Consider the following 57,671-nt stretch of genomic DNA (forward strand, 5'->3'; position numbering starts at 1 on the left):
GCACTTATCTTCTGGTATCCTAAGATGATGGGTTACAAATTGAATGAACGCTTGAACAAACCATTCTTCTGGTTATTCGTAATCGGATTCAACGTTTGTTTCATGCCGCAATTCATTCTTGGTTTAGATGGTATGCCACGTCGTTTATACACTTACATGCCATCAGACGGTTGGTTCATGTTAAACGTAATTTCTACAATCGGTGCTTTACTGATGTCAATCGGCTTCTTATTCTTAGTAGTCAACATCGTATACAGTCACCTTAAAGAACCACGTATCGCTACTGGCGACTCATGGGGTATCGGACGTTCACTTGAGTGGAGTACAGCTTCATCAATTCCACCAGTGTACAACTTCGCTATCACTCCAGACTGGGATGATTTAGATACATTCGTAGACATGAAGAAACAAGGCCGTCACTATTTAGATAACCATAATTATAAAGACATCCACATGCCTAACAACACACCTGTCGGATTCTTTATGGCTATCTTCTTAACTGTAGGTTCATTCTTCTTAACATTTGAAACTATCGTACCTGCAATTATTTGCTTAATCGGTACTTTAGGCACTATGGTTTACAGAAGTTTCCAAGTCGACCATGGTTACTATATCCCAGCTTCTGAAGTAGCTGCTACTGAAGCAAAACTTCGTGAAGCTCGTGAAAAAGAACGGGAGGCTGAGAGTCATGCATGATACAAAAACAATTGATGCACAATCGCATGAAGGTGAAGTAAATAAGTTTGGCTTTTGGATCTTCCTAACAGCTGAATTCTCTTTATTCGGTACTCTATTTGCTACATTGCTTATCATGCAGCATGGTGGCGATTACGCAAATATGCTTACAACTGATTTATTCGAATTACCGCTTATCTTATTAATGACATTCGCGTTATTAATCAGTTCATATACTTGTGGTATTTCAATTTATTATATGAGACAAGAAAAGCAAAAATTAATGATGATCTGGATGATTATCACAGTATTGCTTGGTGTGTTATTCGTAGCTTTAGAAATTTACGAGTTCGCACATTATGCTCATGAAGGTGTTACACCTCAAATCGGTTCTTACTGGTCTAGTTTCTTCATCCTGTTAGGAACACACGGTGTCCACGTTTCGTTGGGTATCGGTTGGGTAATCTGTTTATTAATCCAAGTTGCAAGACGCGGACTTAATACAGACAATGCTCCTAAATTATTTATAGTAAGTTTATACTGGCACTTCTTAGATGTTGTTTGGGTCTTCATCTTCACTGCAGTATACATGATAGGGATGGTGTATAGCGGATGAGTACAATAGCAAAACACACAGTCGGCTTTATTGCCTCAATTGTCTTGACACTATTAGCAGTTTTCGTGACTCTTTACACATCATTGACACTTAATGCTAAGATTACAATTATCTTTGGATTCGCGTTTATCCAAGCAGCACTTCAATTGTTAATGTTCATGCACTTAACTGAAGGTCGCGACGGACGCACACAAGTATTCAAAGTTATCTTCGCCATTATCATTACCCTAGTAACTATTATCGGTTCATATTGGGTTATGGTCGGCGGACACAGTGCTCATATGTAATAGCATTGCATATATGATGCACAAAACTGGCAGGGTTCTCCCCTGCCAGTTTTTTTATACATAAACTTAGACTAATAAGCTGAAGGATTATAGAATATGAGAGTAGCCTATTAAATGAATATAAGGAGGATATAGAAATGACTATTCCAATTATTTTAGATACAGATCCAGGTATTGATGATGCGGCCGCTATCAGTATCGCACTCAATCACCCTGAAATAGATGTTAAAATGATTTCTACAGTACATGGCAATGTCAATATAGATAAAACAACACGCAATGCATTGCAGCTTAAAGGATTCTTCAATAGTAAAGTCCCTGTACACAGAGGCGCAGCAGCACCTTTGATTAACAACCCTATTGATGCCTCTCATGTCCATGGCGAAACAGGAATGGGCGGTTATGAACTACCTGAACCAGACCCGTCTCTGCTGTCATCTAATTCAGCCATTCAAGCAATGAAAGAGACACTTTTGAATGCTGATACACCGATTACTATCGTACCGATTGGTCCGCTGACAAATATTGCTTTGTTATTTAAAACGTATCCAGAAGTTAAAACAAACGTGAAAGAGATTGTATTGATGGGCGGCAGTGCTGGTCGAGGCAACGTCACACCTGCTGCTGAATTCAACATATACTGTGATCCTGAAGCAGCAGACATCGTCTTTAAAGCTGGTCTCCCTATCACGATGGTAGGTTTAGATGTTGCAAGAGGTGCCAGCCTTTCAAGCTCAGCAATCGAGGAATTGAAGTCCATCAACGAAACGACTGATATGCTGTATCATATGTTCAATCATTATCATGGAGATGAATTCGACAACGGCTTAGCTGTTTACGATGCCTACACGATGTTATACCTCTTGCATTCAGATGACTTTAAGACAGCAGACGCGCATGTAAATATCGAGCTGAATGGTACACATACCAGAGGTGCTACGGTGGTAGATTACAATGCGGATGAAAAGCCTGTGACTGTCGTATTAGCAGTAGACAAAAGCAAATTTAAACACTTATTCTTTGATGCATTGGCACACGCAAAATAGTCTCTGCATATTCAAACATTGCTTGTATGCTATAATAATTACAAAATTGAAATTAATAGCCAGGTTGTGATTTATATTGAATTTAAAAGAAGCACGACATCAAAAAATATTAAAAAGCCTGAAAGAAAACGGCAGTGTCAGTGTGAGCGAATTATCTGACGCTATGAATGTCGCACCTATGACGATCAGACGTGATTTAAAAGAATTAGAAAACAAAGCACTCCTTGTGCGTGTACATGGCGGTGCAGTCCTTATGCACACCTTCTATAATGAATTGGCCAATGATGAGAAGAAAGCACTTCATAGTGATAAAAAGCGTATTATTGCTGAAAAAGCCAGTCGCTTAATTCAAAACGAAGATACCATTTTCATCGGATCTGGAACGACTAACGAAGCAATCTTCCCTTTTATTAAGCATATGCACCTTCGTATTATTACAAATTCACTATACATCTTTGAGCAATACGAAGCACTTGAACATATGGATATCGTATTAATCGGCGGCCGTTACCGTAAGAAGACAGGTTCCTTTATCGGTCAGCTTGCTAACACGATGTTAGAACAGCTGCATATAGATAAAGCATTTATCGGTGTGAACGGCATCAGCGATAATGATGCGACCACAGCAAATGAAGAAGAAGGCAAAGCAAATGAAATTGTATTGAATCGTTCCACTAAGAAATATCTGGTTTCGGATAGTTCGAAATTCAACACACGCGCTTTCAGTGTCTTCTATAAACTAGATGCAATTGATGCGATTATTACAGATGACGCAATGACACAACCGCTGACACAAAAATACAGCACAATTACAGAAATTCTATAACTCTAAACGAACACAAACGCACATGAAAATGTGCGTTTTTTATTTTGTCTAATTCATGAAAATTTGCATATCAATGACTTGAATACCCCCTATTATCAACATCTTTACTCATTTTTAACAATCTATCAAATTGACAGATTATCCTCTAAAGTGTATATTTTAAATAAGCACAAAATCAAACATTTTCGAACAGGAGGATTTATTATGTCTATTGTTATTCATAGTGATTCACAGTCAAAAGAATTAAAAGATTTCATTCTAAAATCTTTAGCAGATGCTGAGTACGAAATCGAGGACTTATCTGTAAACAGCAAAGCAACTAACATTGCTGAAATTACATTTGAGGTTACTAAATATGTTCAAGAACACGAAGGTACTAAAGCAATTATCATTGATAATTACGGTATTGCACCTTTCAACTTTGCGAACAAACAAAAAAATATCATCGCAGCAACTGTATCTGATGAGCAATCAGCTAAAATGACTCACAGACACAACAATACAAACGTTATCGTATTAGGAAGCGAAGTAGTTGGTAAATTGAATGCATTAAACTGTGTTAAAGCATTCTTAAAAGCAGGATATGACGCTGGACGTCATCAAATCAGAGTAGATATGTTAAATTCTTTATGTTAATAGGAGGATATTAAATTATGAAAATCGCTATTGGTTGTGACCATATTGTTACAAATATTAAAGCAGAAGTTGCTACTTATTTAAAAAATAACGGACATGAAGTTATCGATGTAGGAACATATGACTATGTACGTACACACTACCCTATCTTTGGTACACGTATCGGTCATTTAGTAGCTACAGGCGAAGTAGACTTTGGTGTTGCATTATGTGGTACTGGTGTAGGTATCAGTGCAAGTGCTACTAAAGTCCCTGGTACACGTGTTGCTTTAGTTCGTGATGCAACAAGCGCGCGTTTAGCAAGATCTGAATACAACTGTAATGTTATCGCTGCCGGCGGTATGGTTACTGGTGTAGACTTAATTAAAAATATCGTTGATACATTCGCTGAAACAGAATATGAACCAACTCCAGAAAAAGATGCCATCATCAAAGCTATGGATGAAACATTAAAACCTGAAGATGTTCATTATTCACCAGATATGTTTGATGATTTCCTTACAAAATGGAATAACGGAGAATACCACGACTAATGGCTTTCAAATTATTAACCGTTACATTAAATCCTGCAATTGATATCAACTATCCTTTAGACAACTTTGAAATCAATTCAGTTCAACGTGCTTCAGAAGATTTTAAATCAGCTGGCGGTAAAGGTATCAACGTCGCACGTGTGGCAAGTGAACTAGGTATTGATGTTACATGTACAGGAATTATCGGCGGTAAATTCGGCGAGTGGTTAACAAACAATTTGGATGAAACACATATCAAACATGATTTCACTGTTTCTCCTGCTTCAACTCGTCTATGTATTGCCGTAACAAGCGAAAATACTCAAACTGAAATCTTAGAAAGCGGCGCATTGCAGCCTGAAGAAATTCAAGTACGCTTTTTAGAACATTTCAATACGATTATCTCTGACTTTGATTTAGTAACGATTTCAGGCAGTCTGCCAAAAGGATTCCCTGAAGACTACTACGTTAAATTATTAGAAGTCGCTAAAGAACAAAACATTCCAGTTTGCTTAGATACTTCTGGCAAAGTATTAAACTATACTGTTAATCATTCAAAACATTGCCCTCCTCTTTTGATCAAACCGAACGACGAAGAGATTAAAGCAATTACAAATTCAGACAGTATCGACTTAGCGAATCAATTATTAGACGACAGCTTAACACACATTCCATATATCTTATTATCTTTAGGTAAAAATGGTGCGTTGTTACGCTACGAACAACAAGTCTTTAATATTGATATTCCTAAAGTTCTTGCAGTGAACCCGGTAGGTTCAGGCGACAGCAGTTTAGCAGGCTTCTGCTACGGTATCTCTAAAGATGCTTCAATCAAAGAATCTTCTGCTTATTCTATGGCAGCAGGTATCTCTAATGCATTAGAAGCAAGAACTGGACACATTGATTTAAATAATTTCGAAAAATTCAGTAATCAAATAACAATTGAAAAGGTGGATCTTACATCATGACAAAATCAATTAAACCTTTATTAAATGACAAAAACTATATTGCTGCATTAGCAATCGACCAACGCGGTGCTTTAAAACGTTTATTAGGCGAAGGTGCTAAAACTGAAGACTTAGAACAATTTAAAGTTCATGTTTCTGAAGAATTAACTCCATATGCTTCAAGTATTTTATTAGACCCTGAATACGGTCTTCCAGCAACTAAAGTTCGTGCTAAAAACGCTGGTTTATTATTAGCTTATGAAAAAACTGGTTATGATGCTTCAGAACCAGGTCGTATTCCTGATTTATTAAACGTATGGTCTGTTAAACGCTTAAAAGAAGCTGGTGCAGATGCAGTTAAATTATTAGTATACGTTGACATCGACGAAGACAAAGCAATCAATGATCAAAAAGAAGCATTCGTTGAACGTGTAGGCAGCGAATGTGTTGCTGAAGGTTTACCATTATTCTTAGAAATCGTTTCTTACGATGCTAACAACGCTGACAGCGGTTCAGAAGAATTTGCTAAAGTTAAAGCACACAAAGTAAACGAAGCAATGAAAAAATACTCTGAACCTCGTTTCAATGTAGACGTATTAAAATAGAAGTACCTGTAAACATGAACTATGTTGAAGGATTCGGTGAAAAAGCATTATTCACTAAAGAAGAAGCTGCTCAAGCATTCAAAGAACAAGCTGCTTCAACTAACTTACCTTACATCTACTTAAGCGCTGGTGTATCAGCTGAGTTATTCCAAAAAACTTTATACTTCGCTAAAGAATCTGGTTCTACATTTAACGGTGTATTATGCGGCCGTGCTACTTGGAGAGGTGCTACAGATCACTTTGCTGAAGGTGATGCAGCTGTTCAAGAATGGTTCCGTACTGAAGGTAAAAACAACATCGAAAGCTTAAACAAAGTTTTAGATGAAACTGCTAACCCTATTAAATAATTAAGTAAAATATCATTTTACTAGCCTAGCAATCATTTGGTTGTTAGGCTTTTTTATTACATTCTATATAGACAGTTACCTATATAGATGATAATCTATTTTATGGAATGAGGTGATTAGGATGAATTACGAAAATATCTCTACACTATTAAAAGCAATAGCCAGCCCTATTCGCTTAGAAATACTCAATTTGCTTTCTTGCGGTGAGCTTTGTGCGTGTGATTTATTGGCACACTTTCATATCACACAGCCTACCCTCAGTCATCATATGAAGGCGCTCAGCGCAAATAATCTAATACATAGCCGTAAAGAAGGTAACCGGCGTTATTACCGCTTAAATACAGCTGCGTATCAAGATTTATTAGCACAATTAAATCTCATAGGTACATCGCAAGCATCATGTGCTTGTCATACGTTAAATAAAGGAGATTGTTAACTTTGGTTATTACAGCAATTGTTATATTTATTTTGACTTTAATTTTTATTATTTGGCAGCCGAAAGGCTTGGATATAGGCATTACTGCTGTTATCGGTGCCCTGCTCGCATTGATTACAGGCGTTGTTTCTTTGAGTGATGTTGGTGAAGTGACATCCATTGTATGGAATGCGACATTGACCTTTGTTGCGCTGATTATCATTTCATTAATTCTAGATGAAATCGGCTTTTTCGAATGGGCCTCATTACATATGGTACGTGCATCTAACGGCAATGGTGTGAAGATGTTTGTTTACATCATGTTATTGGGTGCTGTGGTTGCGGCGCTGTTCGCAAATGATGGTGCTGCGTTGATTTTAACACCGATTGTCCTTGCGATGGTCAGACACTTGAAATTTAATGAACGCGTGATCTTTCCATTCATCATTGCGAGTGGTTTTATCGCAGATACAACTTCTCTGCCTTTAATCGTCAGCAACTTAGTCAACATCGTCTCGGCTGATTATTTCAATATTAGTTTCTTAGAATACTTTGCGCATATGATAATCCCTAACCTTTTCTCATTATTCGCAAGTATCATCGTGTTATACATTTATTTTAAAAAAGCGATACCCAAGCATTTTGATGCTGCACAGCTGAAAATACCTGATTCTGCGATTAAAGATCATCGCTTATTCCGTATCAGCTGGATTGTCTTAGGTGTCTTGCTGGCAGGCTATGTCATTGGAGAATTACTTCATATTCCTGTTTCATTTATCGCAGGCTTAATCGCAATTATCTTCTTATTGCTGGCTAAACAATCTAGTGCTGTACACACACGCAGCGTTATTAAAGGCGCACCATGGAACATTGTAATCTTTTCTATCGGTATGTACCTTGTAGTATTCGGATTAAAAAATGCAGGGATTACGTCTTTATTAGCGGATATGATCAACCAATTTTCACAACACGGCCTGTTCTCAAGTATTTTAGGTATGGGCTTTTTATCTGCTATCCTTTCAGCAATTATGAACAATATGCCTACTGTGATGATTGATGCGATTGCGATTAATCAAGCACATGCGGCAGGCATCATTAAAGAAGGCTTGATTTATGCGAATGTGATAGGTTCTGACTTAGGTCCTAAGATCACCCCTATCGGTTCGCTGGCAACATTATTGTGGTTACATGTGTTATCTCAAAAAGGAATAAAAATATCATGGGGTACCTACTTTAAAACGGGTATTGTAATAACCATTCCAGTGTTATTTATCACGTTAGTCGGATTATATTTATCTTTATTACTTATTTAGAAAAGAGGACAAAATGATGGAAAAACCAATTATTTATTTTGTATGTACAGGCAATGCTTGTCGAAGCCAAATGGCAGAAGGTTTTGGAAAGAAATTTTTAGGTGACGCTTGGGAAGTTGTTTCAGGCGGTATTGAAGCACATGGTGTCAATCCGCTTGCGGTTAAAGCTATGGATGAAATCGGTATTGATATCAGCAAGCAAACCTCTGATAAAATCGATACTGATTTATATGCTAAAGCAAAATTAGTCGTAACTTTATGCAATCATGCGGATGCGAATTGCCCTGTTGTCCCCCAAAACGTTACTAAAGTCCATTGGGGCTTTGAAGACCCAGCAGGTAAAGACTGGTCTGTCTTTCAGGATGTGAGAGACCAAATCGGCGAAAGAATTTTACAATTTAAAGATACTGGCCAATAATGTACGATAATAAATAAAACACCTCGGAGAAAATTCCGAGGTGTTTCTTACTTTCCATTACTTACCATAAATATCTTCAGATAATTGTTTATACCATTTCGCACTGTCTTTAACATAACGTTTTTGCGTTTCGAAATCGATATAGAATAAACCATAACGTTTATTGTATCCGTTTGACCAGCTGAACATATCTTGTAATGACCAGATGAAGTAACCTTTTACGTTAATGCCGTCCGCATAAGCACGTTCGATTGCTTCGATATGTTGTCTTACATAATCAATACTTTCGTCATCATGTACTTCGCCATTGTCTTCAAGTACATCTTTATAGCCTAAGCCGTTTTCTGTAACGTAGATTTTTTTGTAGTTCGGATAGTCGTTTTTAACACGTTCCATCATGTCGTACAAGCCTTCAGGATAAATGTACCAATCCCAGTCATTTGTAGGAATCGCTTCGTTTTTAACTACTTCGCCGATACCTTTAACACGGAAGACTGAAGTACCTTTATCACCTGTACCATTATGATGAATATAGCTTTCTTCGTTATGGTATTTGATCCAGTTGCTTTGATAGTAGTTAATACCTAAGAAATCAAGTTGCGGTGCTGCTTTTTTGATATCTTCTAATTCTTCTTTGCGAATGTCTAATTTATCAAATTCTTCTCCTAAGATTTCTTTCACTACAGTTAATTTAGCTGGTGTGTAGTATCCTAAGAAAGTACCATCTAACATGAAACCATTCATAAAGATATCATGTTTGTAAGCAGCGATTTGATTTAATGGTTGATCATCGATGCTGTAAAATTGAGTTAATGCATGTACTAAACCGATTTCACCTTCATAGCCTTTTGATTTGAATAAGTTCACGATACGGCTATGTGCAGCGATTTGGTTGTGTTGTGCTTGTAAACATTTTAAAGTGTTGTATTGTTCACCAGGAGGGAAAGCACCTGTAATATATTGGCCTTGAACATACGCGATTGGTTCATTGATAGTAATCCAATATTTTACGACATCGTTGTATTCATCGAATACAAGCTCTGCATAGCGTTCAAATGCATTAATTTGATCTTTGTTTAACCAGTCACCTTTTTCAAATAGTGTTTCTGGAGTATCAAAGTGATGAAGTGTAACAAACGGTTCGATGTCGTATTTACGGCAAGTTTCAAACACTTTGCGATAATAGTCTAAACCTTTTTGATTTACTTCACCTGTGCCATCAGGGATGATACGTGACCATGCAATTGAAATACGAATGGCTTTAATACCGTATTCTGATGCTAATTTGATATCTTCTTCATAACGATTGTAAAAGTCGCTAGCTGGGTCTGGTGAAAAACGACCTTGTTTTTCTAAAAATCCATCCCATAATACACGGCCTTTACCGTCCACAGTACTTGAACCTTCAACTTGATATGCTGCAGTTGCGGCACCTAATACAAAGTCTTTAGGTAATTTACTCATTAAACTGTCTCCTTTTTAGTTAATTAATATCTTCAATATTACTAATTACATCACACACAAATGGAGCCCCTTGCCGCTTATGAAAATTCAAAGATGTCGTGTGTGATGCAACAAGGGGCTGAGATGTGTGGATTAACTAAGTTGCTTAGTTTTTGCTTTCTTCATTGTTTTCATTGATTTTTTCGAAAATCAATTTCATTGCGCCTTCTCCGTCTCGAGTCAAGCCAATGTATTGTTTACCTGTTGTCGGTACTAATACTGCACCGTATTGATCAGTATATTTTCTCATTTCATCTTTCATCGCATCCATTTGAGGAGCTAAGATGACGATATCCATATCTTTAATTAAGTCCATATCTTGACCATAAGCACGTGCTGTAGCTTCTAAAGGAATGTCGTTATCTTTCGCATATTTGTTCAAGCTGTTTGCTAAGATACCGCTTGTTCCGCCGCCGGCACATACAACTAAAACGTTTGTATGATCACGTGTTTTGAAATCTTCTGCGCTCACTACAGGTTCAACTGAAGCTGCTGTTGCAGTACCGCCGCCTGCAGTTGCTGCTGCAGCTTTTTGCAATTCAATTTCATGTTCTTCGTCAAGTTTTAATTTATCGTATGCTTTGATGAATGGGAACCAGATTGTAAAGTCTAATACTAATACAATCGCGATTAATAATAATGACAATACAGAGAAGTTAGATGCCATATAGATACCGATTGGACCTGGTGTAGGCCATGGTAAGAAGTGCATAAATCCGTTCATTCCAAGATTATCTACAAAGAATTATAAAATCCAAGAGTTTAAAATAGGTGTAATAATGAATGGAACCATGAACACTGGGTTCAAGATGATTGGTGCACCGAATAATAATGGTTCGTTAACGGCGAATGTAGTCGGGATAACCGAAGCTTTACCCACCGCTTTCAACTCTGGCGATTTACATAGGAATATAAAGATGTATGGCACTAATAGTGTTGCACCAGTACCACCGATCAATGCTACGAAATCTTGAGTAGATTGTGTCAATGCATAATGCGCATGTTCGCCTGCTCTGAATAAACGTAAGTTTTCTACTTGGTTGTTGTACATAATCGCGATAACTGCAGGACCTACTACAGAAGGACCATGTACCCCGATAAACCAGAAGAACGCCATAAATCCAAAGATAATCGCAAATCCGATAAAACCATTGGCTGCTCTGAATAATGGAGATAACAAGTTAGTTACCAATTCTGCAGTGTTACCTTTAGTTAAGGCACGTACTACAATGTCCACGATCCAGAAGAATGTTACTGATAATGCAAAAGGAATCATGTCTTTAAATGCTTGCGCAATGTTACCTGGAACTTGCGGAGGCATTTTGATTGTAATATTTCTACCAATACTGAATTTATAGATATTAGGTGCGATAAATGCGACTAAGAATGCTGCGATTAATCCTTTAGTCCCTAATAAATCGATGCTGATACCATCTTTGATTGGTTTAACAGCTAAAATTAATAATGAAGCTTCAGCTGCTACGAATGTTGAAATTACGTTGATTTGGTTCGTTTTAGGTAATTTCAAGTTTCTATTGTCGGTAAGTGATTTAGTTACAGTACCCGCCATAAAGACGGCTAACATACCCATCGTGAAGTTATAAACTTTCATGATGATGTCTTCAATGTGTTTTGGCCAGTGGAATCCCCATACGTTTGGTACATAAGCTACCAAGATAAATAGAGATGAGAATAAAACGACTGGCATTAAAGCTACGAAACCATCACGGATTGCAGATAAGTACGGGTTAGATGCAATCTTTTCGAAGAAAGGTTTCATTTTTTCAATCATTTTGATAATTCTATTCATGCTGTCACCTGCTTATTAGTGTTGTAAGTCACGGAGTTGTTCATATAAGTCAATCATGTAGTTTGCTGCGTCTCTAAGCGCCATTGTAGTCATTAAATGGTCTTGACCGTGTACCATGATAAAACTAATATCAGATGCTTCTCCTGCTGCTTCTTTCGCTAACATTTTGTGTTTGTTCTTTGTGTGCTTCAGTAATAAAGTTGTTGGCTTCAACAATATGTTGACGTGCTTGATCGAAGTTATTTTCTTTTGCAGCAGCTAAAGCCGCCATAACTTCTCTACGTGCATCACCTGCAATCGCAACGATTGTGAAGCCAATCATCATGTTTTCTTCTTTATTGCTCATGGTGTTTCCCCCTTAAGATGTAATAAAAAGTAAGTTAATAAATATCAACGCCACCGAAACAATCAAACACTCTTTTAATCATCGCAGCACGAACGTTCGTTATTGTTCGTTTTTGTTCACAATAATAATGTAGCTTTTTTACTCGTTCTAGTCAATTCTAATTTTAAAAAATATAGTGGTTTCAAGTGATTTATGACAAATAAGACACATAATCATCATAAAATTGGCAGCGCTTTAATAAATTAAATGTATTCCCTTTCATCAACGCAAAAAAAGACTGCCTAGTTATCTAGGCAGCCACCATACAAAAAAGATTAGTCATCTTTTTCTTGTTTTAAAATTTTAGCTGTTTTTGCATCAAAACTGAATTCTTGTTTTTCATTTCCTTTTTGTAAGTCTACATCATAAACGAATTTGCCTTCATCATCATCTTTAGATAGTGACCATTCGTGAATGTCGCCGTTAAATTGATCTTGGGCTTTTTTGATGATTTCTTCATAAGACTTGTAGTCTTTATATTCGAATGATTTGTTTTTATCATAGTCATCTTCTTTTTCAGTTGATTTATTGATGACTTTGTTGTTTTTGCTGTCGACTATAACTTCAGCTTCTTCACCTTGTTTTTGCAAGTCGATTTTATAAGCCCATTTGCCCTGTTCTTTTTCAAATGAGATTTCTTTTAACTCGCCGTCATATTCTTTCTTAGCAGTTTTGATTGCTTCTTCAGGCTTGATTTTAATATCTTCTAACTTAACTGTATTGCTGTTTTTACCTGTTTCAGATGTACTAGAAGTATCACCTGATTGTTTTTGGTCAGTATTCGCTTTTTGTTCTTGATCATTTTTATTTTCGTCGCTTGAGCCGCCTTGGCCGCAAGCCGCAAGTACTAAACCTGATGCTACTAATAATGAAACCATTTTTTTCTGCATATTGATTCCTCCTTATTTTCTTTTACCCTTTTGTAAAGGAATTATTTTGATACCCATTAATAAGTGTCGATATACAATTGCAAATGATATTTTCACTTATTATTTGAAAAAATGCAAAAAACTGTCTCACATCATTGAACACAATTTTGTGAGACAGTCGAAAATTTATATTTTGTTATTGTATTGTTTTTCTAAAAGCAGTAGGGTCAGGCTGATTCAAATAATGCATGAATACTTCTCTCATATAAACTTCATTTTGACCCACTGGTTTTTGGTAATTGGTACCCATTACTAAAATATACTCTTTATTAAAATAGCAGGTAAACTGCTGGCTGTAGATTATACCATTCGTTCTGCCGCTTCCGCCATAACTATAAAACCCATAACGATAAGCATGCGGAAAATCTTTCGTTAAAACTTCATACAGTAAATGATCAGTCACTGATTTAGGAAAAATTTTATTTTCCTGCAACGCAGCTACAAGTTTACCCATATCTCGCGGTGCCATGTATAAATTACCTGCACCGTAATATTGGTCCAGATAAGAAGGCGGATCAAGTATTTTAAAGTCATCATACCCCTTCGCCATATATGGTTTGAAAGAATTATTATTATAAAAAGCTGTTCGATCTAAATGATACGGTGTCACAAATTTCTCATTAAAATATTCCGCATACGGCTTGTTTACAACAGCTTCGATGACACGCGCCAATACAATATAATTCGCATCATTATATTGATGTACTCTGAACATATTCGGCTGCAATCCTTGTTCTTGCAGCATATGCACAGCCCCATCAATACTATGGACACTTGCCTTAGGATGAAACTTTTGAATACCGCTTTGATGCAGCATAAAGTCACGCAGCACTAAAGGTTTCCCTGTTTCAAACCAAGGCAGATATTTGGTTACCGGATCATCCATATTGATTTTACCGTCTAATTCAAGCTGTTTGAGCATCATACCTGTCATGAATTTTTGTGCAGATCCGATTAAATACATGGAATTCGGATTAGACTTTTTATCGTTAATAAAATCTTGATAGCCGTATCCCCTATCAAACACTAATTCTCCTCTATGAAAGACTGCAATATCTCCATTAAACTTAACTTCCTTCAAATATTTATCAAGCTGTTCGTATTGCAGCGTGGGATCTTTAGTCACCGGCTTATAATCTTCAGGAATTTTTGCTTTTTTAACTGCAGCCGGCGCATCATGCTGCAGTGCACCAAAGTGCCTATGATGTTTCCAATTTAAATAATATGAAATCACAACAGCTATAAGTGCAACTGCGATTACAAATATCATGATTTTTAAAATTTTTCTATTCATTACTTTCCTCTTCTGATGATGTATTTTCTAAAGGTGTGAGTACGTACGCAACCATTTTAGATAGATGGCTTTTTATCTAATAGTTTAGTTGGATTAGGTTGATGCAAATCTTTAGTAAAGATTTCAGTCAATAATTTTTCATTGACGTATCTCGGATATTGATAATTGGTGCCCATCACTACAACATATTCTTTGTTAAAGTAACTTGTCATTTGATGTCCATAAAACATACCATTGATACGATTACCTGCACCATAACTATAAAAGCCGTACCGATACGTACTTGGATAGTCATTAGTTTTAACTTCTTCCAGCATTTTCTGTGTGATGGCAGGTGAGAATATTTTGTTCTCTTGCAGATTCACAACTAACTTTGCCATATCTCTTGACGACATAAATAAATTACCTGCACCATAATACTGGTCAAGAAACTTCATTTGCTGTAATTCTCTCTTCACATTATAGCCCTTCGCCATATCAGACTCATAATTCTTCTCATTATAAAAAGCAGTTCTTCTTAAGTCATAAGGTTTTCTTAATGTTTCGTTGAAATACTTTGCGAAAGGTTCTTTCGTGATACTTTGAATGACAGCGGCCAATACGATGTAGTTGCCATCGCTATATAAATGTTTTTTATACATACCTGGTTGAATATCAGCCTGCTGCAACTCTTTGGCAACATCTTCAATACTATGTGCAGTCGGACTGCCGTTGAATTTCTTCAATCCGCTTCGATGCAGCATAATATCTTTTAAAATCAAAGGTTTGCTTGTTTTAAACCAAGGCAAGTACTTATCAATCGGATCATTGATATTGACTTTCCCTTCAACTTCTAATTTTTTCAGCATCAAACCTGTTGTAAATTTTTGTGCTGAACCAATGAGATACATTGAATTCGGTGACGTCGGCTTCATAGCTTCAAAATCTTGATAACCGTAAGATTGGTCCATCACCAACTTTCCTTTGTGATAGATGGTGATGTTCCCGTTGAAATGCTGCTGCTTTAAATAACGATCTACGTTTTGATACGCAGCGTTAGAGTCCATTACTTTTTGATAGCCATGTGAAGACTTATTTTCCGCCGCAACGGTCGGCTGCTTCATGCTGTACCTGTTTTGGTAACGCCAATTCAAAAAGTATGAAAATCCTGCCGCTAATATCGCCACTGCAATTATAAACACAATGCTATGTTTTGCTTTGTTTTTCATTATTTTCCTCTTTTATCGTGGGTTCTTTCTTGATAGTTTATTTGAATGGTACTTAAGCTAAATATTCTTGTTCGAATTGTGCTACGACTTTGTCTAAATCTTCTACATTCAGAGAGAAGTAGACTTTGATTTTAGGTTCAGTACCTGAAGGTCTTAAGGCAATAAATCCTTCATCAAAGATAAAGCGGATTAAATTGCTTTCAGGTAAAGTCGTTTCTGTTTGCTGTTGTGTTGCTAAATCTACAATTGTTTTAGTTTGATAGTCTTCAATTTGTTTAACCTCTAAACCAACAAGTGTTTTTGGCTGCTGCTTGCGGAAACTTTCTAACAAGTCATTAATTTTTTGTCTGCCTGCAGCCCCTTCAAATTTAGGTGAAATTGTTTCATCTTTAAATGTTCCAGTGATTTCATATACTTCTTGCAATACATCTTTGAAAGTTTTGCCTTGGCTTGAAAGTTCATTTTTATACTTCACTACAAGCGGAATCATTTGAATCGCATCTTTATCTCTAGAGAATGGCACCGCTAAATAACCATGGCTTTCTTCATAGCCTAACACTAATTGTTCATTTGTATCTTGTTTATTCTGCAAGATTTCTGAAATGAACTTAAATCCTGTTAATACCGTATTCACTTGCAACCCGAGTGCTTTGCCTAAACGATCGCTTGCAGCACTGCTGACAATTGATTTAACCATAAATAAAGGCTGCTCGTTACGCTCTGCTTTTAGTTGTTCATAGCGTAATTTCAATAAAATCAAGCCGATTTCATTACCGTTGAAATAGCGGTAATCATCCTTGCCGTAGCGCTCAATCATACCGAAGCGATCAGCGTCAGGGTCAGTCGCAAGAATTAATTGCGCATCTTCTTTTTCAGCTAAACGCAAACTATAAGTAAATGCTTGTTCTTCTTCAGGGTTCGCATATGCGACTGTCGGGAAGCTGCCGTCTGGTTGAGATTGTTCCTTTTCAATTACATAATTGCTGTAATTCAAATCTTCAAGAATCTCAGATAAAATCGGCAAGCTTGTACCGTGCAGACTTGTTAACGCAATTTTATCTGTTTGCTGATCGATTGCACCGACCAATGCTTTGACTTCAGCTTTATAAGCTTGTGTTACTTCATCAGATAAATATGAAATCAAGCCTTGATTCAAGCCATCTTCAAAATCACCGCCTGCTAAATCCAGCGGATCCTCGATTTGATTAATATAACTGCTGAGCATTTCAGATGGTTTCGGCAGTAATTGTCCGCCGTCTGCACCGTAAATTTTAATGCCGTTGTATTCTTTAGGATTATGGCTTGCTGTAATCATAACGCCTGCATCTGCATTTAAATGGCGTACCGCAAATGATAACTCAGGGGTAGAGTTATAACGTTTGCCAACAACTGCTTTAACACCGTATTGTGCAAGCATAGCCGCAATTTCATGAGCAAATTCTTGCGATAAAAAGCGTGTATCAAAATGAATCACTACTAATGATTCAGGTTTATGATCATTTAAGTATTTGGCTAGCCCTACTGCGACTTTGCGTACAGTAAACGCATTTAAACGTCCAGGCCCTAAACCAATCAATCCTCTGATTCCTGCAGTCCCAAAAGCTAAAGTATCTTCAAAACCTTCTGCTTTCGAACTTTCAGATTGTGTATTATAAAACTCAGAAACTAAACTTTCTTCTATCTTGTTCTCCCAATTCAATTTCATACTTAATCTCCTCTCTGTACCTCTCTCTTATGTTTAAACTATGGATTAGAGTATTTATTTTTAACAACCTTATTATAACTGATGTTTTTCAGAAATACATTTCATATTCATGAAAATCATGAAGTTGCTACGCTTTTGTGTCGTTTGATACAAAAGCACTTCAATCACAACATATGTAAAAGTTGATACTCCCTGAAAACAGATGCAAATCTCATCATATTTTAAAACCTATTTTATTTTGAGCATATTTCGTTTTTGTAAAGCTAATGTAAACATTGAAATTCAATGCTGAATTTTCTTTAGTAATGCCTTTAAGTATGAAATAATAGGTGGGATACTAAGTTTGTAATTTAGCCATAAAAGTATTAAAATATATGGTTATAATGAGCAAATTCAGCAGCAATCCAAACGTTCCTCTTTAGAAACTTCTCTTAGATGATTGCTGATTTATAAAATTGAAACCGGGAGCAAGAGTAATGAACAAAATTTTTAAATATTTTTTAATTCTTCTTTCGCTCGTTTTGGTCGTTATTCCTATTATATTTGCAGTGATGTTATATAAAACTTCTCGAAGTGCAATCGATTCATCTTTCAGTGACAACTCAAACAGAGTTTCAAATTTAAGACAAGGCAAGGTCAATCCTTCTAAAGAGCCGATTTCTGTACTTTTCTTAGGGATAGATGATAATAAAGGAAGACGTGAAGGCGGGCAATCAACAGAGAAATCACGTACTGATGCTATGATTCTTTCAACTTTCAACCCAGATAAAAGCCAAGTCAGAATGTTAAGTATTCCGCGTGATACATTAAGTTACATTCCAAAAGTAGGCTATTACGACAAAATCACACATGCCCATGCCTTCGGCGGTCCTACTGCTGCTATGGATACAGTGGAAGCTACATTAAATGTACCTGTCGATTATTATGTACGTATCGATATGGATGCTTTCGTTGAAGCTGTTGATGAATTAGGCGGCATTTATTATGATGTTCCTTATGATTTAAACGAACCGAACACTAATGACGATGGACGTATTAAAGTGAAGAAAGGTTATCATAAATTAAATGGTGACCAAGCACTTGCAGTTGCCAGAACAAGATACCATGATTCAGATCTAAAACGCGGTCAGCGTCAAATGGATCTTATCAAAGCACTTGCCACAAAAGCACAAAGATTAGATTCAGTGAATAAATTAGACAGCTTGATCAAAATCGTCGGCAAGAATTCAAAGCATGATTTATCAAACGATGATATTCAAAAACTGCTTACAACATACCTCCCTGCTGATTTAGAAATTAAAACTGAACAGCTTGAAGGTAAAAATGAATTACTGAATGGTATTTACTATTACAATCCGGATATGAAGAGTATCAAAAAATATTCAAATCTGCTTCGTTCGGACTTAGGATTATCTAAGATTAAAAGCAACAAAGAATTCTTAAATTCACGTGTCATCAAAGCCTATGGAGAACTGATGCCGTTAACACCTATTGATGACAGTCTGTTGCGTAAAAACCAAAAAGATACAACAGATGAGGATCAATCTGAAGACGAAACACAATCAGATAATACAGAACAAAACAATAATTCGGGTAATGAACAATGGAATAATCAGCAAGATCCAAATGCTGGGTTTAACCAAGACCCTAATGCCGGAAACCAGCAAGATCCTAACATGAATATGGATCCGTCTCAGCAGCAAGCTCCTTCAGATCAAGGATATTATTAGAAAGGGAGAGCGATAGAATATGCCACGCAAGACCTATGAAAAATTAAACAATATTAATGGAATGTTTGGGATATTAGAACAGCAAATCATTCACAGTAAAGATATGGCGCATTTCAGAAATGAATTTTTCTATGTCAATCATGCTCATAGAGAAAATTACGAAGCGCTATTGCTTTATTACAAAGACAGCTTAGAAAACCCATTTATAGACGGAGCTTGTTATATCGTCGCATTACCAGAAATTTTTGATCGTGTCGACGTATTCCAATCTGAACTGCCCTTCTCTTGGGTTTACGATGAAAATGGAATTACTGAAACAATGAAATCAATCAGTGTACCGATTCAATACTTGATTGCGGCGGCACTTGAAGTCACAGATGTCAACATCTTCAAACCTTCAGGCTTCACAATGGGTATGAATAACTGGAACATTGCACAAATGCGTATCTTCTGGCAATATACAGCAATCGTACGTAAATTTGCACAATAAAAAATCAATCGCTGCAGAGCAAATACATGCATCTGCAGCGATTTTTTTGTACCCTAAGAACAACTCTTTAAAATAAAAAGATGAGGATGATGATTATGTTTAAATTAGCACAGAACAAAAAAGAAATGAACGATGTCTTTCATGTAAGAACTGAAGTTTTTGTAGACGAGCAAAATGTTCCTTTAGAAAATGAGATCGATGAATATGAAGATAGTTCAACACACATCATCGGCTATGATGAAAATGATCAAGCAATCGCAACAGCACGTTACAGAAATGTCGATGGCGCCGCAAAAATCGAACGTGTTGCTGTAATAAAAGCATTGCGCAATCAAGGTATCGGCAAAAGCCTGATGACATTTATTGAAGACGCTGTGAAAAAAGATGGTTTTACACAAGCTGTTTTAAACGGACAAGTACAAGCACAACCTTTCTATGAAGCGCTTGGTTATCAAGCTGAAGGTGATATCTTCTTAGAAGAAAATATTGAACATGTGGTCATGAAGAAATCATTATAATTTCTTTGTTTTTTACTATATTTACAACACGAAAAGTATATTAATGCTATTTTTAGTGGAAGTTTACTTTTGAAACAAAGTACATTTCAGATTAAGGTTTCATTACAAAATGATTAAAAACCTCTCTATACGTCTTAAGTCGTACTATAATATATGAAAATGATATATTACATAGGTTTGACATAGTGTCATATTCATTCAGTCTGCTAGTGGCTATGTGTGTAGAAATGATATGGCCTGGATACTTGTTACTAACACGTTTTGATTATAACAATTATGTTAATAACATCATCAAGTCATCTATTTTCTAACGTCATCGACAGATACAACTACTTGACGTTAAGAATCAAACATCTCGGAACTTTTCGATATACCGATCCAGACGTTTATCTACAGACTGTAATATATTCAAATATAATATATTGTTAAAAGGAGTATCATTTTATGTCTAAAAAGTTTCATTACAAAACCCCAGCTATCATTGCATTAACGATTGCAGGTACTGCTATTACTACGCACCAAGCATTTGCGCAAAGCAATACAGACTCGGCAGATAGCACGAACACAACAAGCAATGTGAACCAGAATCAACAACCGACTGACAACCAAACTGCAAAAAGTACAACAACAACTCAGAATACAACTAACCAAATTGCAGGCACACAAGAATACAAAGACCCTGCACAAGTTCAACCAAAAACTACAGAAAACAACTTGAACTACGATTCAAAACTTGATCAATTGTCTACTCAAGCAGATACAAGTAATGGAGCAACTGCTCAAACTACAACTGATTCTCAAAACAATACGTCTGACAACACAACAACAGACACTACACAAGCTGAATCAAACCAACAAACACAACAAGAAGACACTGCTCAAACTGAAGCTCAAGCTCAGCAAACACAACAAGCGGAAACTGCTGCTCAAAATGAAGCACAAGCTCAACAAACACAACAAGCTGATACTGCAGCTCAAAATGCAACACAAGCTCAACAAACACAGCAAGCAGATACTACTGCTCAAGTTAATACACAAACACAGCAAAAAGCTGAAACAACAGCACAACCTACAACATATGCGGCGCGTTCAGTACAGCCGACAACATATGCTGCACGTTCAGTTGCACCGTCAACAACGACTTCTACACGTTCTGTGCAACCAACAACATATGCTGCAGCAGCTACATCATTACCTAAATATCAACCAAGAGTCAACTCTTCAATTAATAACTATATCCGTAACAAAAACTATACGGTACCGACATATGAACAAGATTTCTCATATAATATTCCGAAATATAGTTACAGATACGGCAAACCTGAAGGTATTGTAATTCACGATACTGCAAATGAAAACTCAACGTTGAATAACGAAGTTGCTTACATGAAAAACAACTGGCAAAATGCCTTTGTTCATGGTTTCGTAGATGGTAATCGTATCGTTGAAACAGCAAACACAGATTACCTTGCATGGGGTGCAGGACCTGTTGCCAACCAACGTTATATTCATATGGAATTAGTGCATACGCATGATTACGACTCATTTGCACGTCAAATGAACAACATTGCTGATTATGCAGCAACAAACTTGCAATACTATGGTTTAAAACCAGATAGTGCTGAATATGATGGTCAAGGTACAGTTTGGACACATAAAGCTGTTTCTAACTTCTTAGGCGGAACAGACCACGTTGACCCGCACGGTTATTTACAATCACGCGGTTACAACTATGATGCATTATATGACTTGATTAATGAAAAATATCAAATCAAACAAGGTTTAGTTGCACCTTGGGGTTCAACAACTGCGACTGCACCTAATACAAATACATCTACAACAACGAAACCAAGCACAAATACAACAACACGCCCTACTACAAACACATCATCTCAATTACGAGTGATTCCAGTAGATTCATTAGGTCGTTTATCTTCAACAAATCACGGTATTTACAAAACAGTTTATGATAAAGCAGGCGTTCAAAACTCAGCTTTAAATAACCAAACTTACCGTTTAACTAAAAAAGCGTTATTAGGTGAAAAATCATTCTACTTAATTACGGATTACAATAAAGGTACAAACTATGGTTGGGTGCAAACTGGCGACTTAACATATAAAGTCGGCCACCCAGTTACAACTAACACTAAAACTTACGGTATCCAATCAGGTACTAAATTATACAGCACACCTTGGGGTACAGATCGCCAAGTAGCTGCGACAGTATCTGGTACAGGCACACAAGCATTCAAAGCTTCTAAACAAACAGAAGTCAGCCCTTCTCAATACATTTATGGTACAGTGAACGGCAAATCTGGTTGGGTTGCAAGCTCAAAATTAGGCAGCTATACAGCACCAAAAACAACAGTAACTACTAAGAAAACAGATGTAAAAGGTGCATTCACAGCAACACCATCAAAAACTACAACAACTAAAGCACCAACAAAATCAACAACAACTAAAACAACTGCGAAAGCACCGGCTAAAACGACAACGACTGCTAAAACAACTGCGAAAGCACCGACTACAACAGTTAAAACTGCAAAACCAGCTGTAAAAGCAGCTACAACAGTTAAAAAACCGTCAACTGTGTCTAAAGCAGTCAATACAGTTAAAACAGCAGCTAAAACTACAGCAAAAGCTGTTCAACCGACAGCTAAAGCAGCTGTAACAAAAACTGCTGCTAAACCAGCAACAGCAACTAAAGCACCATTAAACAAAACAGTTGTTGTGAATAAATTAGGTCAATATGTAACAGATAACTATGGCTTACGTGCAAGTGTGTATGATAAAAAAGGTGCAAAAGCTGCACAATTCTTAGGCTACACTTACAACATCACACGTGAACGCAACCAAGATGGTACTTTATACTACTTATTGCAAAATATCGGTTTAACAACACCGCTTGGCTGGGTGAATGCAAAAGATGTTAAAGTAGCAGAACAAGGCAAAACAGCCCCTACTTCAAGACAATATACTGTAAACACTAAAAACAATGGTCTTTACACAACACCTTGGGGTACATCAAAACAATTAATCGATCCGTTAAATAAACAAAATGGTACATTCAACGCTTCAAAACGTACAGTAGTCAACAACACTCCTTACGTTTACGGTACAGTTAACGGTAAAACAGGCTGGGTTGCTGAAAAAACTTTAACACCTAAAACAACAACTACAGCAAACCGTGCTAACACAACAACTAAGCAGCAACCTGCTGTTAAATACAACCATGACTACATAGTAACAAGCAAAGGCGGTTACTATTACAATACGCCGAACGGCAAAGTATTAGGTTCATTAAAAGACCAATACGGCAACATCATCACAGTATTTGAAAAACAACTTGTGAACGGTATTACTTGGTACCATGGTACACTAGCAAACGGTCAATCTGTATGGGTAAAATCAGCTGATGTACGCGACACATTAACAAGAACTACAACTTCAAGCAATACATTAGACCAAGCAGTTGCAAAACAAATGAACTTGCCATGGTCTCCTAAAGTACAACATGTAGCAGGCAAATGGGTAGACGCTTCTAAAGACGAAGTGAAAACTGCGATGGATCCTAGAACTATTTCACAAGACGCAACACAAAGATACCAATTCTTACGTCTTGATAAAGCACAACAAATGTCAGTAGACAGTGTAAACAAATTGCTTAAAGGCAAAGGTATTTTAGAAGGACAAGGTGCAGCATTTGCACAAGCAGCACAAACATATGATATTAATGAAATTTATTTAATCTCACATGCCCTTCTTGAAACTGGCAACGGTACTTCTGCTTTAGCAAACGGCGGATATGTTGATAACGCGAACAAAGTCGTTACAAACGGTACTAAAAAGTATTACAACATGTTCGGTATCGGCGCAATTGATACTGACGCAGTACGCGGCGGCTTTAAAACTGCAGCACATTACGGTTGGGACACTGTTGGAAAAGCAATCATCGGCGGTGCTAAATTCATCACAAGTGATTATTTAGACAGAGGTCAAAACACACTTTATCGTATGCGCTGGAACCCAGCAGCACCTGCAACACATCAATATGCAACAGATATTAACTGGGCAAGCCATAACGCGGCAAGAATGAAACAAATGTACGATAAAATCGGAGAAACTGGTAAATATTTCGATGTAGATATTTACAAAGCTTAATCTGTATAAACTTAAAGGACCTGTTGAGCAATATTGCTCCGCAGGTCCTTCTTACATAAAAAATCGCGGAACGCTTTCAATTATTTGAAAAACATTCCGCGATACTTTTAAATATAAAAGCTTTTCTTATTCAGTTTCACAAGCAAATCATAAAGCTGTTTCACATCTTTTGAAGACAACTGGTCGCATCTTGCTTCTAATAATTCTTGACGTGCCGCATTGATTTGATTGATCAATTCTTCAGATTTAGGTGTCACACTGAGTTCTTTGCATCGCAAGTCATGACGCGATTGTATGCTCGTCACATAACCTAAACTGACAAGTTTTTTAATCCATCTGGAAACTATGGATTGTTCTTTTCCGATTTTCATCGTTAAGTCAAATTGGGATAAACTGTGGTGCTCATTCAAAATTCGTAAAAGTTCAATTTGTTCTGTCGTTAAATTCGCACGTTGGCCAAAACGTTTGTTTACAATGATTAAATCATTGTGTGTAAGTGTTATTTGCTGTTCAAGTTGTTTATACATGGATGTCTTACCCCGCTTGTTTTAATAGTTATATTATAAGTTTATCAAGCAAAATATACAACAAAAACTTGTAAAAGTTGTTTATCTTGCATTTAACTATGCATGTATAATACGTTAATATTATCCAAAATCTCAAAAGGAGTTTACATATGAATAAGTCACTATCCCAAAGAGATTATTATTTCGATAATGCCCGTGCATTTCTAATTTATTTAGTTGTATTCGGACATCTCTTAAATCCTTATGTAGAAGATCATAAATATATGGGATCGCTTTACTTGCTGATATATAGTTTCCACATGCCGTCATTCCTGTTTATCAGCGGCTACTTTGCAAAAAATATCGGGAAACCTGATCATTTAGAGAAAGTTGCTAAAAAACTCTTAATTCCATATTTTGTGTTCTTTACATTCTTTTCGATTTATTATTACTTAACAGGCAAAAGCAGCAACTTGAAATTGGATCCGTTTGATCCGGTCTTTGCGCTTTGGTTCTTACTGACACTCTTTATGTTCCATGTCATCTTAGTCATCGTGAAGAACTTTAAGCCCTATTTCGTATTGCTCATCGCAATACTCGTCTCTTTATTAGCCGGCTTTTCATCTGATATCGGTGAATACATGAGTTATTCAAGAACCATTGTCTTCTTCCCTATTTTCTATATAGGCTATTTGATGAATCGACATCAATCTATGTTGCTGCGCAATAAAAAATGGGTACCTATTTCCATCCTGATATTGGTCGCATTTTATGTTGTGTATACGATTCATCCGATTAACTCAGATTGGCTGCTCGGCAGTTCGCCTTATAGTTCATTAGATGGTCCGGATGTATACAGTCCGCTTAAACGTTTGATGCTCTATGCGGTCATTTGTTTAACAATGTTTTCATTTTTAAACTTGATGCCGTCTAAGAAGCGTTTCTTTACGTATATCGGGCAACGTACGATGTATGTCTATTTACTGCATGGCTTAGCTATCGGCATCATCAGAGGTTATAAATTATATCCATTCCAAGATCCGATTACGATTTGGACATATATTTATCTGATTCTGTTATCCGGCCTGATTGTCTATCTGCTGTCTACTAACTTTGTCGCGAAATGGACGAATCCGGCAATCAATTTAGAACGGCCATCCAAATTCAAATTTTAACTGTGAGACAATTTGTTTGTCTCACTTTTTTAGTGTTTAATGTCTTAAAATTAATTATATTCAGACTTATAGGCGCTTTTTGGTGTTACAATATGATAAGATAGCATTTATTACATATTGAAGTAATCAATTGAGGTGTTAACAGAGTGAAATTATCTTTAAATACAAATTCAAAATTTTTGCGTGCCCCGAGCATCAGACAATTCTCCAGCAGAATTAAAAATATACCGGATTGTATCAATTTAACTATCGGCCAACCGGATTTTCCGATGCCTGAGGTTGTAAAAGACGCTTATATCAAAGCAATTGATAAGGATCAAACCAGCTATTCTCACAATAAAGGATTGATGGAAACAAGAACTGCTATTCGCGGCTACTTTAACCAACGTTACAATGTCGACTATACTGAAGAAGAAATTGTAGTCACAAACGGTGCCAGCGAAGCTATCGATACTGCTTTACGCAGTATTTTAGAACCTGGAGATGAAATTATTATTCCTGGTCCTATTTATGCCGGTTATATTCCGTTAATTGAAACATTAGGCGGACAACCTGTGTACATCGATACGACAACAACAGACTTTAAAATCACGCCAGAAGCAATCAGAGCGCACGTGACGCCTAAAACAAAAGCGATATTGCTTAACTATCCGACAAACCCTACAGGTGTTATCTTAAGCCGTCAAGAAGCCGCAAACATAGCAGACGAGTTAAAGCAGCATGCTATTTTCATCTTAAGTGATGAAATTTATGCGGAAAATACATTCAAAGGCCAACATACTTCGTTAGCGGAGTTCCCAGAAATTCGCGATCAATTATTATTAATCAGCGGCCTAAGCAAATCGCATTCTGCGACAGGCATCCGTATAGGCTTCTTACTCGGCCCTGAGTACTTAATAGAGAAACTGACATTCATGCATGCCTATAATACGATTTGTGCCAATGTACCCGCTCAAATTGCGTGTATCGCCGCATTAACCGATGGTATAGATGCGCCTAAGGCGATGAATAAAGCGTATAAAGAACGCTTGGCGTATTTAAAACAACGTTTATTAGATATGGGCTTTGAGATTGATGCTGAACCTGAAGGTGCTTTCTACATCTTCCCTAGCCTTGCGCCATTTAATATCGAAGATGATTTCAATTTTTGTGTGGACGCATTAGAAAAAGGACATATCGCTATGGTACCGGGCTCTTCATTCACAGATGCCGGTAAAGGACATGTCCGTATTTCGTACGCTTACGATTTAGATACCATCAAAGAAGGTATGAATCGATTAGAAAATTATTTAAATGAGTATGTAAAATAAAGCTTTTAAAAAGTGAGATAGTGCTATTTGAATAGTGCTACCTCACTTTTATTTTTTCGTAATAAATCTCTTAATACTATCCCTAATAAATATTTTCGCTGTCATGGCAATGTACATTCCCTCTTCTTTCAATACATTCAGAATGATATCAGTCGTCTTTAGTTGATTCTAAGTTTCTGTCTGCAAATGTGCGCATCATGTTGTAGTATTCTAGTTTTTCATCGCTGTCTAGATTAAGCTGATCGATGACGTGTGTTGAAATGTTCTTGAACTTTGATTTTAACGCTTTCCCCTCTTGCGTTAAATGCAACACGACCTTGCGTTCATCTTCAGGCAATCTTTTTCTTCTGACTAAATCTTTCTTTTCTAAACGCTTAACGATGGGACTAATCGTTCCAGAATCTAAATACAACTTATCACAAAGTGTTTTCACATATATTTCTTCTTCATCTTCAATATAAGATAAGACAATATAATTAGGAAAACTGATGTTGTATTGCTTCAGATACTTATTGAAGCGATTAATCACTTCTTTGGTCGTGATATAAAAAAGAAAGCATAAATCATGATCTAAATCTTTTTTTGTACTTTTCGCCATAATTTTTTCACCTCTACGTTAAAATATATTCAATTTAACAATGATTGTCAACGGAATAGTTTTATTTAATAAGTAATTTCAGACTTACTTTTTATAAATTGTTTAATCCACACGACAAGTTAAATTAAGAATTTTGATTATGTTTTTAAAGTATTATCCTGTTATTAATTTCACAAAGATACATTAGAGGCGCTTCATTATTTCTCTTATAATCTATGGCAATTTTTATACAGAAAAACCCTGTTTAAAGAACAACGTTTGTCCTTTAAACAGGGTTGATTATTTGATTGATATACCCCTAGGATATTAAGGGAATTTAGGGAATTGATCGAAGTCTGGTTTACGTTTTTCTTTAAACGCGTCACGGCCTTCTTTCGCTTCATCAGTTGTGTAGTAAAGCAATGTAGCGTCTCCTGCCATTTGCTGCAAGCCGGCAAGACCGTCTGTGTCTGCGTTCATTGCTGCTTTTAAGAAACGTAAAGCTGTTGGAGAATGCTGCATCATTTCTTTACACCATTGTACTGTTTCATCTTCAACTTGGTCTAATGGTACAACTGTGTTTGCCATACCCATTTCTAATGCTTGCTGTGCATCGTATTGACGGCATAAGTACCAGATTTCACGTGCTTTTTTATGTCCGACAATTCTAGCTAAATAGCCTGAACCATAACCTGCATCGAATGAACCTACTTTAGGTCCAGTTTGACCGAAGATTGCGTTGTCTGCTGCGATTGTCAAGTCGCATACGACTTGAAGTACGTTACCGCCGCCGATTGCATAACCGCGTACCATCGCAATAACAGGTTTAGGAATCACACGGATTAAGCGTTGTAAATCAAGTACGTTCAAACGAGGAATTTGGTCATCTCCGACATAGCCGCCGTGGCCGCGTACTTTTTGGTCGCCGCCTGAACAGAATGCTTTGTCGCCTTCGCCTGTTAAAATGATAGTTGAAATACGTTGATCGTCACGTGCACGTGAAAAAGCGTCAATCATTTCTTGTACAGTCTTAGGTGTAAACGCATTGCGTACTTCCGGACGATTAATCGTCACTTTCGCTATACCTTCAAAAAATTCATATTTAATCTCATCATATTCTTTAAGTGTTTCCCACTGTCTAGCCATTTTGCTCCTCCTTATTTAAAAAACCTAATACTATTATATCAAATTGCTGCGCGTCTTCCACGTGAACCGTATGGCCCGCTTCTTCCACCACATGCAACTCGCTTCCTTCAATCGCTGCTTCCATCTTATGTGCAATCTCTACGAATTTCTCATCGCGTTCACCGACAATGAAACAAACAGGCAGCGTAAGATTAGAAAGTTCGGGCCATAAATTCGGCATCTGCCCCGTACCATAATCACGCAAAGCTTTCGCTAAGCCTTTCGGGTCTTGCGCTAAACGCATCTCGCGATGACGCTTACGTTCTTCTTTTGTCATCTTGTCTGCTTGCGACGCAAACAACGGAAGTTTCTCCCAGTCATTGACGAATACTTCAAGTCCTGCAATTTCCAGCACTTTGGCACGTGCCTCGTCCACTTGTTTGCGAGATGCTCTGTCTTCTTCATCCGCAATTCCCGGTGACGTACTTTCCAGTATCAAACCTTCAAGCGTTTGATGTCCGTGCAATGCATAATACAAAGCAGCACGTCCGCCCATGGAATAACCATGCAGATAAATTTGATACTCATCAAATTGTGCCAGCACTTCATCCAGCGCATCACGTATAAAGTCAAAATTCCATATCTGAGCTGCATCGCTTTGGTCTTGGCCATGTCCCGGCAGTTCAATCGTTAAGACCGATACTTTATCAGTTAATGCTTCGATGTGCGGGTCAAACGTTGAAGCATCGCTGATAAATCCATGAAGCATCACTAATAAACGCTGGGACGTTGTTTTACTTTCATAAAAGTTATAATTCAACATTCGCAATATCACTCAATTTCTGATATAAGATTTGGTGCTGTTTACGATTATCTTCGCGATCTGTACGGATTTCATAAACATATGATTCTAATTGCGATAAAGTCGTATATTTAAAGTCTTCCACTGTATCCAGCAATTCATAACCGAAATCATACAACATCGCTGCGTGTTTAAATTCTAAATGCGTCGGTGTTCCGAATAAGCGTTCAAAATACTTTGCGGCTGATTGTTTTTGCGGCAAGTAAGAGAAGATGCCGCCGCCGTCATTATTCAAAAGTACAATATTGATATGAATATCATTGAGCTTTGCCATCAATAGTCCGTTCATATCATGATAGAATGCTAAATCTCCGATTAATAATGTGACTTTTTTATGCACGGCCATACCGATAGCAGTAGAGACCACACCATCAATTCCATTCGCACCGCGATTGGCATAAATTTCAGCTTGGCAATCGACAAACAGATTATCTACATCTCTGATCGGCATAGAGTTGCTGACAAACAAAGTATCCTCTTTTGTCATCTTATCTAATAAAATACCGACATTCGCTGCTTCATCTGTCGCATGGTCAATATAACTTTTCACCTCTGCAATAGCTTGGCTGTTCATATTCTGCCAGTGTGTCATCCATTGTTTGCGGTAAGCAGTCGGTACATCTCCAAGTGTTCTGAAGAAATCATTCGGTGTCATTTCAAAGGTAATATCTGCCGGTGTCGGAAAGGCATCAGGCTGTGCACTGTTTTGTACAGCAATTTGATAAGCATCCGTTGCTTTAAGCCATTGATTCAGCTTTTTAGAAAGTACCGGCTTACCGACACGAATCACAAAATCAACTTCTTTAGGATCGAGACCTGCTCTGAATAATAAATCATAAGTTGAAATAATATTCGGATGGCCGGATTGGCGCAAGCCGCTTAACGGACCTGCAAGTATAGGTAAATCATGTACAGTCGCGAACGGTAAGAGTTCTCTGACATCTTGATGCTGCATATCTCCTACTACTACAAGGCCGCGTTTTTTCTTCAATAACGGCTTGATTGATTCAATTGTTGTCGTCTTTTGATATCTCGGAATGACTTTTTCATCCATGGTCAGCCATTCTGTCATTTCAAAATCAGGTGTCAACGGTTCTCTGAAAGGCAGATTGAAATGTACAGGGCCGCGTTTAGGTCCTGCAAAATATTGACTGGCAATCTGCATTTGATAGTCGATAACATCTAATGCACCATCTGAATCATCAGCCAGCGGCATATCAAATTGATGTCTGACATAGTTTTGGAACATATTTACTTGATTCAGTGTCTGCGGTGCACCGATACCGCGCAATTCATGCGGTCTATCGCTTGTGAACACCACTAAAGGCAAGTTGCTGATGTCGCTTTCTGCTACTGCTGAAGTATAATTAGTTGCTGCAGTACCAGAAGTACATAATATCCCGACAGGACGATTGCTGCCTTTAATCAAACCCAGCGCAAAGAAGGATGCGCTGCGTTCATCTGGATGAATCCATGTCTTGATACCCGGATGTGCTTCAAAAGCTAATGCTAAAGGTGTTGAACGTGACCCTGGGCTGATTACAACTTCCCTGATGCCGTATGCATAGACTTCTGAGGCAAGTGTAAAGACTTGTTTGGTTAATTTAGTTTGATGATTATCCATGATTTTCGACTCCTAAAGCATTCATCATCGGAGTGAATTTAAGTGTCGTTTCATCTAATTCACTCTGCGGATCTGATTGCTTAATAATCCCGCAACCTGCATATAAAGTTGCTTGGTCTTGCTTAATCAGCATTGAACGGATTGCGACGATAAATTCGCAATTATCTTCCATATCAATATACCCTACTGGTGCACCATACAGACCTCTTGTTCCGAATTCTTTTTGTTCGATAAAGTCCATTGCTTTATCTTTAGGATAGCCGCCTAAAGCAGGTGTCGGATGCAAACGGTCCAGCAATCCGATATAAGTCTTGTCTTCAAGGTCGGCTGAAATCTCAGTATATAGATGGTAGAGATGGTCATTTTTTAAGATTTTCGGATGTGTATTATAATCTACTTTATTCACATAAGGTGCGATGTCGTCTAAGATACTTTGCACTACAAAATGATGCTCTTGTAAATTTTTGCTGTCTTGCAAGAACGCATCAACATGTTTTTTATCTTGTGCTTCATCAGATGTACGGCGGATGGTACCAGCTACTGCTTTTGTTGACAGTACTTGGTTTTCAACTTCCATCAGCTGTTCAGGTGTTTGAGAGAAGAACACTGACCCTTCTGATTGCATGACGAAAATATAGCTGTTGGATTCGTTCTTCATCGCATTTTCTAAAATATAGGCAATATCGATTTTCTTATCAAAACGAATCAAGCGTCTGCGTGCTAATACAATCTTTTCTTCGTCATTCATAGAATCAATCGCTTCTTGTACCAACTCAAGCCACTCTTCTTTATAAATATCTTCGCTGCGTGAAATATTGCCGTTTGGTTGAGTCGGTTGTACTTTAGTATGTGCAACTTTGTCGACAATGTCATGCAGCACTTCAATATCGAATTCTTCTCTTAATACGGTATACGTAATATAAGTGGCTGATTCATTCAATGTAATCAGTATTTTCGGCAGCACAAAATGATTTAACCCGAATTGCCGCCATTCATCATCTGATTTGTGACTGGAGAATTGGAAGCCTCCGCATACTTTCAAGTGATGGTTTTCTGAATCTGGATGGATGAGTGCAATATCATTTTTATAGTTTTCCCATTCACGGAAAATGGTTTGTTTATTTTCATAATCATTTTTCAGTTTTAAAAGTGCGTCGAACCCGAAAAAGGCTGTTTCGCCAGAGTTTTCTCTGAAATAGAAGCGGTCATCGGCCTTATCTTCTGTTATTTGAAACAGCATAATCGGATTGGTCGGTTGGTCAATTTTGACCTCCACTGAAACCCATTTATTTTGGCTTTCATATATTGCGTCGAGAATTTGATCATCCTTGACACTTACAGTCATCTATCTCACTTCTTTCATCATTCTACTTATCCACATTATCTCATTGTATCATTTTTTAACTTCAACTGTACTTTGATTTGCACATTTAATAATTATTATTTCTACAAAATTTGACCTTTCTCTTTTCATTGCTTAAAATAAATTTATTAATCAGAATGCAGATAATTTAATATAGAATCTTTGTGTCTTTAAAATCCGCAGTCTGAAATTTGATATTTATTCAGTTTAAGAAGGAGAAACAATGTCAAAACAATATCAGGAATATTCTACTGTCCGAAAGTATTGGCTTCTGATGCGTCCGCATACTCTAACAGCCGCTGTAGTTCCTGTACTCGTAGGAACTGCAACTGCGAAATTATTTTTATTAGGTAGTGAAGACCATCTTAAATTAAGTTTATTCATCGCAATGCTGCTGGCATGTTTATTAATCCAAGCAGCCACAAATATGTTCAATGAATACTACGATTATAAAAAGGGATTAGACGACCATACCTCTGTCGGTATCGGCGGTGCGATTGTACGCAATGGTATGAGCCCTAAACTCGTCATGAACCTTGCGATTGCCTTTTACATCATCGCAGCAATCATCGGCTTGTTTATCGCCTCTCAATCTTCTTATTGGTTAATCCCAATCGGAATCTTGTGTATGGCTGTCGGCTATTTATATACTGGCGGACCTTTCCCGATTTCATGGACACCGTTCGGCGAATTATTCTCAGGTGTGTTCATGGGTCTGTTTATTATCTTGATCGCATTCTTTATTCAAACAGATAATTTACAAGGTTATGCAGTTTGGATCAGTGTTCCGATTATCATTACAATCGGATTAATCAATATGGCTAACAATATTAGAGACCGTGTTAAAGATAAAGCCAGCGGCCGTAAAACGCTGCCGATTTTACTTGGCAAGTCTAACGCTATCCGCTTCATGGCACTCATGTATATCGTTGCTTATGTTTGGGTCATCTACACAGTATTCTTTGTCCCAGGCGGTTCAATCTTTTACTTATTAGTACTGTTGTCATTCCCATTCCCAGTTAAAGCAATCCGTCGTTTCAAACGTAACGACACACCTGCTGAAATGATGCCGGCAATGGTCGCAACAGGCAAAACAAATACAGTCTTCGGACTTTTATATGCACTCGGTATTTATATCAGCGCACTGTTAGGCGGTATTTAATCGCTGACTTTTCGGAATGGAACATCGTGTTCCATTCCTTTTTGGCTCTATAATAAATTCGGTTGATGAGATAACCTAGCGGTTATTTCTCAATCGAATTTTTTGCATAAAAAGGGCGCAACCCCCTAATATTTAAGTTACCAACACAAATAAAGAGAGGAATTGCGCTTATGACACATTGTATAGCAAAAATACTTGATTATAAAGGGAAAAATATTACTTTTTCTGATGATGTTCAGGAAGTTTACTTTAACTTGGTAAGAACTTTACTATTTAAAGGCACTTTGACATACACACCAGATTGTTGTGAAAACTGCGGAGCAGTAAATGAAAACCATAGAATAGTAAAGAATGGTAAAAGAAAAACGATGATAAAGCTTATGAAGATTCAAGGTAGTCCCAGTTATTTAGAGCTCAAAAAACAAAGGTTCTTTTGTCGTTCATGCCATTCATCATTTGTAGCAAAGACGAATTTTGTGAAAAAACATCATAATTTCTGTAATAAATTAGCGCTGCATATTCTGTATCAAAGCCATGAGAATAGGTCTTGCAAAGGCATTGCTTACGATAACGATGTTAGTTCTGCTTCTGTAATACGTTATATTAATAAAACTGCAAATAGTGTTAAGTTAGGTCCATTTAATGAACTGCCCAAACATATCATGGTGGATGAATTCAAAAGTGTTAAAAATGTAGTAGGTAAAATGAGTTTTATATTTTGTGATGGTGATACGCATCAAATCGTAGATATTTTACCTGATCGTAGAAAGCGTGCATTATTTGCTTATTTTATCCGGTTTGATAGAGAAGTAAGAAAAAGAGTTGAAACAGTTACAACCGATATGTACAGCCCATATATTTCTTTATTTAAGCAGTTATTTCCAAATGCGAAAATCATTTTAGATCGATTTCACCTTGTTCAAGCATTAAATAGAGAACTCAATAGAGTTCGTATCAGGATAATGAATGAAAAAAGACATAAGGATGGCAAATACTATAGAAAACTTAAACATTATTGGAAGCTTATTCTTAAACCTTCCGAATCCTTGAATAGTACGCTTTATAAAGATAACAAGCTTTTCCCTGGATTAGAATCAGAAAAATCAATGATAAATTTTATTTTGGGTGAAAGCCCAGAGTTAAAGGATGTCTATGACAAAGTAAATGCGCTTCGTACATCAATAAAGACCAATGAAAATCATAAATTAACTCATCAAATTCTTAAATACCTTAAGGATAGAAATACTGATGGCGGACTTAAAAGAGTACTTAAAAGCTTTAGAAATTTTTTACCAGAAATTATGAATGCATTAAATCATCCTGGTCGCTCAAACGGCCCTATAGAAGCTATAAATAACAACATTAAAGTACTAAAAAGAATCGCTTATGGATACAGAAATTTCTATAACTTCAGAAATAGAATTCTAATCAAATTCAAGCTATTAGCTAAGAAAAAACATCGCTTCCATACCCCATTGCCTAAAGCAGCTTAAAATAAAAAATGCTCAGTTAGTAATACTAAATTCCATAGGAATTAAAGCAATACTAGCTGAGCGACATAGTTTATGGTAACTATAATATTTGATTTCAAATTTTATGCATCAACCGAATTTGACATAGAGCCTCCTTTTTTATTTGCTTGCTTCTGATGCATGTTGAATGACCATATGATAATAATCATGACCGTATAAATCTATCTTTCCCTCGCGTTTGAATCCTAAGCGTTCATATAAGCGCAGTGCTCCTGTATTTACTAAATCACAACTTAAACTGATTTTCCGATACTTCGGATCTTCAATAACTGCTTTCATTAACTGCGTCGCAATGCCTTCCCCTCTATACCCTTCAAAGACTGCGACTGTTTCAATATAGAGTTCGTCGTCTTCTGCTTCTTGCAGCGGCAATGGTGTCCCGATGGCTTTTGCTTCTTTCGGCAAATCCAGTTTCAACCAATTTTGTTCTAATGTCATTTCATCTTTTCCGTAATAAGTCACGATACATCCCATGACTGTGCCCTCTTCTTCATAGACGCGTACATTTTTGTAATAGGTTCTATACGGAATTTCTGCAATACATTGTTCTAACCAGCTGATCACTTGCGCTTTATCAAAACGTTGAACAATCGGCAATTCCATATCTTGCCAAATAATATAACTCAATTCTGCTATAGCATGTTTATCTTCAGGTTTTGCTGCTCTAATCATAAAATTCTCCTTTAATTGGTTCTCTACATATTCTATTTTAACAATAAATTTGGTTGTCTGTTTATTTTTTATCTTCACAAAGGGTTAAATTGGAAAATACGTGGTAAATCATCCATAATGAAGATATATCAAATTTGGTTTAAAGGAGAATAAGACATGAGAGTCAATAAGATTGTATATATCGTGCTCGCGTTGTTCCTAGGCAACTTTGGCGTGCATAAGTTTTATTCCGGACAAAACGGCCAAGCGATTTTACACTTAGCATTCTTTTGGACTGGTATCCCGCACGTTATTGCGATTATCAGTGCCATTAAAACATTGCTGTTCAGACCTGCAGATAAACACGGCAACATCAAATTTTAACGAAGCATGGAGTTGAAGTGATATGAATAAAGCAACAATTCTTTCGTACTTGCACGAAAATCCAAGCAAGTATTTAATTCTTTATATGGATAATGATAATGAAATCTCAGTAGAAGCTGTCGAAGAAGACTCAAATGCAGGTGTCTTACACGTCACAGAACCTTCTGAGTACGTTGTAGATATCACCAAAATTTCATATTTTGAATTATTGCAGCGTTCTACGTATTAAGGATAAAGAAAGCATAATTAAATAAAAAGAAAGAACCTGGATGCTTGATTGTTATTAAAACAGTCAAACCATCCAGGTTCTTTTTGTATAACCCTTTACGGGTGAAAAATCAGTAATAATACTACCGCTACGATTTGTGCAATCGTTGTGGTAATAATTCGACGCGTATAAAAATAGCTGATGGATAATATCGCCTGTACTATAAATATAAAGATACAGAGCCAGATTTGATCAAAATAGAAAAAGAGCGAACTCGAAGCCAAGGCAGTAATCACAATCGCTGCCCAAGCCGGCAATTTAAGGTTTAGTAATTGCTTTTGCAAAACTGTTCTCATATAGAGTTCATGGCATGGAATGACAAATAACAATGTCACTAGAATCTGCCATTTAAAATAAACACCAGAACGTGATAAATCTTTAATTAAGGACTTATAAGTAATATCTGCAGACATCAGCGACATAATTAATTGCACAATAATCAACGCAAGCGCTGTTAAGATACCTATACCTATAGACGTCAACAACCGTTTGGATTCTAAATCACGTTGATAAAAGACATAACTGATACCCGCAAACAACATAATACCTGTATAAAGATACCAGTATTCTTGGCGCTCTCCCCACATAATGATTAAGATTATATGGAATACTATAAAGCTTATTACAAACCACAATAATGCTTTTGTATTAGTTTTCATTCGTTTTTAACCTTCTTGATCAACTATCTTATAGCGTTTATGATTAATTACCGTTTTTTCAGGTAAATCTAATTCTTCAAAGTTTTTCATAATCGTTAAGTCAACAATAACTGAGTTATCGTTAATCTTTTCGACACGGCCTCTTAAACCGTCATAAAATTCTACAATATCTCCTACTTCTGCAACAGTCATTACAGGTCCTCCTTGAATTATACTATTCTATATTGTACTAAAATTCGCCCCTCAAATAAACAAATATCCTGTAAACACGTTATAATTGAATATGAAGTCCGACTAAGTTGCGAAAGGCAAAGTGTATAGTTGGCATTTTATCCTAAAATGCGTCATAAATAAAGTAACAAGCAAAGTATGAACAAAGGAGAGAATAAGCATGAAGTTTGTTAGTAATAATGGCATTACAGACCCCAGTTTAAATTTAGCAATGGAAGAATATATATTAAAACATCTTCCGCAAGATAACGATTACTTCTTATTTTATATTAACCGCCCTTCTATCATTATCGGTAAAAACCAAAATACGATTGAAGAAGTCGATCAACATTATGTAGATGAACATAATATCGATGTCATTCGCCGTATTTCTGGCGGCGGTGCAGTATATCACGACTTCGGCAACTTAAACTTCAGTTTCATCACAGATGATGACGGCAATAGTTTCCATAACTTCAAGAAATTTACAGAGCCGATTGTGCAAGCATTGCGCAGTATCGGTGTAAACGCTGAAATGACAGGCCGCAACGATATTCAAATCGGACCGGCAAAAATTTCAGGAAATGCGATGGTGAAAGTCAAAGAGCGTATGTTCAGCCACGGTACACTGATACTGGACAGCGACTTAGACGAGGTTACAAACGCATTGCGTGTCAACCCTGCTAAAATCAAATCTAAAGGAATTAAATCTGTACGCAAACGTGTCGCAAACATTTCAGAGTTCCTAGATGAACCTATGGACATTGAGGAATTCAAAGAAATTATTTTAAAACACATCTTCGGAGAACATGAGGTAGAAGAATACCCATTAACAGATGAAGATTGGAAGAATATAGAAGCACTAAGCAATGAAAAATATCGCACATGGGATTGGAACTATGGTAAAAACCCTAAATACAACTTTGAACGTGAAGAAAAATTCGAGAAAGGCTTCGTTCAAGTTAAATTAGATGTCAAACGCGGTCGTATCGAACATGCGAAAATCTTCGGAGACTTCTTTGGGGTCGGCGATGTAGCTGATTTAGAACACGCTTTAATCGGCAGCTTGCATAATTTCGAAAGTATCGAAGCAGCACTATCTGAATACGATATCTACCATTACTTCGGAGATATTCCTAGAGAAGAACTCATTCGACTCATGTCATAAAAATAAAATAATTCATACAAAAAAGGTCTATTCATTACTTGTTAGAAAATGAATAGACCTTTATTTTAAACAGGAACTTGACGACGAGTTAGCCAATTAAAACATCCTCCAATTGATTGTATTCTTCAGTGTAGCGATTGAATGCTTCTTCATCCTTTTCAACTAATGCTTGATCAATCAGCACCGCCAACTTTTCTTTACGTACATTACGCAATGCTTGGTCGATTACCAATTCTACCCCTAAATCATTTACATTGGCTACGAATGCTTGAAGCGTCCCATTTTTTACATTGATATTGTGATTCATGATAATCACTGCCTTTCTCTTTTTAATTTAACTATGAGTATACATGTCATTTTATCTAAAATCAATGAATATTCTGACTTTTTAAAAAATAAAATGTGTAATATTAATACAAAAGTTTCTATTGACTTATCTAGGTGCTAGTATACAATAATTACATGATTAGATTTTTAACATAAACTAATCTCTACCAATTAAATAGGAGGAAATGTTCATGGACGAACACTGTATCTTTAAAAGCGACGATATGGCTATGGTTCCGATTCGCACAGACCAGTATGGTGACCTGCACACACAAATTCTCACCTACAAAAAAGAACCGAGGATTGCAGCGCATACACCGCAAAAAACTTTAGAAGCTTCCTGCCGCTTCTACGGATCAACTTTCCAAAACCTTCGTTCCGACACTGCTCGGCTTTCTAAAATTAATAGTAAACCCCCTATTTTACTATCACCTGTTATTTCAATCTTTTTATTCTCTACACATTCAGAGCGCTCTGAAGACAATATCTGGATTAACATTGAATTTATCCAAGATGTCAAAGCATTAAAAAACAACGCAACCAAAATCACCTTCTCAGATGGTCAATCTCTTATCACTACAGCCACTGTACGTACTATTTGGCATCAGTATAAAAATGCGGCCTATTACGAACACATTATCCGCAAACGTGTTAAGAAGATTAAATGGAACACAGATAATCCCATTGACTACTCCAAACCTGCCTTAGATGTCTATGAAACACTATGTACCTACCTCGTAATAAATAACACACCAAAGGTCTAGGGTATTTTTAAACGATTTAAACACTTTGTTAAAATGCGGGATGTTTATATTGATTGAGTGTAAATGTTCCGCAACTTTTTCGTTATTTTCTCTTGAATTATTTTAACAGGTTGTTATAATAGTATTTGTGCTCGAAGAAATCTAATTATATTATTCCACAGTAGCTCAGTGGTAGAGCTATCGGCTGTTAACCGATCGGTCGTAGGTTCGAGTCCTACCTGTGGAGCCATTTTTGGAAACGTACTCAAGTTGGCCGAAGAGGCGCCCCTGCTAAGGGTGTAGGTCGCGAAAGCGGCGCGAGGGTTCGAATCCCTCCGTTTCCGTTAACATTTAACAGATACTTAAAAGAAACGCTGTATATACAGTGTTTCTTTTTTTATGCCTTAACATTCATTAATAATGGCTCTATAATAAATTCGGTTGATGAGATAACCTAGCGGTTATTTCTCAATCGAATTTTTTGCATAAAAAGGGCGCAACCCCCTAATATTTAAGTTACCAACACAAATAAAGAGAGGAATTGCGCTTATGACACATTGTATAGCAAAAATACTTGATTATAAAGGGAAAAATATTACTTTTTCTGATGATGTTCAGGAAGTTTACTTTAACTTGGTAAGAACTTTACTATTTAAAGGCACTTTGACATACACACCAGATTGTTGTGAAAACTGCGGAGCAGTAAATGAAAACCATAGAATAGTAAAGAATGGTAAAAGAAAAACGATGATAAAGCTTATGAAGATTCAAGGTAGTCCCAGTTATTTAGAGCTCAAAAAACAAAGGTTCTTTTGTCGTTCATGCCATTCATCATTTGTAGCAAAGACGAATTTTGTGAAAAAACATCATAATTTCTGTAATAAATTAGCGCTGCATATTCTGTATCAAAGCCATGAGAATAGGTCTTGCAAAGGCATTGCTTACGATAACGATGTTAGTTCTGCTTCTGTAATACGTTATATTAATAAAACTGCAAATAGTGTTAAGTTAGGTCCATTTAATGAACTGCCCAAACATATCATGGTGGATGAATTCAAAAGTGTTAAAAATGTAGTAGGTAAAATGAGTTTTATATTTTGTGATGGTGATACGCATCAAATCGTAGATATTTTACCTGATCGTAGAAAGCGTGCATTATTTGCTTATTTTATCCGGTTTGATAGAGAAGTAAGAAAAAGAGTTGAAACAGTTACAACCGATATGTACAGCCCATATATTTCTTTATTTAAGCAGTTATTTCCAAATGCGAAAATCATTTTAGATCGATTTCACCTTGTTCAAGCATTAAATAGAGAACTCAATAGAGTTCGTATCAGGATAATGAATGAAAAAAGACATAAGGATGGCAAATACTATAGAAAACTTAAACATTATTGGAAGCTTATTCTTAAACCTTCCGAATCCTTGAATAGTACGCTTTATAAAGATAACAAGCTTTTCCCTGGATTAGAATCAGAAAAATCAATGATAAATTTTATTTTGGGTGAAAGCCCAGAGTTAAAGGATGTCTATGACAAAGTAAATGCGCTTCGTACATCAATAAAGACCAATGAAAATCATAAATTAACTCATCAAATTCTTAAATACCTTAAGGATAGAAATACTGATGGCGGACTTAAAAGAGTACTTAAAAGCTTTAGAAATTTTTTACCAGAAATTATGAATGCATTAAATCATCCTGGTCGCTCAAACGGCCCTATAGAAGCTATAAATAACAACATTAAAGTACTAAAAAGAATCGCTTATGGATACAGAAATTTCTATAACTTCAGAAATAGAATTCTAATCAAATTCAAGCTATTAGCTAAGAAAAAACATCGCTTCCATACCCCATTGCCTAAAGCAGCTTAAAATAAAAAATGCTCAGTTAGTAATACTAAATTCCATAGGAATTAAAGCAATACTAGCTGAGCGACATAGTTTATGGTAACTATAATATTTGATTTCAAATTTTATGCATCAACCGAATTTGACATAGAGCCTTAATAATTTTTAATTTTCGAATCTATTTGACCTTTTCTTTTACAATCTTGATTACTGACACCTTAATGAGTAAGTTAACAGTCTAGCCAAAACAAAACAACCCACAATAACGTTATAACTAAAATTAGCACCTAACCATTGTATATTAGTTAGGTGCTTTAAATATTGTTGTATATGCTACTACTTTTTAACCCCAAGCTACAAAATCAGTTTCGGGAAATAATTTATTCTTAGTGTTTGATCTAATACGACTAATTGCATGAATATAATACCAATCAAATCCTTCTCCCTCTTCGCCAGATTTTTCCGACTGTAAGATTTCAAGCGTATGGATATTTATTGTAATTTCTCCAGGTTGTATTGATTTATCCTTCCTAGGATAATAAATATAGGTGACAGTATCTTTAGTGAGTGATTTCCTTTCAATTCCGATAAACATGACTATCCCTCCAATTTCAAAAGCACTTTTTTGTTATATTACATTCTTTCTTATGACTGTTATCTATATTTCCCAACGATTTTCTATACTTTCCTATTCTATTTTCTTAATGGTTTAAGCTTATCTATATTCCTTTACCTCACTACATCTATTATACTGTATACTATATAATAAATATAGGTTCTAATATTATATTTAGAGATGTTGTACAGGAAAAGTGTAGTACGTTTTAACAGTGTTTGATTTCTGTTAATATTCAGAATCTTTTGTTGCTTTGAACTATATTTCATGCTATGATTACGTCATTAATTCAATTTTACTTTAGTTCGGTAGAGAGTAAAAGCGTTAGGTGAAAGTGAGGAACTATAAATGGAATACATCGAATACCAAGATAAGGTGCTTAAAAGAAAAGAATTAGAATTGCGTTTTTTAAACTATTTCCAGTCGCATCAATATGAAGTGATTGATATGCATTTGATCGAACGTTTGAATTGGCAGCAGTTAACTCAAGATGATTTAGAAAGTATGGGTACACGCAGTATATGGAAAAATGGTCAAAACTTCTTTGCGCTTCGCAATGACTGGACTGATCAGCTGCAGCATTATGTACGTACTTATTCGCTGAATCTTAAACAAGTTGCTTATGCAGGTCCTATCGCAAACAACGAGCATATCAGTACCAACTTAGGTATTGAAGTCTTCCATCCTTCTTACGAAGAAATGTTGACGAGCTTTCAATTGATGTTGCGTTTTATTCAACAAGAGATGAAACAAAAGGTAGATTTTGCGGTCATCGGCCACTATCAATTGTTGTCATTGTTATTAACAGATGAAGAACGTACATCCAACATCTTACAGCTCATTAATGAGCGCAACCTTTCAGAGTTGAGCAAGCAATTGCCGAAAGGTCATAAATTAATTACTTTATTGAAACAACCGACACATTTACAGCTGGATTATATTCAGTCGCTTATTCCGAATGATCATCCGACTTATTTATCACTTTTAAGATGGTCAGAAGAATTGAAGCGTGCAGGTATTTCAACTATTCATTTAGATATTACAACAATGCCGCCGAAATCATATTATATCGGCAGTTTTATGCAGCTGTTCCAAAATGACCAATCAGAACCGATTATGTCCGGCGGTCATTATAATGGTGAAATTGATGGTTTCGGATTCGGAATTAAAATTGATTAGGAGGAAGACATTATGTTAACGATTGCCCTCAGTAAAGGCAGATTACTCAAGGACTTCATTAAATTTTTAGAACACAACAACAACCCTATCTGGGCAGAAGCTTTAAACCAACGTGAACGTAAACTTCAAATTACCGTAAAAGGTATCAAGTTTATCTTAGTTAAAGGTACAGATGTACCGACTTACGTTGAAGAAGGTATCGCAGATTTAGGAATTACCGGCAGTGATATCTTAAGCGAAAAGCCGAATCATAACGTCAACAACTATATCGATTTACCATTCGGACAATGCCATTTCTCAGTCGCTGCGAAACCAGAAGTAACAGATATCCGCCGTGTTGCGACCACTTACGTCAATACAACACGCAATTACTTCAACCAGCTTGGCCAAGATGTCAGTATTATCCCGTTATCCGGTTCTGTGGAACTTGCGGCAGTCGTGGATATGGTCGATGCGATTGTCGACATTGTCCAAACAGGTACCACACTTAAATCCAATGGATTAGAAGAACGTGAACATATCGGCGATATCAACGCTAAATTGATTACGAACAAGCACGCTTTCTTCAGCAAATCAGCAGCAATCGAAAGTTTTATTCAACAATTGGGGGTTTATATCCATGCTCAATAAAGAAGAATTTTATCAACAATTTCAAGATGTCTCAGAAATTAAACAAGATGTCTTAGACAGTGTCAATACGATTATTCAAAAAGTTAAAGCCGAAAAAGACCAAGCACTCTTTTACTATAATGAACAATTCGACGGTGTCTCACTTTCGCAATTAGAAATTCCGCAAAGCGAAATCGACCAAAGTTTGGATCAAATCACACCTGAATTGAAAGCGGCTTTAACACAAAGTTTTGAAAATATCAAAGCATTCCAAGAACGCATTAAACACGAAGATGTGATTGGAGAATATACCAGCGAAATCTATAACCCGTTAGAAAGTGTCGGTATTTATGTACCTGGCGGAAAAGCTGCTTACCCTTCTACCGTCTTAATGACCGCAACACTCGCTAAAGTGGCAGGAGTTGAAAATATTGTAGTAGTAACTCCGCCGCAAGCTGAAGGTATTAAACCAAGTATCTTGGCTGCTTGTAAAATTGCCGGAGTCGACCGTGTCTTTCAAGTCGGCGGCGCACAAAGTATCGCAGCACTTGCATTTGGAACAGAATCTGTACCGAAAGTGGATAAAATCGTAGGTCCGGGCAACCAATTTGTAGCCGTAGCAAAACAATTATTATACGGCTATGTTGGAATCGATCAAATCGCAGGTCCAAGTGAAATCATGATTATCGCAGACGAAACTTCACAACCAGAATTTATCGTGCAAGATATCTTAGCACAGTCTGAACATGATGAACGTGCCCGTACATTCTTGCTTTCAACCAGCAAATCACTATTAGAACAAGTAGAAGCATTATTGCCGGATGCAATTGAAGCAGCACCTAGAAAAGCAATTATTGAACCGAGTGTCCGTGACTTCCACTACCCTATTCTCACTCAAAATACTGAAGAGAATATTGAAATCGCGAACTACGTAGCACCTGAACATCTATCGATTCAATCTGAAAATCCAGAACAATACATCAATAAAATCAAATATGCAGGCGCAATGTTCTTAGGTTCTTATGCGCCTGAAGCTTTAGGCGATTATAATGCAGGACCAAGCCACGTGTTGCCGACAAACCAAACATCACGCTTCACAAACGGATTAACCGTCAATGACTTCCTTACCAGCCACTCGGTTATCCGCTTTAATCAAGAAGCATTCAAAGACTACGCACAAGGCGCAATGGAGCTTGCACATGAAGAAGGCTTATACCAACATGAAGCCTCTGTCAAAGTAAGATTAGAAACGGAGGAATCTTAATGATATATATTGATAAAAACGAAAGTCCGATTCCAGCACTTTCTAAAGAAGAAATAAACGAGGTCATCAATACTAGTGATTTCCGTCTTTACCCTGAAACACAATACGATGCATTTTTAGAAGCATACGCTGCTTATTATAATTTGAACACTAATCAAGTCCTCGCAGCTAACGGCTCAGATGAATGGATTCAAAAATGTATGTTAGCACTGCCGAAAGGTCCTGTGTTGACACTCAGTCCCGATTTCGTTATGTATACAGAATTTGCGCATCAAACAGACCGCGCTATCGAGTATGTCACATGCGATGCAGATTTCCTCTTCTCGCTCGACGCGATTTTAGATCGTATCGATGCCGTACAGCCTGCATTCTTCATCATGAGCGTACCGCATAACCCTACTGGAGAACAGTACCCTTATGCGTTCTTACAAGCCATCAGCGAGAAAATGAAAGCACTTGGCGGCTATTTTGTCATCGACCAAGCATATATTGAATTCGGCGAACCGATTGAAGTTCCGCTAGATGATCATATTATTGTCATGAAAACATTAAGCAAAGCCTTCGCATTAGCCGGCTTGCGTATCGGTGTGGTGATTTCTACACCTAAAACGATTCAATTGCTCAATCGTTTTGCACATCCTTATCCGATGAGTACACTCTCTCTCAGATTGGCTGAAACCTTATTCAGAGATACAGCACGTGTAGAATCATTGATTGCTGAACAACGTTACTTATGCCGAAAACTCAATGACATCTTCCATAAGTATGCGAGCGACAAAATAAAAGTCGTACCCTCTAAAGCAAACTTTGTCTTCACTTATGGCGACAATGCACGCAGTTTAGGCGAATATGTAATGCAGCACGGCTTCCAGCCTCGTATTTATGATGAAGATAATTTAAAAGAAGCAGTGCGTTATTCTATCGCAACTGACACAGAATTAGATCAATTAGCTGAAATTATTAAAGAATGGAGTGAGCAGTTTTGACCTATCAAAAACAACGAGCAACTAAAGAAACTCATATTGACGCGACTTTAGATTTTACCGGAAAGTCAGAAACAACGATTCAAACAGGTGTCGGTTTCTTAGACCATATGCTGACTTTATTCAGTTTCCACAGCGGTATCAGTGTACAGTTGGAAGTAAAAGGCGATACGTATGTCGATGATCATCACACTACAGAAGATATCGGTATTGTCTTAGGCCAATTAATCTTAGAAGCCGTCCGAGACAAAACATCCTTCACTCGTTACGGCACATTCTATATTCCGATGGATGAAACATTGGCACGTGTTGTCACTGATATCAGCGGTCGCCCATTCTTATCATTCAATGCGGAATTCTCAAAAGAAAAAGTCGGAACTTTCGATACAGAATTAGTCGAAGAATTCTTCAGAGCGCTTGTTATTAATGCGCGTTTGACTACACATATCGATTTGATTCGCGGCGGCAATACCCACCATGAAATCGAAGCTATATTCAAAGCCTTTGCACGCAGCTTGAAAATCACTTTAGCAGAAAGTGATTCAAACGGTATACCGTCATCTAAAGGAGTGATTGAATGATCGCGATTGTAGATTACGGTGTCGGCAACATTAAAAATGTTGAACGTGCTGTTGCACATTTAGGCTATGATGCAAAATTAACACGTGATTTTGATGAAATCCGTGAAAGCTCTCATATCATTTTGCCGGGTGTCGGACATTTCAAAGATGCGATGACCGCTTTAAAAGATACTGGCCTCGATCAATTGTTGATCGAACTCAAAGACAGCAAACCTTTTATCGGTATTTGTTTAGGGATGCAAGTGATGTTTGAACATAGCGATGAAGGCGACGTTGACGGCATAGGGATGATACCTGGCCGTGTGGTTCCTATCCAAACAACTTATCCTGTACCGCATTTAGGATGGAATAATTTAGAAAGTACACATCCCCTTTTACATCAAGATGTGTACTTTATCCATTCTTATTATGTTCAAACAAAAGCACCGATTATTGCGACAGCAGATTACGGCTTGCCGATTACTGCTATCGTCCAATCTGATAATAAAATTGGAATTCAATTTCATCCGGAAAAAAGCGGTGATTTCGGATTAGAAATTTTAAATCAAGCATTGAAAGGTGGTTTTCTCCATGATTGAAGTTTGGCCCGCGATTGATTTAATAGACTCTACCAGTGTCCGTCTGACTGAAGGCGATTATGATACGAAAGAAGCAATGGCACGTACTGCAGAAGAAGCCATTGCCTTTTACAGCAAATATACATGCATCAAACGTATTCATGTGATTGATTTGATTGCTGCGAAGACGAAACAGCCGGTAGAAGCGGATTATATCGAACAGCTTGTCGGTTTAACAGAGTTGCCGATTGAAGTCGGCGGCGGTATCCGTTCTATTGAAACGATTGAAGATTACTTTAATAAAGGCGTTGCTTACACGATTGTCGGTACAAAAGGTATTCAAGATACAGAGTGGTTAAAAGCCGCTGCACAGCAATTCCCAGGCCGTATTTATCTATCAGTCGATGCGTTTGTGGATGAAATTAAAGTCAACGGCTGGCTTGAAAATACCGGTTTGAACCTTTTTGATTTTGTAAAAGAAATTGAAGATGCGCCCCTTGGCGGTCTGATTTATACAGATATTTCAAAAGACGGCAAATTAGAAGGCCCGAACTTTGAATTAACAAAACAATTAGCACAATCTACTTCATTGCCAGTAGTAGCTTCAGGCGGTATCCGCAGTGCAGAAGATTTAAAACGTTTAGAAGCAGACGGTGTTCATGCGGCAATCGTCGGCAAAGCCGCAAATACAGAATCATTTTGGGAGGGTTTAAAATGATCAAAAAGCGTATTATTCCCTGCCTTGATGTTAAAGACGGCCGTGTGGTTAAGGGTGTTCAATTCAAAGGTTTGCGCGATATCGGCCACCCAGTGGAGCTTGCTGAATATTATAATCAAGAGCTTGCGGATGAATTAGTATTCTTAGATATTTCGCGTACAGAAAGCGGCCATCAAATGATGCTTGATATTATCGAAGAGACCGCTTCTAAACTCTGCATTCCGTTAACTATCGGCGGCGGCATCAGTTCTGTCGAGGATATTTCAACCTTGCTCAAACATGGTGCAGATAAAGTATCGCTTAATTCCAGCGCTTTACGTAATCCAGAATTAATCCAAGCAGCCAGCCAAAAATTCGGTTCGCAATGTATTTGTATTGCGATTGATGCGAAGTGGGAAGAAGACAAGCAAGATTGGTTTTGCTACACACATGGCGGCAAACAACGCACAGATAAACGTGTATTGGACTGGGTTAATGAAGTCGAAGACTTAGGTGCCGGAGAATTATTAGTAACGAGTATGGATTATGATGGTGTCAAACAAGGTTTTGATCATCGTTTGTTAAAACAAATCAATGACCGCGTTTCGATTCCGATTATTGCTTCAGGCGGCGGAGGCAACGCACAGCACTTTGCGGATTTATTCAAATCTACATATGTTTCTGCAGGTTTAGCCGCAAGTATCTTCCACGATAAAGAAACAACTATAGGTGCAGTCAAAGCATTTCTAAAAGACGAAGGAGTGAATGTCAGATGGCAGTAACACCAGACTTTTCAAAAGGATTAATTCCAGCAATCTTGCAGCATTATCAAACCAAACAAGTGCTCATGCTGGGCTATATGAATGAAGAAGCATATAACAAAACATTAGAAGATAAAGTATGCTGGTTCTATTCGCGCAGCAAAGGCCGTTTATGGAAAAAAGGAGAATCTTCTCATAACTACCAGCACGTCGTCGACATTAAATTAGATTGCGATCAAGATACAGTCTTAGTAATGGTTGATCCAGACGGTCCGACATGCCATACAGGCGCAACCAGTTGTTTTAATACCACAACACCTTTCTTCATCGACAGTCTGCAAGACATTGTGCAATCACGTGCCGACAGTGATGATGAAAGCTCTTATACACACTATTTATTAAAATCAGGTGTTGAAAAAATCACTAAAAAATTCGGCGAAGAAGCATTCGAAGTCGTCATAGCCGCAATGAAAGATGATCAAGAGGAATTGACGAACGAAACAGCCGATGTACTTTACCACCTCTTTGTATTGCTTCATGCTTGCGGTGTCACTGTTGAAGATGTGAAACAGGTCTTACAATCCAGACATCAAAAAAGCGGTAATTTCAAAGGTGAACGAAAAGATATTCAAGATTGGTAAAATATCTCCGTACAATAAGAAAAGCATGTGCTTGATTCTTTTAAATAAAAGAGTCAAACACATGCTTATTTTTATGATGAGTATATAGTATTTGAGTTCAAATACATCATTAACCGATTTGAACTTTCTCTTTCGGATAATGATACAACACAGGTTCTTTGCGTCCGCCGACCATAAGTATAAAGGATATCAAGCCGACACGACCGATAAACATCAATACCATCAGTACTACTTTGGACATATCGCCGCCATCACTCGAGAGACCAAGCGATAAACCGCAGGTTCCGAAAGCAGACATTACTTCAAAGAAGACTTGAAGCACTGAGAATTTAGCACCTTCTGCTGCTTGGATGATAATAATAGATGTTAGTGATAAAAACGTTGCGACACTTAATACCATAAATGTCTTTTGAATATCCGAAGGCATGATCTCACGGTTGAAGACTTTAATCGTATTTCTTTCAGTATCCGTTCTGAAGTTCAGCATAAATAGGATTAAAATCGCAAATGTTGTTGTTCGAATTCCTCCGCCCACTGAACTTGGAGAAGAACCGATAAACATTAGGACACCCATGAGCGAGTTCGTCGCATCTGTAAATTGCGTAATATCAAAAGTTTGCAGTCCTGCACTTCTCGTTGTCGTCGATTGGAACATGGCGTAAAAGAGTGCTTTGTGCCAACTTGCATCTTTTAATGCGTGGCCGGACTCTAAGATTAAAATCATAATTGTTCCGAAGACGAATAATGCTAAATATGTGATTGTTGTAATTCTCGCAAAAAGCGAGAAACGGAAATTCGGATTTCTGTTGCTGATGTATGCTTTGATCTCAAGCAATACTGGGAAACCGATTGAACCTAAAGTGATTAAAAACATCACTATCGTTTGTACAAAATAATCATTTGCATATGGAATCAATGAGTTCCCTGTAATATCAAGTCCTGCGTTGGTTGTGGATGCTACTGATACGAAGAAGCCTTGCATTAAGGCATACTGAATATCTGAAGTATCTCGATAAAAGTAGAATGCTAATAACAGCGCTCCTACTAATTCAATCAGCAATACAGCTCTGACAATCTCGATAATCAGTTGTACTGCACCGCTCATTGTATGGCGGTTATTGTCTAGCATAATCATTTGACGTTCGCGCAAGCCGATATGTTTGCCTAAAATCAGCCACAGCACTGTGCCGAGTGCCATTACTCCGACACCGCCGATATTTAAAATAATCATAATCACTATCTGCCCGAATGTTGAATACGTATCTGCAATAGTTACGGGCGTTAATCCAGTTACACTGATACCTGATACCGCCACAAATAAAGTGTCGATCGGATCGACCTTTACGCCGGGTTTAAGGACGTAAGGCAAGTTCAACATCAAAAAAGCAGCGATAATTGCTATAAGATAGAATAAGACAATACCTTGTTGAGGACTGGATCTTTTGAATAACTGATTAAAAATGGACAACTCTTTTCACCTCAACGTTACTTCAATTTAATCGTAATATCCTTAAGTTTACCATTTCTATATAATTTTGCCGATATTGGTTTCAGATCATCTTTATGTTGGAAAACAATCTGTCTATATCTTAAGTTATCTTCGATTTTTTTACCATCTAATTCTACAATAATATCGCCTGTTTTTAAACCTGCTTTTTCACCTAGTGAATCGTCAGTGACTTCTCTGACTACCACACCTTGCTCTACATCTTTCGGTACATTGAATTGCGAACGTTCGCTGTCGCTTAATTCAGCTACATTTGAAAGTGCAACGCCTGTATTCGGATATGTGACATGTCCTTTTTCTTCGAGCTGTTTTGCAAGTTTGACTGCTTGATTAACCGGAATCGCAAAGGCCATACCTTCAACTGCAGGCATATCGATTTTCAAAGAAACAATGCCGACTAACTTGCCGTTTTGATCCACTACTGCGCCGCCAGAGTTCCCTGGGTTGACAGGCGCATCAATTTGAAAGGCTCTTGTCAGCACATCATATTTTTGGTCTTTATCAATATCTACCGGCACATTACGGTTAAGTCCTGAAACGACACCATTTGAAATACTGCCTTTAAAATCTGCTCCTAATGGGTTGCCGACAGTGATGACAGGTTCTGCCAACTGTAATTGATTCGAATCGCCGATTTGAATTGCTTTGACGTCGCTGTCTTTTTCAACATCTGCTTTCACCACAGCAATATCAGAGTATTTATCTTTGCCGATTACTTTGCCTGTAGTTTCTTTAGAATCATCATAAAGAATACGCTGTGTCTTTTTATCTCCTACTACATGACTATTCGTCAATATAAAAATGGAGTCGTCCACTTTTTTGTAGACGACACCTGAACCAATCTCATTATCAGATTTTGCTGTTTCCTTATCTACTGAGCTGGATTGCTTGCTCTTATTTTCAACTGTAACCACGGAGTGGATAGAACTTTTAGCTGCTTTCATCATAGCGGTTTGTTTCTTATCGCCGCTGCCGCTCAGTGTTGCCACATCGCCTGCTGTACCATCATCACGGTTTTGCAAGTTGTGGAAAATCGCAAACAGTAAGAGTACTAAAATAATAACACCAATCGCAATCGCAATTTTAGCCCAATGTTTTTGGAAGAAGGCTGCCGCTTGGTTATTGTGTCCTTCTTTTTCTTCATTGTGTACATCAGACGTTTCTCTTCTCTTTTGTTCAGGAGAAAATGCACGTTTCGGTGCTTCTTTTGCATCTGTTGCGTTCTCTTCTTTTTCTGATGCTGAGGCAGCTTTTTGATTTTTCACTGTTTCTTGTTTAGCACCTTCTGTTGTATCTGACGTCTTTTCTTTATGTATGCCTGTAATCGGCGACACAACTTCATTTGTACTTGCTGCTTGTGTTTCTTTTTCATCTTCAGGTGCTTCTTTGCCTTGTGCAATCGCCTGTTGGTGATTGATTTCTTCTTGTGTAAGCTTTTCGATACGTGCTTTTCTTAAATTGTCTTTAACACGCTCTTCATTATTCTTAGCTTGCATTGCCGCTTTTTCTTTTTCTTGCTGCTGCTGTTCTTTTTCTTGTTGAACACGCTGCTCTCTTTCTTCGTTATGGAAGAATTCCCGACGTTTTCGCTTATAATGACTTTTAGGAATGACTTGTTTTTCATCCGGCTGATGCTTGTCATTTGAATGTTTCTCTTCTGTCATCATTACGCCCCCTTCACTACAATCTTTCTAGTCTATTATGACACAATCTTTTATGAATTTCTTGTAAATTCGTGCTTATTCTCTATTTTCCTTGATTTTTTTCAAAAATAAAACACCTGATGCAAAATTGAACGCATCAAGTGTTTTATCCTCTATCTGATTAGTGAGATTTTTGTTGTTTATTGTGACGGACTGAAGAAATCCAGCCGATAAATACAAGTCCTAACATCACTGCCCAGAAAATGATTTGCCATAGTGTTGAATGTGGGAAATGTTCTGGGATAATTTGGATTTTTGGATGTGCTAATACAAGGATGACTAATTTAATCCCTACCCAGCCGACAATTGCGAAGGCTGCACCTTCAAGACCAGGATATTTGTTAAGCAATTCGACAAACCAAGTTGCCGCAAAACGCATTAAGATAACACCAATCATACCACCTAGGAACATTACTGCGAATTGACCTAAGTCCATTCCGCCGAAATGAATGCCTAAAGGTTTTAATGTAAAGGCAATTGCCATAGCTGCTAACATAGAGTCGATCGCAAAGGCAATGTCCGCAAATTCAACTTTAGCCACTGTACCCCAGAATTCTTTCGGGCTGGCTTTTTTCTCTCTGCCATGTTCATCAAAGTGATGGTCATCACCTTCAGGCTGTTCTGGGCCATGTCCTTTGGCTTTAAAGAATTTATAAAGGTTGCGCGCTGACATATAAATTAAATAAGCGGCACCTGCTGCTTGGATAAACCAGAAGTTAACCAAGTAACTGATTAAGAATAGTGATGCAAAACGAAAAACAAATGCACCTAGTAAACCGTAAAATAATGCTCTCTTTCTTTGCTCAGGCGGTAAATGTCTTACCATAACGGCCATTACAACTGCGTTATCTGCAGCCAGCAAGCCTTCCAAAAATACGAGTACGAACAATACCCATCCGTAGGATAAAATTAAACTCGGATCCATTTAAAGACCACTCCTTATTAAAAATCATCGTGTGCTGAAGTTGCTTGACATTGTTCTATCATGTTTGTGCTTAAAAAAGCTGCTTTTCTATTTATCGCCGTTTTAAATCGTGCTCAAACATCTTTAGTACAATTTGATACAAAATAAAAGAGACCTATGCTAAATATATAGCAAAGGTCTCACTTGAAAACATATCTTTATTATATGCATTCCATTTTACCGGAAGTGTCAGGCACTTCGTAATGACGACAAAATGTTGAAGCGGACTTAATTCCGACTTCGTAAGTTACTCCCCTCTGACATGACTGTCATAGGTATTCAATTATTTAAAACAAGTATACCCTATTACAGTCTTACAATAAACTATAAAGTTTAATTTCAGGGAATTTTTCTTCAAACCAGCGTGTCGCAAATTCATTTTCGAATAAGAATACTTTTTGTTCATACCGGTCTTGTACCAAAATAGAACGTGCTGTACTCATTTTATCTTGAATCGCATCTTCATTTTCTACCCAACGTGCAATTTTGCGGCCGACCGGTTCCATAATAACGTCCACATTATATTCATTGTTCATACGGTGCTCGAACACTTCAAATTGCAGCTGTCCGACTGCCCCTAAAATAATCTGGTTCGTATGCAATGTTTTATAGTATTGAATAGCACCTTCTTGTACCAGCTGCTCAATACCTTTATGGAAATGTTTTTGTTTCATAACGTTTTTCGGCGATACTTTCATAAACAGTTCAGGTGTGAACTGCGGTAAATCTTCAAAGCTGTATTTTTGGTTGCCGCCGACTAATGTATCTCCGATTTGATAGTTGCCTGTATCATACAAGCCGATAATGTCTCCTGCAACTGCGTGGTTGATCGTTTCTTTATCATCAGCCATAAATGATGTCGAACGTGTAACTTTAGACTTTTTATTCGTACGCTGCAATTTAACATCCATACCACGTTCGAATGCCCCGCTGACTATACGCATAAATGCGATTCTGTCACGGTGTTTAGGATCCATGTTGGCTTGGATTTTAAAGATAAAGCCAGAGAAGTCAGGCGCAAACGGGCTTACTTCTTCTTCGTCTTTCGTTAAACGGCCGTTCGGCATCGGCGCATGATCGACATAAGCGTTTAAGAAATTCTGTACACCGAAGTTGGCTAATGCTGAACCGAAGAATACAGGTGTTAATTCACCAGCTAAAAGCATGTCATTGTCAAAGTCTTCACCCGCTTCTTCCACTAACATAAACTCTTCGATTGCTTGTTCGAAAGTACTATCATTCGTAATCGCATGTTCTTCTTCCAATTCATAATCTTCATTAATATGCAATAAATGTTCTTCATCTCGAAAAGGCTCGATTGTACGATGTTCTCTATCGATAATACCGAAGAAGTTTTGACCCATACCTACAGGCCAGTTCATCGGATAAGTTTTAATATTCAATGTTTCTTCAATTTCATCTAACAATTCGAAAGGTTCTTTACCCACACGGTCCAATTTATTGATGAAAGTGAAGATAGGAATACCGCGCATTTTACATACTTTGAATAATTTAAGTGTTTGCGGTTCGATTCCTTTCGCACAGTCGATAACCATCACTGCACTGTCCACTGCCATTAAAGTACGATACGTATCTTCTGAGAAGTCTTCGTGCCCAGGTGTATCTAAAATATTAATATTATAATGATCGTAGTTAAATTGCATCACAGAACTTGTGACAGAAATACCACGTTCTTGTTCTACTTTCATCCAGTCACTCGTTGCGAATTTGCCTGATTTTTTACCTTTTACTGTACCTGCTTCACGAATTGCTCCGCCGAATAACAGTAATTTCTCAGTTAATGTTGTTTTCCCGGCATCCGGGTGAGAAATAATCGCAAAGGTTTTTCTGGATTCGATTTCATCCTTTATACTCATATGTTGTCTCCTTTATCAAAAATAATTAAAGTCAGTTCATGTGCTAAGTGCTCTGCCTCAGCCTCATCCATTAAGTTAAATAAATACATAATCAATTCTTCTTCTACATCTTCTGCTGACTCCTTCTTATCTAGCTCTGCAGACCAGTTCAGATCCGAAATGGCAATCAGAATTGTCTGCATCGTATCATCTGTATAACAAAAAGCTTGTGCGCCTTCTATTGCTTGAAGTGTTCTAATCTTCAGAAGGGCCACCTCCGAATTTCTTGTAGGCTGCTTCTAAACCGATTAAATCATCACGGTGCGGTACTTTAACATGTCCCGGCATGATTTGATAAGGTTCGCGGCCTTTAGAAGCTAATACGACTGTGTCGCCTGGTTCTGCGACTTCAATCGCATGGCGGATACCTTCAGCACGATCTGTAAATTCTACATAATTATCATGTGTTGCATTTTTTGCAAGTTCAGCCGTCAGCATTTTAGGATCATCATTGGCTGGATTGTCAGGCGTGAAAATAACATAGTCTGCTCGGCATGCTTGTTTGCCCATTTCAGGTGTTTTCGTCAAATCACGTTCACCTGCCATACCGATTAAAAAGATTAGTTTTTGTTTCACAAAAGGTTTTACTGCGTCGATCAGCTTTTCGATACCGTCAGTTGTGTGTGCATAATCGATAATCAAGTCAATCGGCAATGATGGATCTAATACTTCTAAACGTCCTTCTACAGGGTCTAATTGACTGACCACATTAACAATGTCCTGCATAGGCGTACCTTTACTCCACACCGCTGTCATGGCTGCCATAATATTAGAAATATTGAATTGTCCTACATAAGGCGATTCAACATGGAAAGTGCCGTCAGGTGTCACAAAATCAAACGTTGCGCCTGTTAACGACTCTTTGATGTGCTCTGCTTTGAATTGCGCAGGTCTGTGAATACCATACGTAAAGACTTCATAAGGCGTTACACTTTTAAGATATTCTGAGAAATCATCATCTTCATTGACAATCGCATATTTTTCTTTGCTTAAATCTTCGCCAAGCTGACTGAATAATAAGGATTTGGCATGACCATAAGCTTCCATTGTACCGTGGAAATCCAAGTGGTCTTGCGTTAAATTTGAAAAGATTGCGACGTCGAATTCAACACCGCTTAAGCGTCCTAAAGCTAAACCGTGGCTTGAAACCTCTAACGTCATTGCTTCTGCACCCGCTTCAACCGCTTCATGCACCTTTTTAGTCAATGTCACTGTTTCAGGTGTCGTATTCTCGCCTTTTGTGACAGTTTCATTGATTTGGTAGCCGTTTGTACCTAAATAAGCACTGCCTTTGCCAAGTTTGCGGTGAATTAAATGAATCATCGTCGCAATAGATGTTTTGCCGTTGGTTCCTGTCACACCATATGTGACTAATTGCTCACTCGGATAATGGTACAGCTTATGTACGATTAAACTTGCCACACGTCTTGTATGCGGCACCACCACTTGTGTGACATCTCCTTGCAAGTCTTGTTTGCGTTCTACCACAATCACTTTGCATCCTTGATTTACGACATCTTGGCAGAATTTATGACTGTCTACTGTATAACCTTTAGATGCTACAAAGATACTGCCTTCTTTTGCAGTACGAGAATCTGTTGTTACATCATTAATTTCTCTGTCTAAACTGCCAAGCACTTGTTTCGATTTTATCTTTTCGAACAATTCGTTCGCTTTCACATCGATCGCCCCTTCTTAGTCCAATACTATAATATTATACATTTTTCCTTCAGAAATCTAAATACGAAAACTCATTTTCTATTGTATCGTTTTCTCATTGATAATTATATCAACAGCACCATTGCAATTTGTTTTTTTCAAGT

Annotated in this window: 54 protein-coding genes, 2 tRNA genes and 4 pseudogenes (1 of these 60 only partly in view); 36 read left to right on the top strand and 24 right to left on the bottom strand. The window is 37.3% G+C overall.

Annotated features, from left to right (window positions below):
- From qoxB to arsC, 12 genes and pseudogenes are all read left to right on the top strand, one after another.
- Positions 1-696, top strand: partial view of a cytochrome aa3 quinol oxidase subunit I gene (gene qoxB, locus MUA90_RS09805; protein WP_262586617.1) — the 3' portion only. 1,287 nt of this gene lie to the left of the window's left edge; only the last 696 of its 1,983 coding nucleotides appear in the window; the start codon falls outside the window, past its left edge; its stop codon occupies positions 694-696.
- Positions 689-1,291, top strand: coding sequence for a cytochrome aa3 quinol oxidase subunit III (gene qoxC, locus MUA90_RS09810; RefSeq protein WP_262586619.1), 603 nt, complete (start codon positions 689-691; stop codon positions 1,289-1,291). The genes qoxB and qoxC overlap by 8 nt, the downstream gene beginning before the upstream one ends.
- Positions 1,288-1,578, top strand: a complete 291-nt coding sequence (gene qoxD, locus MUA90_RS09815) for a cytochrome aa3 quinol oxidase subunit IV (protein WP_114603668.1) — start codon at positions 1,288-1,290, stop codon at positions 1,576-1,578. The genes qoxC and qoxD overlap by 4 nt, the downstream gene beginning before the upstream one ends.
- 137 nt (positions 1,579-1,715) lie before the next feature.
- Positions 1,716-2,624 carry a ribonucleoside hydrolase RihC gene (gene rihC, locus MUA90_RS09820; RefSeq protein ID WP_262586620.1) on the top strand — a complete coding sequence of 303 codons (909 nt, stop codon included), beginning with the start codon at positions 1,716-1,718 and terminating at the stop codon, positions 2,622-2,624.
- A gap of 76 nt (positions 2,625-2,700) precedes the next feature.
- Entirely contained in the window at positions 2,701-3,450 is a 750-nt protein-coding gene (locus MUA90_RS09825) for a DeoR/GlpR family DNA-binding transcription regulator (RefSeq protein WP_262586622.1), read from the top strand.
- 204 nt (positions 3,451-3,654) lie between these two features.
- On the top strand, positions 3,655-4,086 hold the full coding sequence (locus tag MUA90_RS09830) for an RpiB/LacA/LacB family sugar-phosphate isomerase (RefSeq protein WP_105993765.1): 432 nt from the start codon (positions 3,655-3,657) through the stop codon (positions 4,084-4,086).
- Positions 4,087-4,103: 17 nt separating this feature from the next.
- On the top strand, positions 4,104-4,619 hold the full coding sequence (gene lacB / locus MUA90_RS09835; RefSeq protein WP_114603671.1) for a galactose-6-phosphate isomerase subunit LacB: 516 nt from the start codon (positions 4,104-4,106) through the stop codon (positions 4,617-4,619).
- A complete protein-coding gene (locus MUA90_RS09840) occupies positions 4,619-5,566 on the top strand; it encodes a 1-phosphofructokinase family hexose kinase (protein WP_262586624.1) in 948 nt (315 codons plus the stop codon). Before lacB ends, MUA90_RS09840 begins: the two co-directional genes overlap by 1 nt.
- Positions 5,563-6,497, top strand: a pseudogene (lacD, locus tag MUA90_RS09845) (tagatose-bisphosphate aldolase). Before MUA90_RS09840 ends, lacD begins: the two are co-directional and overlap by 4 nt.
- A gap of 121 nt (positions 6,498-6,618) precedes the next feature.
- Positions 6,619-6,933, top strand: coding sequence for an ArsR/SmtB family transcription factor (locus MUA90_RS09850; protein ID WP_262586625.1), 315 nt, complete (start codon positions 6,619-6,621; stop codon positions 6,931-6,933).
- A 2-nt stretch (positions 6,934-6,935) separates the two neighbouring features.
- A complete protein-coding gene (arsB, locus tag MUA90_RS09855) occupies positions 6,936-8,225 on the top strand; it encodes an arsenite efflux transporter membrane subunit ArsB (protein ID WP_262586627.1) in 1,290 nt (429 codons plus the stop codon).
- Between the two features lie 13 nt (positions 8,226-8,238).
- Positions 8,239-8,643 (top strand): arsenate reductase (thioredoxin), encoded by a 405-nt coding sequence (gene arsC, locus MUA90_RS09860; RefSeq protein WP_262586628.1) that lies wholly within the window; start codon positions 8,239-8,241, stop codon positions 8,641-8,643.
- A gap of 57 nt (positions 8,644-8,700) precedes the next feature.
- Here the strand turns inward: arsC and lacG are convergent, their stop codons facing one another.
- The 7 genes and pseudogenes from lacG to MUA90_RS09895 form a co-directional block, all read right to left on the bottom strand.
- On the bottom strand, positions 8,701-10,107 hold the full coding sequence (lacG, locus tag MUA90_RS09865) for a 6-phospho-beta-galactosidase (protein ID WP_262586629.1): 1,407 nt from the start codon (positions 10,105-10,107) through the stop codon (positions 8,701-8,703).
- Positions 10,108-10,252: 145 nt separating this feature from the next.
- A pseudogene (locus MUA90_RS09870) lies at positions 10,253-11,956 on the bottom strand (PTS lactose transporter subunit IIBC).
- Positions 11,957-11,971: 15 nt separating this feature from the next.
- Positions 11,972-12,302: pseudogene (locus MUA90_RS09875) on the bottom strand (PTS lactose/cellobiose transporter subunit IIA).
- A gap of 314 nt (positions 12,303-12,616) precedes the next feature.
- Positions 12,617-13,231: a PepSY domain-containing protein gene (locus MUA90_RS09880; protein WP_114603676.1), complete on the bottom strand. Its 615-nt coding sequence runs from the start codon at positions 13,229-13,231 to the stop codon at positions 12,617-12,619.
- 175 nt (positions 13,232-13,406) lie between these two features.
- On the bottom strand, positions 13,407-14,564 hold the full coding sequence (locus MUA90_RS09885) for a serine hydrolase domain-containing protein (protein ID WP_262586631.1): 1,158 nt from the start codon (positions 14,562-14,564) through the stop codon (positions 13,407-13,409).
- A 56-nt stretch (positions 14,565-14,620) separates the two neighbouring features.
- Positions 14,621-15,772, bottom strand: coding sequence for a serine hydrolase domain-containing protein (locus MUA90_RS09890; RefSeq protein ID WP_262586632.1), 1,152 nt, complete (start codon positions 15,770-15,772; stop codon positions 14,621-14,623).
- Between the two features lie 52 nt (positions 15,773-15,824).
- The gene (locus tag MUA90_RS09895; RefSeq protein ID WP_262586633.1) at positions 15,825-17,477 is read right to left on the bottom strand and encodes a phospho-sugar mutase; all 1,653 of its coding nucleotides are present in this window, start codon (positions 17,475-17,477) and stop codon (positions 15,825-15,827) included.
- Positions 17,478-17,953: 476 nt separating this feature from the next.
- Between MUA90_RS09895 and MUA90_RS09900 the strand changes: the two genes are divergently transcribed.
- From MUA90_RS09900 to MUA90_RS09915, 4 genes are all read left to right on the top strand, one after another.
- A complete protein-coding gene (locus MUA90_RS09900) occupies positions 17,954-19,207 on the top strand; it encodes an LCP family protein (protein ID WP_262586634.1) in 1,254 nt (417 codons plus the stop codon).
- A 19-nt stretch (positions 19,208-19,226) separates the two neighbouring features.
- On the top strand, positions 19,227-19,697 hold the full coding sequence (locus MUA90_RS09905) for a DUF2538 family protein (protein WP_105993751.1): 471 nt from the start codon (positions 19,227-19,229) through the stop codon (positions 19,695-19,697).
- A 95-nt stretch (positions 19,698-19,792) separates the two neighbouring features.
- The gene (locus MUA90_RS09910; RefSeq protein ID WP_262586636.1) at positions 19,793-20,215 is read left to right on the top strand and encodes a GNAT family N-acetyltransferase; all 423 of its coding nucleotides are present in this window, start codon (positions 19,793-19,795) and stop codon (positions 20,213-20,215) included.
- A gap of 444 nt (positions 20,216-20,659) precedes the next feature.
- The gene (locus MUA90_RS09915) at positions 20,660-24,376 is read left to right on the top strand and encodes a glucosaminidase domain-containing protein (protein WP_262586638.1); all 3,717 of its coding nucleotides are present in this window, start codon (positions 20,660-20,662) and stop codon (positions 24,374-24,376) included.
- Positions 24,377-24,483: 107 nt separating this feature from the next.
- On the opposite strand, the gene MUA90_RS09920 is transcribed toward MUA90_RS09915, so the two are convergent.
- Positions 24,484-24,903: a MarR family transcriptional regulator gene (locus MUA90_RS09920; protein WP_105993748.1), complete on the bottom strand. Its 420-nt coding sequence runs from the start codon at positions 24,901-24,903 to the stop codon at positions 24,484-24,486.
- A 149-nt stretch (positions 24,904-25,052) separates the two neighbouring features.
- Here MUA90_RS09920 and MUA90_RS09925 point away from each other — a divergent pair, with 149 nt between their 5' ends.
- Together MUA90_RS09925 and MUA90_RS09930 are read left to right on the top strand one after the other, a co-directional pair.
- Entirely contained in the window at positions 25,053-26,057 is a 1,005-nt protein-coding gene (locus MUA90_RS09925; RefSeq protein WP_262586640.1) for an acyltransferase family protein, read from the top strand.
- A gap of 146 nt (positions 26,058-26,203) precedes the next feature.
- Entirely contained in the window at positions 26,204-27,367 is a 1,164-nt protein-coding gene (locus tag MUA90_RS09930) for an aminotransferase class I/II-fold pyridoxal phosphate-dependent enzyme (protein ID WP_262586642.1), read from the top strand.
- Positions 27,368-27,515: 148 nt separating this feature from the next.
- On the opposite strand, the gene MUA90_RS09935 is transcribed toward MUA90_RS09930, so the two are convergent.
- The 5 genes from MUA90_RS09935 to MUA90_RS09955 all read right to left on the bottom strand — a co-directional run bounded on the left by MUA90_RS09935 (position 27,516) and on the right by MUA90_RS09955 (position 32,900).
- Positions 27,516-27,965: a MarR family winged helix-turn-helix transcriptional regulator gene (locus tag MUA90_RS09935; RefSeq protein ID WP_105993745.1), complete on the bottom strand. Its 450-nt coding sequence runs from the start codon at positions 27,963-27,965 to the stop codon at positions 27,516-27,518.
- Positions 27,966-28,271: 306 nt separating this feature from the next.
- Positions 28,272-29,090, bottom strand: coding sequence for a 1,4-dihydroxy-2-naphthoyl-CoA synthase (gene menB, locus MUA90_RS09940; RefSeq protein ID WP_105993744.1), 819 nt, complete (start codon positions 29,088-29,090; stop codon positions 28,272-28,274).
- Positions 29,083-29,892 carry a 2-succinyl-6-hydroxy-2,4-cyclohexadiene-1-carboxylate synthase gene (gene menH, locus MUA90_RS09945; RefSeq protein WP_262586644.1) on the bottom strand — a complete coding sequence of 270 codons (810 nt, stop codon included), beginning with the start codon at positions 29,890-29,892 and terminating at the stop codon, positions 29,083-29,085. Before menH ends, menB begins: the two co-directional genes overlap by 8 nt.
- On the bottom strand, positions 29,879-31,555 hold the full coding sequence (menD, locus tag MUA90_RS09950; RefSeq protein WP_262586645.1) for a 2-succinyl-5-enolpyruvyl-6-hydroxy-3-cyclohexene-1-carboxylic-acid synthase: 1,677 nt from the start codon (positions 31,553-31,555) through the stop codon (positions 29,879-29,881). The genes menH and menD overlap by 14 nt, the downstream gene beginning before the upstream one ends.
- Complete coding sequence (locus MUA90_RS09955) at positions 31,548-32,900, bottom strand: isochorismate synthase (protein WP_262586646.1); 1,353 nt, start codon at positions 32,898-32,900, stop codon at positions 31,548-31,550. The genes menD and MUA90_RS09955 overlap by 8 nt, the downstream gene beginning before the upstream one ends.
- 241 nt (positions 32,901-33,141) lie before the next feature.
- Here MUA90_RS09955 and MUA90_RS09960 point away from each other — a divergent pair, with 241 nt between their 5' ends.
- Both MUA90_RS09960 and MUA90_RS09965 read left to right on the top strand, forming a co-directional pair.
- Positions 33,142-34,080 (top strand): 1,4-dihydroxy-2-naphthoate polyprenyltransferase, encoded by a 939-nt coding sequence (locus MUA90_RS09960; protein ID WP_105993740.1) that lies wholly within the window; start codon positions 33,142-33,144, stop codon positions 34,078-34,080.
- Positions 34,081-34,250: 170 nt separating this feature from the next.
- Positions 34,251-35,573: an ISL3 family transposase gene (locus MUA90_RS09965; RefSeq protein WP_262586160.1), complete on the top strand. Its 1,323-nt coding sequence runs from the start codon at positions 34,251-34,253 to the stop codon at positions 35,571-35,573.
- Between the two features lie 138 nt (positions 35,574-35,711).
- Here MUA90_RS09965 and MUA90_RS09970 read toward each other — a convergent pair whose 3' ends face one another.
- Positions 35,712-36,284, bottom strand: a complete 573-nt coding sequence (locus tag MUA90_RS09970; RefSeq protein WP_262586648.1) for a GNAT family N-acetyltransferase — start codon at positions 36,282-36,284, stop codon at positions 35,712-35,714.
- Between the two features lie 156 nt (positions 36,285-36,440).
- Here MUA90_RS09970 and MUA90_RS09975 point away from each other — a divergent pair, with 156 nt between their 5' ends.
- Entirely contained in the window at positions 36,441-36,647 is a 207-nt protein-coding gene (locus MUA90_RS09975) for a TM2 domain-containing protein (protein ID WP_262586650.1), read from the top strand.
- Between the two features lie 22 nt (positions 36,648-36,669).
- Positions 36,670-36,876 carry a hypothetical protein gene (locus MUA90_RS09980; RefSeq protein ID WP_105993737.1) on the top strand — a complete coding sequence of 69 codons (207 nt, stop codon included), beginning with the start codon at positions 36,670-36,672 and terminating at the stop codon, positions 36,874-36,876.
- Between the two features lie 95 nt (positions 36,877-36,971).
- Here the strand turns inward: MUA90_RS09980 and MUA90_RS09985 are convergent, their stop codons facing one another.
- Positions 36,972-37,574 carry a CPBP family glutamic-type intramembrane protease gene (locus MUA90_RS09985; protein ID WP_105993736.1) on the bottom strand — a complete coding sequence of 201 codons (603 nt, stop codon included), beginning with the start codon at positions 37,572-37,574 and terminating at the stop codon, positions 36,972-36,974.
- A 6-nt stretch (positions 37,575-37,580) separates the two neighbouring features.
- Complete coding sequence (locus tag MUA90_RS09990; protein ID WP_095106140.1) at positions 37,581-37,766, bottom strand: YkvS family protein; 186 nt, start codon at positions 37,764-37,766, stop codon at positions 37,581-37,583.
- Positions 37,767-37,965: 199 nt separating this feature from the next.
- Here MUA90_RS09990 and MUA90_RS09995 point away from each other — a divergent pair, with 199 nt between their 5' ends.
- The gene (locus tag MUA90_RS09995; protein ID WP_262586653.1) at positions 37,966-38,952 is read left to right on the top strand and encodes a lipoate--protein ligase; all 987 of its coding nucleotides are present in this window, start codon (positions 37,966-37,968) and stop codon (positions 38,950-38,952) included.
- An 88-nt stretch (positions 38,953-39,040) separates the two neighbouring features.
- On the opposite strand, the gene MUA90_RS10000 is transcribed toward MUA90_RS09995, so the two are convergent.
- A complete protein-coding gene (locus MUA90_RS10000) occupies positions 39,041-39,259 on the bottom strand; it encodes an IDEAL domain-containing protein (protein ID WP_105993904.1) in 219 nt (72 codons plus the stop codon).
- A gap of 211 nt (positions 39,260-39,470) precedes the next feature.
- Between MUA90_RS10000 and MUA90_RS10005 the strand changes: the two genes are divergently transcribed.
- From MUA90_RS10005 to MUA90_RS10020, 4 genes are all read left to right on the top strand, one after another.
- On the top strand, positions 39,471-40,043 hold the full coding sequence (locus MUA90_RS10005; protein ID WP_105993734.1) for a competence protein ComK: 573 nt from the start codon (positions 39,471-39,473) through the stop codon (positions 40,041-40,043).
- 154 nt (positions 40,044-40,197) lie between these two features.
- A tRNA-Asn gene (locus tag MUA90_RS10010) sits at positions 40,198-40,272 on the top strand.
- A 5-nt stretch (positions 40,273-40,277) separates the two neighbouring features.
- Positions 40,278-40,366: transfer RNA gene (locus MUA90_RS10015), tRNA-Ser, on the top strand.
- Between the two features lie 205 nt (positions 40,367-40,571).
- Positions 40,572-41,894 carry an ISL3 family transposase gene (locus MUA90_RS10020; RefSeq protein WP_262586160.1) on the top strand — a complete coding sequence of 441 codons (1,323 nt, stop codon included), beginning with the start codon at positions 40,572-40,574 and terminating at the stop codon, positions 41,892-41,894.
- 319 nt (positions 41,895-42,213) lie between these two features.
- Here MUA90_RS10020 and MUA90_RS10025 read toward each other — a convergent pair whose 3' ends face one another.
- Complete coding sequence (locus MUA90_RS10025; protein WP_262586656.1) at positions 42,214-42,465, bottom strand: hypothetical protein; 252 nt, start codon at positions 42,463-42,465, stop codon at positions 42,214-42,216.
- 369 nt (positions 42,466-42,834) lie between these two features.
- Here MUA90_RS10025 and MUA90_RS10030 point away from each other — a divergent pair, with 369 nt between their 5' ends.
- From MUA90_RS10030 to hisIE, 9 genes and pseudogenes are all read left to right on the top strand, one after another.
- Complete coding sequence (locus tag MUA90_RS10030; RefSeq protein WP_114603695.1) at positions 42,835-43,665, top strand: ATP phosphoribosyltransferase regulatory subunit; 831 nt, start codon at positions 42,835-42,837, stop codon at positions 43,663-43,665.
- 12 nt (positions 43,666-43,677) lie between these two features.
- Positions 43,678-44,295, top strand: a complete 618-nt coding sequence (gene hisG, locus MUA90_RS10035; RefSeq protein ID WP_262586658.1) for an ATP phosphoribosyltransferase — start codon at positions 43,678-43,680, stop codon at positions 44,293-44,295.
- Positions 44,285-45,538, top strand: coding sequence for a histidinol dehydrogenase (gene hisD, locus MUA90_RS10040; RefSeq protein ID WP_262586660.1), 1,254 nt, complete (start codon positions 44,285-44,287; stop codon positions 45,536-45,538). Before hisG ends, hisD begins: the two co-directional genes overlap by 11 nt.
- A pseudogene (locus MUA90_RS10045) lies at positions 45,538-46,549 on the top strand (pyridoxal phosphate-dependent aminotransferase). Before hisD ends, MUA90_RS10045 begins: the two are co-directional and overlap by 1 nt.
- On the top strand, positions 46,521-47,102 hold the full coding sequence (gene hisB / locus MUA90_RS10050; protein WP_262586664.1) for an imidazoleglycerol-phosphate dehydratase HisB: 582 nt from the start codon (positions 46,521-46,523) through the stop codon (positions 47,100-47,102). Before MUA90_RS10045 ends, hisB begins: the two are co-directional and overlap by 29 nt.
- Entirely contained in the window at positions 47,099-47,680 is a 582-nt protein-coding gene (gene hisH, locus MUA90_RS10055; protein ID WP_262586665.1) for an imidazole glycerol phosphate synthase subunit HisH, read from the top strand. The genes hisB and hisH overlap by 4 nt, the downstream gene beginning before the upstream one ends.
- Positions 47,673-48,377, top strand: a complete 705-nt coding sequence (gene hisA / locus MUA90_RS10060) for a 1-(5-phosphoribosyl)-5-((5-phosphoribosylamino)methylideneamino)imidazole-4-carboxamide isomerase (RefSeq protein ID WP_262586666.1) — start codon at positions 47,673-47,675, stop codon at positions 48,375-48,377. The genes hisH and hisA overlap by 8 nt, the downstream gene beginning before the upstream one ends.
- Entirely contained in the window at positions 48,374-49,138 is a 765-nt protein-coding gene (hisF, locus tag MUA90_RS10065) for an imidazole glycerol phosphate synthase subunit HisF (protein WP_262586668.1), read from the top strand. The genes hisA and hisF overlap by 4 nt, the downstream gene beginning before the upstream one ends.
- Positions 49,129-49,758: a bifunctional phosphoribosyl-AMP cyclohydrolase/phosphoribosyl-ATP diphosphatase HisIE gene (hisIE, locus tag MUA90_RS10070; RefSeq protein ID WP_262586669.1), complete on the top strand. Its 630-nt coding sequence runs from the start codon at positions 49,129-49,131 to the stop codon at positions 49,756-49,758. Before hisF ends, hisIE begins: the two co-directional genes overlap by 10 nt.
- Before the next feature lie 109 nt (positions 49,759-49,867).
- Here the strand turns inward: hisIE and MUA90_RS10075 are convergent, their stop codons facing one another.
- The 6 genes from MUA90_RS10075 to MUA90_RS10100 form a co-directional block, all read right to left on the bottom strand.
- On the bottom strand, positions 49,868-51,226 hold the full coding sequence (locus MUA90_RS10075) for a TrkH family potassium uptake protein (RefSeq protein ID WP_114603704.1): 1,359 nt from the start codon (positions 51,224-51,226) through the stop codon (positions 49,868-49,870).
- 17 nt (positions 51,227-51,243) lie between these two features.
- On the bottom strand, positions 51,244-52,929 hold the full coding sequence (locus MUA90_RS10080) for a S1C family serine protease (RefSeq protein WP_398577348.1): 1,686 nt from the start codon (positions 52,927-52,929) through the stop codon (positions 51,244-51,246).
- Positions 52,930-53,089: 160 nt separating this feature from the next.
- Positions 53,090-53,893, bottom strand: a complete 804-nt coding sequence (locus tag MUA90_RS10085; protein ID WP_262586674.1) for a TerC family protein — start codon at positions 53,891-53,893, stop codon at positions 53,090-53,092.
- 353 nt (positions 53,894-54,246) lie between these two features.
- Positions 54,247-55,809: a peptide chain release factor 3 gene (locus MUA90_RS10090; protein WP_105993720.1), complete on the bottom strand. Its 1,563-nt coding sequence runs from the start codon at positions 55,807-55,809 to the stop codon at positions 54,247-54,249.
- Positions 55,806-56,063 (bottom strand): YueH family protein, encoded by a 258-nt coding sequence (locus MUA90_RS10095; RefSeq protein ID WP_262586676.1) that lies wholly within the window; start codon positions 56,061-56,063, stop codon positions 55,806-55,808. The genes MUA90_RS10090 and MUA90_RS10095 overlap by 4 nt, the downstream gene beginning before the upstream one ends.
- On the bottom strand, positions 56,044-57,528 hold the full coding sequence (locus MUA90_RS10100) for a UDP-N-acetylmuramoyl-L-alanyl-D-glutamate--L-lysine ligase (protein WP_262586678.1): 1,485 nt from the start codon (positions 57,526-57,528) through the stop codon (positions 56,044-56,046). Before MUA90_RS10100 ends, MUA90_RS10095 begins: the two co-directional genes overlap by 20 nt.
- Between the last annotated feature and the right edge of the window lie 143 nt (positions 57,529-57,671).

It is taken from the genome of Staphylococcus sp. IVB6181 (assembly GCF_025561445.1).
In the GTDB taxonomy this organism is placed as follows: Bacteria; Bacillota; Bacilli; order Staphylococcales; family Staphylococcaceae; genus Staphylococcus; species Staphylococcus simulans_B.

Bases quoted from the DNA above. Each gene is read 5' to 3' on its own strand.
- qoxC (WP_262586619.1), top strand. From the start codon at position 689: ATGCATGATACAAAAACAATTGATGCACAATCGCATGAAGGTGAAGTA.
- qoxD (WP_114603668.1), top strand. From the start codon at position 1,288: ATGAGTACAATAGCAAAACACACAGTCGGCTTTATTGCCTCAATTGTC.
- rihC (WP_262586620.1), top strand. From the start codon at position 1,716: ATGACTATTCCAATTATTTTAGATACAGATCCAGGTATTGATGATGCG.
- MUA90_RS09830 (WP_105993765.1), top strand. From the start codon at position 3,655: ATGTCTATTGTTATTCATAGTGATTCACAGTCAAAAGAATTAAAAGAT.
- lacB (WP_114603671.1), top strand. From the start codon at position 4,104: ATGAAAATCGCTATTGGTTGTGACCATATTGTTACAAATATTAAAGCA.
- MUA90_RS09840 (WP_262586624.1), top strand. From the start codon at position 4,619: ATGGCTTTCAAATTATTAACCGTTACATTAAATCCTGCAATTGATATC.
- MUA90_RS09850 (WP_262586625.1), top strand. From the start codon at position 6,619: ATGAATTACGAAAATATCTCTACACTATTAAAAGCAATAGCCAGCCCT.
- arsC (WP_262586628.1), top strand. From the start codon at position 8,239: ATGATGGAAAAACCAATTATTTATTTTGTATGTACAGGCAATGCTTGT.
- lacG (WP_262586629.1), bottom strand. From the start codon at position 10,107: ATGAGTAAATTACCTAAAGACTTTGTATTAGGTGCCGCAACTGCAGCA.
- MUA90_RS09880 (WP_114603676.1), bottom strand. From the start codon at position 13,231: ATGCAGAAAAAAATGGTTTCATTATTAGTAGCATCAGGTTTAGTACTT.
- MUA90_RS09885 (WP_262586631.1), bottom strand. From the start codon at position 14,564: ATGAATAGAAAAATTTTAAAAATCATGATATTTGTAATCGCAGTTGCA.
- MUA90_RS09890 (WP_262586632.1), bottom strand. From the start codon at position 15,772: ATGAAAAACAAAGCAAAACATAGCATTGTGTTTATAATTGCAGTGGCG.
- MUA90_RS09895 (WP_262586633.1), bottom strand. From the start codon at position 17,477: ATGAAATTGAATTGGGAGAACAAGATAGAAGAAAGTTTAGTTTCTGAG.
- MUA90_RS09900 (WP_262586634.1), top strand. From the start codon at position 17,954: ATGAACAAAATTTTTAAATATTTTTTAATTCTTCTTTCGCTCGTTTTG.
- MUA90_RS09905 (WP_105993751.1), top strand. From the start codon at position 19,227: ATGCCACGCAAGACCTATGAAAAATTAAACAATATTAATGGAATGTTT.
- MUA90_RS09910 (WP_262586636.1), top strand. From the start codon at position 19,793: ATGTTTAAATTAGCACAGAACAAAAAAGAAATGAACGATGTCTTTCAT.
- MUA90_RS09915 (WP_262586638.1), top strand. From the start codon at position 20,660: ATGTCTAAAAAGTTTCATTACAAAACCCCAGCTATCATTGCATTAACG.
- MUA90_RS09920 (WP_105993748.1), bottom strand. From the start codon at position 24,903: ATGTATAAACAACTTGAACAGCAAATAACACTTACACACAATGATTTA.
- MUA90_RS09925 (WP_262586640.1), top strand. From the start codon at position 25,053: ATGAATAAGTCACTATCCCAAAGAGATTATTATTTCGATAATGCCCGT.
- MUA90_RS09935 (WP_105993745.1), bottom strand. From the start codon at position 27,965: ATGGCGAAAAGTACAAAAAAAGATTTAGATCATGATTTATGCTTTCTT.
- menB (WP_105993744.1), bottom strand. From the start codon at position 29,090: ATGGCTAGACAGTGGGAAACACTTAAAGAATATGATGAGATTAAATAT.
- menH (WP_262586644.1), bottom strand. From the start codon at position 29,892: ATGTTGAATTATAACTTTTATGAAAGTAAAACAACGTCCCAGCGTTTA.
- menD (WP_262586645.1), bottom strand. From the start codon at position 31,555: ATGGATAATCATCAAACTAAATTAACCAAACAAGTCTTTACACTTGCC.
- MUA90_RS09955 (WP_262586646.1), bottom strand. From the start codon at position 32,900: ATGACTGTAAGTGTCAAGGATGATCAAATTCTCGACGCAATATATGAA.
- MUA90_RS09960 (WP_105993740.1), top strand. From the start codon at position 33,142: ATGTCAAAACAATATCAGGAATATTCTACTGTCCGAAAGTATTGGCTT.
- MUA90_RS09965 (WP_262586160.1), top strand. From the start codon at position 34,251: ATGACACATTGTATAGCAAAAATACTTGATTATAAAGGGAAAAATATT.
- MUA90_RS09970 (WP_262586648.1), bottom strand. From the start codon at position 36,284: ATGATTAGAGCAGCAAAACCTGAAGATAAACATGCTATAGCAGAATTG.
- MUA90_RS09975 (WP_262586650.1), top strand. From the start codon at position 36,441: ATGAGAGTCAATAAGATTGTATATATCGTGCTCGCGTTGTTCCTAGGC.
- MUA90_RS09980 (WP_105993737.1), top strand. From the start codon at position 36,670: ATGAATAAAGCAACAATTCTTTCGTACTTGCACGAAAATCCAAGCAAG.
- MUA90_RS09985 (WP_105993736.1), bottom strand. From the start codon at position 37,574: ATGAAAACTAATACAAAAGCATTATTGTGGTTTGTAATAAGCTTTATA.
- MUA90_RS09990 (WP_095106140.1), bottom strand. From the start codon at position 37,766: ATGACTGTTGCAGAAGTAGGAGATATTGTAGAATTTTATGACGGTTTA.
- MUA90_RS09995 (WP_262586653.1), top strand. From the start codon at position 37,966: ATGAAGTTTGTTAGTAATAATGGCATTACAGACCCCAGTTTAAATTTA.
- MUA90_RS10000 (WP_105993904.1), bottom strand. From the start codon at position 39,259: ATGAATCACAATATCAATGTAAAAAATGGGACGCTTCAAGCATTCGTA.
- MUA90_RS10005 (WP_105993734.1), top strand. From the start codon at position 39,471: ATGGACGAACACTGTATCTTTAAAAGCGACGATATGGCTATGGTTCCG.
- MUA90_RS10020 (WP_262586160.1), top strand. From the start codon at position 40,572: ATGACACATTGTATAGCAAAAATACTTGATTATAAAGGGAAAAATATT.
- MUA90_RS10025 (WP_262586656.1), bottom strand. From the start codon at position 42,465: ATGTTTATCGGAATTGAAAGGAAATCACTCACTAAAGATACTGTCACC.
- MUA90_RS10030 (WP_114603695.1), top strand. From the start codon at position 42,835: ATGGAATACATCGAATACCAAGATAAGGTGCTTAAAAGAAAAGAATTA.
- hisG (WP_262586658.1), top strand. From the start codon at position 43,678: ATGTTAACGATTGCCCTCAGTAAAGGCAGATTACTCAAGGACTTCATT.
- hisD (WP_262586660.1), top strand. From the start codon at position 44,285: ATGCTCAATAAAGAAGAATTTTATCAACAATTTCAAGATGTCTCAGAA.
- hisH (WP_262586665.1), top strand. From the start codon at position 47,099: ATGATCGCGATTGTAGATTACGGTGTCGGCAACATTAAAAATGTTGAA.
- hisA (WP_262586666.1), top strand. From the start codon at position 47,673: ATGATTGAAGTTTGGCCCGCGATTGATTTAATAGACTCTACCAGTGTC.
- hisF (WP_262586668.1), top strand. From the start codon at position 48,374: ATGATCAAAAAGCGTATTATTCCCTGCCTTGATGTTAAAGACGGCCGT.
- hisIE (WP_262586669.1), top strand. From the start codon at position 49,129: ATGGCAGTAACACCAGACTTTTCAAAAGGATTAATTCCAGCAATCTTG.
- MUA90_RS10080 (WP_398577348.1), bottom strand. From the start codon at position 52,929: ATGACAGAAGAGAAACATTCAAATGACAAGCATCAGCCGGATGAAAAA.
- MUA90_RS10085 (WP_262586674.1), bottom strand. From the start codon at position 53,893: ATGGATCCGAGTTTAATTTTATCCTACGGATGGGTATTGTTCGTACTC.
- MUA90_RS10090 (WP_105993720.1), bottom strand. From the start codon at position 55,809: ATGAGTATAAAGGATGAAATCGAATCCAGAAAAACCTTTGCGATTATT.